Below are 57,671 nucleotides of genomic sequence, written 5' to 3' on the forward strand. Positions count from 1 at the left end.
GAATCGTGGATTCGAAGAAGGCTCCGCATGTGCATATGGAAAGATTGGAAGAAGCCGAGTACGAAAGTGAGAAAACTCATCGGGTTGAGTATCCCGAAAGGGAAGGCTTATGAATGGGGCAACTCGCGAAAGAGCTACTGGCGAATTTCAAAAAGTCCCGTATTGCACAGAGCCCTCGGAAACTCCTACTGGAGTTCCCAAGGACTCAAAAGTCTGGTCGCACGTTATGAAACTTTGCGTCATCCATCTTAATTGAACCGCCGTATACCGAACGGTACGTACGGTGGTGTGAGAGGTCGGGAGTTAATCACTCCCTCCTACTCGATTTCGGTCTTTTCAAACAAGTCCTGCAGAATATAATAGGATTGTTTCAGGCGTTCTTCTTTTTTAGGAAGGTCCCATTTTTTCCATGAATAGTTGGCTTCTTGTCCTTCAGGGAAGTACCCGGCAAGCTTGCCGTTGGAATCTGTCAGCGTAGCAGCGGCTTTTATGCCTTCAACTTTCATCGAAGCTTCGATTCCATCTTTCCACATATCTCCGGCAAACTCACGTTGGCTTGGGTCTTTGGCATTCAACAGCATCCATGGAATACGGATTTCCAGAATGCCGGTTTCTTCTGAATAGTACCAGTCGCTTAGTGAATTGTACATATCGGAATCAGGGTTCCCATTGCCGTATTGCATAACTCCAGTTTCATAGGCAGAGAAGGGAAGAATTTCCCCTGTATCGGGACGAACATTTTCTTTGTTGAGTGCCAAACGAATCGGATGAAACTCTTTTGAAATGTCTTTATTGGATTCTGGAATCATTTTCAAACGTTCCGCATAATCATAGTAGAACGAATCGTAGTCGCCTGCCACTAGGAGCTGTGCATCCTCTTTTCCATTTATCTTCAAATGGAAATCGGCATTAAACTTCTTATCCGGTGCAGTTTCAACCGGTATGCCTTTGCCGTCTCGAAGATTGAAGTATAGGTTGAAGCCTTCTTTTTTCAACCAGTCCTTTTGGTCTTCGTTGAATTCAGCTTTGATGTACAAATACCGTTCATCATGGTCCATTGCAAGCGACTTCAATGATTCTTTTCCGTCTTTCAATAAATTCTTACCTGGTGTCCACTCATCTTTGCCATCCACTTTCACTTTGAGCGTATCAAAGCTGAGAAGGCCAAATTGCTGCTCGTTCGTCTGGGCATTCGACCAGAATGGACGGCGGTCGGGATTGTCATAATCCATTGTATTCCATGTGCGTTTGAACCATTCGTCTTGCCAAGTGAAGACGAGGCCGCCAAGCATATCCTCATTTAAAATGTCTTCATACAGGCGTTTCGCAATTTCGCCTTGCTGCTGTTCGGAAATAAACCCTTGGTTCCAGCCGAACGGGTTTTCATGTGTCTTGCCTCGGGAAGCAGGAACACCAAATTCGGCTATCAGTATCGGCATTTCATGGGAATCATTCAAATCCTTTAAATATCCGGCATAGTTATTACGTTCGCCTCGATGGTCAATAAATTCTGTGTATTTTTCCTCGAGGTTCAAAAAATCAGGATAATACGGATAGACATGATAAGATGCAAACATGCCGACTTTTTGAATCGCATCTTTTGATTTGATGTGATTTGGATCTACAGATGCAAGGTCTTCATCATCACTCGGTTCCGCCGGCTGTTCTAAGTTATCGGTTGTGACCCAGTTGGTGAAGCTCAGTGGACGCATGCTCTCATAATTGCCCATTTCATAATCGCTTAAGTAATCCAGCTGCATGGCGAGCCAGTGCTCCATCGGATTGGCTCCATCTGTCATGACGTACTTGCCATCGTAATCGCCCAGTTCGGGATGCAGCCGGTTCATCTCATCGACCATATCGGGGAACCACTCAATGCCGATAACCCAGCCAATCACGTAAGGGGATATGTCTGCCTTATACGTTCCGGCTGCATGGCCCGGTTTTTCTTCAACTGTTGCGTTGCCGTGGACAACATCCACAATTTTTTTCATTTCATTCTGGAAGTTTTGAGTGATATCCTTATCAAATGCATCCAGCTTTTCCACAAGCGGTTCTTCGTCCACCCAGACCCCGTGGTAAAGATAAAGAGGAGTTTCTGCTTTTTCGTTATAGCTCTTTAAGGCCTCATAAAATGCTGGCGGGTGAAGTGTGTAAACGCGGATGGCGTTGGCGTTCATTTCGCCGATCTGTTCGAACCAGCGGTCGTATTCTTCTCGGGTAATGGCAGCTTCTCCGGGGAATGTTCCGGGTTTTGCCATTCCCATATTGACGCCTTTGACCGTAAATGGCTGCCATTTATTGTCCTGATACACCTCAAACGTTTGGCCGTTGATCCGGGAAGGATAGCTGATGCCGTCTTGTTCCGCCTGAACAACTGCTGCAGGTTCTTTTTTTGCTGTACTTTGTTTTTGTTCCGTCTTTGCCAAAATGCTTTCCATCATCGGTGCATACGTTTTCCAATAAAAAGCAGTGTCGGAATCTGCATCATTAGAGGAAAGTAGGGACTTGATTTTTGCAAAACCGCTGTATTGATAAATACTTGGAATCTCTCCAATGTCCACAAAATCTCCGGCGAACAAGTAGATAGCTGAATCATTTTTCTTCAGCTGCAAAATTGCCGGGAATTGTGAAGGAATGCCATGCTCATCCAAAATAGCCGATCCTGAATCAGTTAAGTCCCATTCATAGTCAGCCAAAACGTTTTCGCTGGCTGCTGGCTCACTGATATCAAACCAATATTTGAATGCGGGAGAATCGTTTAACGAAAATAGATCCTGGCCTTTGTCGTTAAATGCCAGTTTTATCCCTTCTGGTCCCACAGCGCCTTGTTCTTCGGAAAGAACAACAATTTCTTCGGTTTTATCATTGACGAGTATAAAGCCGGGACCCTTATAATCCCATTTTTCTCCGGAGTTCTCAAAACGGGAAATGACCCATTCCGGCACTTCTTCTCCAGTCCCGCTTAACTCGCCGAAATACCGGCCGCTCCAGCCTGTCGAGTCGACGCCGAGAAATTCGGTCATATCTTTTCGTACGGCTTCATCCGTCGGAGAGGCAAAGGAATTAAACTCGATCACAAGGTCAGAGCCATTATCAGCAACTTGATTTTTGATTGTAGTCCATTCTTCCATCTGCATTCCGCCATATAAGAGAGAAGGCGCTGCTTCTTCTTGTGAATCATTCCATGGCAAGTTGTCTTCATAAACGCCGTACGTATCGGCCACGTATACTAAGTCTGTGCCTTCAAGCGAATCGGGCATTTCACGGATGCCGTACGTTTTTTCAGTTTCATCCGGAACAAAACCGTAGTAATCGCTGTCTTTTTTATAGCTTGTGCCATCGGCCTTCTCGTACTGGAAATGATTAAGAAGCCAGGTCAAGCCGTGGTGCTCGCGGTAATCTTCGTTCGGCACCGTTTTATCAATAATCGCTACTTGGAGCTGATCTTTGCTTTGCAGGTTCCAGAGAACAATGGGCAAAGCCAATAGAATAACAATCACACTAATTGTGGAAATGATTTTTTTCATGTTAAAACTCCTTTTTCATCTTCTATTAAATAGAAAACCTTGGAATATTATATCTTATCTAATGATAAAATGCGTATAAAAATAGGTATTTTGTTAATAAAATTTAGAAAAAATTTACTTATGGCAGATTTAAAGCTATTAGACTTTTTTAACCTCAAGTCTGCCAGCTTGTATGCTACTCAACCAGTCCAATACGTACTCGGTAAGAACAAGGAGGGGAAAATCGTGAGGAATTTAATCGATCATGCAATCGGGTTTGCGGCCTTCAAGCACACGGGGCAGGTCAGAAAAGGGACAAGTATCCCGTATATCAGCCATCCATTTGCAGTGGGCATGATGCTGCAGCAAGCAGGCGAATCAGAGGAAGTGGTCGCTGCCGGCATTCTCCACGATACGCTTGAAGACACAGCGGCAACAGAGGAGGAGATAAGAGCGGTTTTTGGAGAACAGGTGCTGCTTTTGGTAAAAGCAGCTTCGGAGCCGGATAAATCGCGGCCCTGGGAAGATCGGAAGCGTCATACGGTGTCAAAGCTGGCTGCCCGCTCGCGGGAAGAGCTTGCCATTATAGTTGCGGACAAACTGCACAATCTGCGTTCCATCCGCTTGGATTTCGAGGAAACTGGAGAGGAAGTGTGGAACCGCTTTAACCGGGGCAAGGAACAACAAGAATGGTATTACCGGGGAATTGTGAATGCACTTGTAAGCCGGCACGAGGAATTGGCGATGGCAGAAGAACTGAAAGAGGAAGTGGCACGGGTTTTTGGGAACCAGTAAAAAATGGAGTGAGGGAAATTTTCCTCACTCCATTTTGGTTTATCTAGGGATGGTCAATACTTGCCCGACGCGGATGATGTACGGGCTCGGTATTTTATTGGCGGCTGCAATTTTGGCGACAGTTGTGTTATAGCGCTTTGCAATACCGTAAAGCGTATCGCCCGATTTCACCGTGTATTTAATCACGGCTGCAGGAGGCGGAACGGCTTTGCCCGGAATCGTCAGCACTTGTCCGACGCGGATGATGTACGGACTCGGTATTTTATTGGCTGCGGCAATTGCAGCGACAGTCGTGTTGTACTTTTTCGCAATGCTGTAAAGTGTATCACCTGCTTTAACGGTGTATTTCACACCGCTGGCAGGCGGCGGAGAAGACGTTGGCAATTTCAGCAATTGCGAAACGGTCACAAAAGTGTAGCCTTTTGCTTTCAGCTTTGTGATCATGCCTTGAAGAGCTCCAGGCGTTCCGGATGCACCGGCTCCGGTATGCATCAAGACAATGGTGCCGGGCACGACGTTGCCCAGCACTTTGTTGGTAATGGAAGCGGAAGATACGCCTTTCCAGTCGAGTGTGTCAATGTTCCATTGAATCGTATGCGTGTACCCGGCATTGCCGACAGCTGCCAGAACTTTTGCGTTGCTTGCTCCAAAAGGCGCGCGGAACAGCGGCTTGGTCGTTTTGCCGGTGATGCCTTTGATCGTGCTTTCTGTTTTATCAAGTTCGGCTTTCATCTGGGCAGCAGTCAATTTTGTAAAATCCGGATGCGAATAAGAATGGTTAGCGATTTGGTGGCCTTGTGCGGCAATGTTCTTGATCGACTGAGGATGATTTTTGGCTCCCGAACCGGTCAGGAAGAAGGTCGCTTTTACTTTGTTGGCGGATAAGGTTTGGAGAATTTTGTTGATATTGGTTCCGTCGGATCCGTCATCAAACGTCAACGCAATCACTTTGCTCGTTGTAGCGCCTTTCGTGACGTACTTAGAATTGGCTGCTTCAGTTTGCGGTGAAAAAGAAAACATGGAAAATAAAACGAGTAAAATGACAGCGGCAACTTTAAATAACTTGTTACTCACTCGACTCACCCCTTTTTCTTTACCCAGCATCAAAAACTAGGTATGTATACAGCTGGAAAAGGTGAGAGATATTGCCTACATATGTTACTTATATTAGAATATTCTGATATTTTATGATTCGATTATATCATGGAAACTTATAAATAAATAGTTTTCTTTTGTCGAAATGATAAGAATATAATCGGAAACTCGGCGCGTTAGCATAACAATTATATTCCAGAAACGATTTACAAAAAAATAGAAAAGGAGTAAGATTTCTTTAAATTCAGAAAAATTAGCCGAGGGGAGAGGAAGAGTGATGGCTGCTAAAGAGAATCAGCCTCTGAGTGAAACCGGATATAAGCAGGAGTTGAAACGGGCACTAACGTTTTGGGATTTGATGATCTACGGATTGGTCTTTATGGTGCCGATTGCACCATTCGGTATTTACGGCATCATTGCCCAAGGCTCGAACGGCATGGTCGCATTGGCGTATTTAATCGGTATGGTTGCCATGATTTTTACGGCGCTCAGTTATGCCACAATGTCTGAGGCTTTTCCGATTGCCGGCTCTGTCTATTCCTATGCACAGCGCGGCATTAACGATGCAGCGGGGTTTCTCGCCGGCTGGCTTATTCTGCTCGATTATATTTTTGTGCCGGCACTGCTTTACCTGGTCAGTGCGGCGGCGCTCCATGACATCGTTCCGGAAATTCCGCTGCTCGTTTGGCTCGTTTTCTTTATCGGAATCAATACCGTGATCAATGTCATCGGCATTGAATTTACGGCGAAGGCCAATAAAATCATCATTGTGCTTGAGTTGATTGTATTGGCCATTTTTGTAGGGGTCGGCATCTATGCAGTTGCCCAAGGCGTTAACGGTGCTGAATTTACGTACAAACCGCTTTATGATGCCGATCAATTCAGTTTGGGGCTTGTCATGGGAGCGGTATCGATTGCTGTCTTAAGCTTTTTGGGATTTGATGCAATTGCCACACTTGCGGAAGAATCAAAAGGGGGAAGAAAAGCGGTCGGCAATGCCATTATTGTGTCTTTGCTCGTAGTCGGCGTGCTCTTCATCATCCAGACTTGGGTAGCTGCACTAATCTGGCCGGATTATACGACATTCGAAAATGCCGATGTGGCATTCTACCAGATTGCGGAAGTAGCGGGAGGCGCTTGGCTTAAATGGCTGACTATTATTGCCACAGCGGTAGCCTGGGGAATCGCCGATGCCCTTGTTGCCCAAGCAGCAATATCGCGTGTGCTATACAGCATGGCCCGTGACCGGAAACTGCCGAAACTGCTCGCAAAGGTACATCCGAAATTCCAGACGCCTTATATTAGCACCATCATCGTAGCCATCATTTCATTGATTGTAACAAGCTTTTTCGCAAACCGTATTGGCGAGTTGGCCTCCGTCATCAATTTCGGGGCTTTGACTGCTTTTCTTTTTCTCCACGTGTCAGTCATCATCTACTTTATCGGCAAAAAGAAAAGCAAAAACTATTTCAAGCATTTAGTTTTGCCGCTGGTCGGGTTTATTATCATTGCTTACGTCTGGTGGAACTTGGATGCCTTGTCGAAACAGCTTGGGTTTATCTGGCTGGCAATCGGAATCGTCTACTTGCTGTTTTTGAAAGGGACGAAACGGGATACGAAGTTGAATTTGGAGGAGTAAATTGAGTGTGAATCATTCGTTAGCTTCATGCCTTGCTCAGAAGGAAAAATAGAGAAAATAGCCCGACATTCACCGGGCTATTTTTGATGAAATGAAATGGCTGGAAGCTGTTTTGCTGTAAATATTTGTGCTATTCTTTTTTCATAAGCAAAACACTGAACCGCAGAGGAGTTGAGAGGATGGCGGAACATACAGAAGGCCTCGATGAACTGGATTTAAAAATCTTGTCGTTTCTGCAGGATGATGGGCGGATGACCTTTAAGGAGATTGCCTCAAGGGTTGGTGTTGCCGAGAGAACGATCCGCCTGCGTGTTTCCAATTTGCGTGAAAACGGCACCTTGTCAATTGTCGGTGTCGTAAGCCCCATGAAAATCGGCTTGAATGTTATTGCCGCCATCCAAATTGCCGCATCCCAAGATCAATTGGAGCAATGTGCAAAGGAATTAGCCGAGTTGGATGAAGTGCGGTTCGTGGCGTTGATTACAGGCGAATATCATATTTTATCGGAAGTCTGCGTGGAGTCTAATGAAGCATTAAGTGACTTTATCGAGCAGAAATTAAACAAAGTGACAGGCATTGAGCGCATGAACGTTATCGTGGAATTAAAGATTTTGAAAAACAAATTTAATTTTATTCGGGAGAATTGAGGAAACAGGGCCTGCACTTTGTTGAAAGTGCAGGTTTTTGTTTATTTGGAAAATTCGGTTGTTTGAAGTTTTTTCATTAGGTATAGTGAAGTGGGAATAGGAAAAATTAATGTAAAACAATAATGGTGACTTTTTAATAGGGTTAGTTCTATAAGCGTTACTTTTAATGGAGGTATTTTATGAAAGGCTTATTGAAAGAGTTAACCAAAATTGTGGGCATGCGGGTATTAAGAAGACGTGAGGAATACCGAATGAAGCTATTTTAAGGAGGAGATTTTGTGGTTAGGGAATTAGTGGATAAAAGTAAACTTGTTGCGACGTTTTCAATTGTAGGCGCTGACCCGGAGACAGGCGAAGTCGGCGTGGCGGTGCAATCAAAGTTTTTGGCAGTCGGCTCGGTCGTGCCTTGGGCAAAAGCCAATGTTGGCGCGGTAGCAACGCAGTCCTGGGCAAATACGGCTTATGGACCTGAGGGGCTGGCGCTATTGGAACAAGGCATGGCGCCGGAAGAAGTGGTTGCGAAATTGGTAAGCGGCGATCCCGGCAGAAATTTGCGCCAGGTGGCCGTCATCAATGCAAAAGGCGAAGCAAGCGCATTTACCGGAGAAGAATGCTACGATTGGGCAGGCCATAAAGTCGGCAAGCATCACTCCGCACAGGGCAATATTCTGGTCAGTGAAGAAACAGTCACTGCCATGAGCGAGACGTTTGAAAAAACGGAAGGACCGCTTGCCGAACGGCTGCTGAAAGCACTGGAAGCAGCGCAGCATGCAGGCGGAGACAGCCGGGGCAAACAATCGGCAGCTCTTTATGTATTGCAGGAAGGGGCGGGGTACGGCGGCTATAATGACGTCAAAGTCGATCTTCGCGTCGATGACCATCCGGAGCCGATCGAGGAGCTTCAGCGCTTATACGAACTGCATAAACTGTACGGCATGCCGTCTGAAGCATTTGTTGATATCGAAGGAGCGGTATTCGAAGAAATCAAGCAGCAGCTTGTGAAGCTGGAATTGCTAGAGCGTGCAGATCAGCCGGAATACGAAGGCGAGGTTCAGGAAGCATTGAAGACCTTCGCTTTGCGCGAGAACTTCGATGACCGCTGGACAGAAGAACGAAAAATTGATGATAAAGTGCTGGAATTTTTACGGCAGCAATGACAGAAGAGCCCGGACTGAAGAAATTCTTCAGTCCGGGCTCTTTTATCGTTAGAAGCATAATTTTAAGTTTGCCGAGCGTATTTTAACCTTTACAGAGCGTATTTCATTCGCAACCGAGCATATTTTAACCATAACCGAGCGTATTCTCAGAAAGTCATGCTCCATCATAAAAAAACCGCTCCAGCCAAAACGGCTGGAGCGGCTCCTAATTAATTCACTTGTTTCTTACGGAATTTCGCTACCACTTCATAGACGATCGGCACAATCACCAATGTCAATAAAGTCGAGCTGGTCAATCCGCCGATTACCGTGATGCCGAGGCCTTTGGAAATCAATCCGCCGCCTTCTGCTCCGATTGCAAGCGGAATGAGCGCGCCGATTGTCGCTAAAGCCGTCATCAAGATCGGACGCAGACGGGTCGAACCTGCTTCAAGCAAGGCTTCGCGAGTGGTATAGCCTTCTTTTTCTTTATGGATGACACGGTCAACCAGGACGATTGCATTCGTCACCACAATCCCGATCAGCATCAAGACACCGATCAATGCATTGACGCTCAACGCTTCTCCTGAAATCCACAAGGCAACGAGTACACCGATTACCGTGAACGGCAAGGAGAACAGGATGGCGAATGGTGCCAGAGCGCCGCCGAATGTCACGACGAGCACAAAGTAGACGATGGCGATTGCGGCCAGCATAGCCAATCCCAGTTGAGTAAAGGACTCATTGATCTGTTCGGTGACGCCGCCGTGGTCAATCGACACGCCGCTTGGCAAGTCCAAATCGTCCACTTTCGCGTCGATATCCGCTGTGATTTCAGCGGCATTATTGCCTGTTACATCGGCAGTCAATGATGCAAACATCTGTCCGTCACGGCGGTCGATTGTATCCGGCGATTTGCCTTCTTCAACCGTCATGACGTCTCCGATGGCAACCGTTGTCCCAAGGGCAGTCGGAATTTCGACGTCTGTCACGTCTCCGATAGCTGCATAATCTTTTTGCGCCACTTCTACGTACACGTTAATATCCTTGTTTTCATGCTTGACGGTAGTCAGCACCGGCGCTTCGCCTGTGCCGCTTAACGCCATGCCGATTTGTGCTGCTGTTAAGCCGGCAGCCCCGAGTTTTTCCTGGTCGGCAACCAAGGTGTATTGGTCATATGCTTCAGTCAGGCTGGATTCGACTTTTTCAAGCCCATCGTTTTCTTCCATCAGCGGCTGGATTTGGTCGATCGCCGTTTGGATATCTTCGATGCTGTCGCCGTACACGAAGGTTTCAATGCCGCTTGAACCGGTGGCTGAGAAGTCGAGTGCTGCCCATTCACCAGTTCCGGTCTGGCCGTTCAATTCTTCGATGAGTTTATCGCCTTCAGTGCTGAAGTTTTCAAATTCATCGTCGTATTCAATAAAGAACAGGGCCGAGTTGCTCCCTCCGCCAAACGCAGCCATCGGGCTGTCCCCGCCAAGGGAGTACTGATAAGTCGTGACGCCGTCGCGGCCGTCGATCAACGACTCAGCGTCCAGTGCGATCTGTTCTACATTTTCAAGGGTTTGCCCTGGTTCCGGGCTGTATGTCGCCATAACCATTTTCTGTTCTTCTTCCGGCAGGAATGAGACGCCGATAACCGGTACGAGGAACAAACTCGCAACCAGTAAAACAGTTGCACCGCCGAAAGTGACGATTTTATGGTTCAACGTCCATTCCAGAATGCGGCGGTAACCGTTCGCCAATTTTCCTGGCTTGTGTTCTTTTTGTTTGGAGTTAGCTGCATCCAGATTCTGCAGCTGCTTGCCATACATCGAGTGGGCCATCATCGGTACGATGGTAACCGCAACGAGCAGGGAAGCGGATAAGGCAAATACCACTGCTAGGGCGAATGGCAGGAACAATTCGCCGATTTGTCCGTCGACAAGTGCCAGCGGCAAGAATACGGCAATCGTTACGACCGTAGAAGAGAAAATCGGGATGAACATTTCGCGTGTCGCTTCCCGGATCAATTCTTTGCCGCGCAGTCTTTCGCCCGGCAGAGCCATGCGGCGGTAAATATTTTCAATAACAACGATCGAGTCATCGATGACGCGTCCAATTGCGACCGTCAAGGCGCCGAGCGTCATGATGTTTAAGGTGATATCCATTTGGTTCAATAGGAAAATCGCCATCAGCAGCGACAACGGAATTGAAATAATGGAAATGATCGTTGTTTTGAAGCTGCGCAGGAAGATCAGGATAATCACTACGGCAAAAAGGATGCCGAAGAGTGCTTTGCTGAGCATCGTTTCAACGGATTGCTCAATCGGCTCTGCTTGGTCAAAAGTGGTCGCAACGTTCAACCCATAGTCTTTTTCAAGATCTGACGCTATGTCTTTGACGGCGTTCGCCACTTCAACCGTGTTGGCTTCAGGCGATTTCACGACCTGGATGCCGATCGATTCTTCTCCGTTGGTGCGGGAAATCGATTCGGCTTCGCTCACAACTTCAATATCGGCCAATTCGCTGAGCGCCACTGTCGGCACTTGGGTTACAGGAGGGACTGCGGCGGCAGCCGGGTTCTGGCCCTGGCTCATGTCGGGAGCAGCAGGCGGAACCTGTCCTTGTTCGGCTCCAGCGGCAGCTGTTGGATCTTGCCCAGTTGGCATTTCAGTTGGTGCTCCGCCAGCCGCTTGCTGCGGCACAGCTGGAATCTGCAACGCTTTTAAATCGTCAACCGTTGTAACATTGCCATCGATGACGAGGTTTTTCAATTCGCCGTCAAAGTTTGTTAAGCCGAGCGGGAATGACAAATTCGATCCCTGGATCAATTGCTGGATTGTGTCAGGGGTCATTCCGTATTGGGCCATTTTTTCTTCATTGAAAGTCATCGTCACTTTTTGGACGCGCTGTCCGGAAATCTGCGCATCAGATAAGCCCTCGACGCCTTCAAGTTGAGGCAATACATTCTCTTCCACGGTTGTGGTCAGTTCCTCCAACGATTTTCCCGGTTCACTGATGCTGAGCGTCAGAATCGGAAAGGCGTCTAAGCTGAGGCGGGATACTTCCGGCTCGCTTGCGCCTTCCGGCAATGACAGTTCAGAAAGTGCGGTTTCCACTTGGCGGGCTGCTTCGTCCATGTCCGTTTCGAATGTGTATTGGACTTGGATCGTTGCCGCATTTGCCAGGGACGAAGAAGTGACCAGTTCCACGCCGTTCATATTCTGGATGCGCTGTTCCATTGGAATCGTCAATTCTTCGACAATTTCGTCCGGTGCTGCTCCCGGATATGGAGCGATGACCGTTAAGGCAGGCAAAGTGATGCTTGGGATTGATTCTTGCTTCATCGTCAATCCGGAATACAAACCTGCAATGACAACCATTAAGGTTAAAATCCAGATGGCGAATTTATTGTTCAGGGAAAAATCAATGATTTTTTTCAAGTCGGATGCTCCTTTATAAGAATTTCTTTAAGTGAAGAAGTTCTTTTTCTATTTGTGGTTCTTGCGATAAATACAGCCATAAGGCTTCGATCAGGAATTGCTGCGGCGTGTCCTTGGCCGTCTCTTCTCTCAGAAGCTGCAGCGTAGAAAGCAATTTGTCTTTATTTGGCGCAGACATCCGGATTTTTTCTTCGACGTTCAGAAAATTTTCTTCAAGCGGGCTGAGCGGTGATGGCAAATCTGTCAAAACAGGCTCCATTTCTCCCAACTGGCTGACAATGGCATCTATGCTTGATGCAATAAAACCGGCCAGTTTTTTGGCATCCACTTGCCTGTCCAGAAAAATCAGATTGAAGAAATATTCCCGCTTGATGCCTTCCAGGATGGTGACCAGATCATAAATGAACGGCTGGGCTTTCTCGCCGTAAGCTTCCAGCAGGTTGTTCTTATGTACAGTCAGCTGAGAAGAGCGCAGTTCATAAAACAGTTTTTCCAATTGAGCATTGCTGTCTTTCGGAAAATCTTTAAAAACCATTAAAAAGAATTCCTTGTTGGTCACTGTACGTTCGATTTCCATTTCTAATTTCCGGATAAAAATTTGCTTTTCATCTAATCCTTCTTCCAAATAAGGGGAAGAGAGATCCGCATTCAATTCTTCGTTATAGCGCGACAGGATGTCCATAAAGAGAGTCTCTTTGGAATCAAAATGTTTATAGAATGCTCCTTTTGAAATCCCTCCGGCTTGGGCAATTTCCTGCACCGAAGTTTGATGAAATCCTTTTAAAGAGAAAAAGTGAATCGCGTGATTCATCAATTCCTTTTTTTTGTCCAAAAAATCCCTCCTTGTAACCGGTTGGTCAGGAACAGTGACCGGTTGGTCAGTACTATCAGAATATAGTTTTCGGCAAAGCGCTGTCAATTTATCCCGCTCCAGATTATTTGTCAATATTGTGGCAGGCATTTTTCTTTTTTCATGGAATACATAAAGGAAGAGGAAGTTTTTCTGCAGGAGAAAGGATGGGTAGAATGAGGTATGAGTACATCAACGAACCTACGGTTGAATTGCGGACCGAACAGCCTTATGTAGCAATTCCAATCCAAGTGACACTGAAGGATTGGGCGCAGACGACAGTTTTGCTCCCGGAAATATACGATTGGCTGAATAAAAAAGACATTGAACCGTCTGGTGAGCCATTTTACCGGTACTGGTGCATTGGAAGTGAGGATGCCGAATTCAGCCTGGAAGTCGGTGTGCCGATTGAGCGGATGGTGGCAGGAGATGAGCGGGTGATCGCCAGTTTTATCCCGGGCGGGTCGTATGCAATTGCTGTCCATCAAGGCCATCCGGATCAGTTGGAAATTTCACTGAAGCAATTGGAAGAATGGACGAAAAAAGAAGAACTGGATATTGATAAACGCTGGGAAGCGGATGACGAAATATGGAATGGGCGCTTTGAATATTACTTGACTGATCCTGAGCTTGAGCCGGATCTGCATAAATGGCAAATTGAAATTGCATTTCTGCTGATGCAGGATGACGCTGCCTGATAAGAAAGACACCTCTCTCTGAATTGGATGCGCGGGCCAATTCACAATGAGGTGCCTTTTTTGTTGAGCAGGCATGATTCCTGGACTATGTATTGTGCCTGTCCCGGATTTTCATATAATAATAAAGCATTTCGTACATGCGAGAGCGTTGTTTTTCCATTGTATGGATGGAGACATCCAGTTCGACAGACACCTTATGTTGTTCAAAGATGATGCGGGTCCGGGTGGGAGACAGAAACTCCGTCCGGTAATCATGATTGAAGATCCATGCGCATTCCGGATGTGTTGGTGATTTTATCGGGAATGCCGCTACACCGTCCGTTGAAATAAGGATGGGTGTCTTTTTGTGCTGTTTCAAGTTGTGTCGATTTGCTTTTACCCGGCCATCATAGGTGGAGGCATAAAGCATACAGGCATGATCAAGCAGTTGCAAAGCGGGGAGCTGTGAATAGAACTCTCCGTGCTTTGTGACTACTTTTGTTTTGCGCTCTGTTTCAAATGAAGACATCAAGAATAAGGTGGATCGATTAATAAAATTCTCTTCGTATTTCCCCAACAAAAACTCCCCTTTCAGTATACTAGAAAATAATACCACTGGGTATGTAAGGAATCAACATAATTTTCTGAAAAAAGGATTATTATTTACATTTATATGAATCAAACGTAATGTATAAGACGCACTAAAAGAGATTTTTATATATCTATTGGCACGTATGGTGATTGGAAGAACTTCTGCTCTTTTAATATGCTGTCGTTACCCGGGAATAACAGGAACGTTCAGAAGGAAAAAGAAGTGAAGAATTTCGACGAAGCGTTGGTTCAATATTCACCCATGATTTCAGCCATTATCCGGAAACTTCATATTTACCGTGATTACGATGCTTTTCGGCAAGTTGGCAGAATAGCACTTTGGCAAGCGTGCCAGCGGTTTGATGAATCCAAAGGGAATTTTACGCCGTTTGCTTTTCGCAGCATTCAGGGTGCCATGCTTGATGAATTAAAAAAAGAATCCCGATTTTCCAGCCGTTTTGCGGTAACTGAAAACGAAGCGTTTGAATGGATCAGCGATGACCGCATTGAAGAAGGATTGCCGGAATGGCTGGATGCCCGAATGATTTCAGAAACGGAATATGCCTTGCTCGACGATTTGTTTGTAAAAGGGAAAAGCCTTAATGATTTGGCTGTATCGTCAGGGCTTTCGCTGGCAGGGATGAAAAAGCGCCGAGAACGGGTATTGAAAAAAGTAAAAGCAAATATGGCAAGCGGCACAATTAAGCAAAATAGCCACTAAATCGGTATGGGGAGTGGTACAGAGCTTTTTATGGCGGTATAATGAACTTCTTATAACTTGAAAGAAGGGAGGAGACACCGTGTTTCAAATGATGACGGGGATGATCAACAATATCTTTTTTATCATCTTTCCGATAGTTTTATATCAAATGTTTGCACCGGCAGGCAAACGAAACTTTTTTGTCAGCCATCGCGTAACGTTGACCGTGTTGTTCTCTGTTTCCATCCTTCTTTGCATGTTTTTTCCGTATCAGTTTTTGACCGATGACTATATATTTGATCTGCGGCAAGTACCGATGATTGTCGGAGCCCTTTACGGAGGGCCTCTTGTAAGTGCGATTCTTTTTATCGTTTCAGCATTGGGCCGCATGGTGATAGGCGGGGATGGTATGTACATCGCCATACTGAATCAGCTGCTCCTTGCAATGGGTGTGCCATTGCTGCGCCCTTTCTACATGCGCATCAATCGTGCAGGAAAAGTAGGATTTGTCTTCTTTATCACTTTTTTATCGTTTTTCTTTAATTTGATAGCCGGCTATTTTTTATTTGGCGACCCCATTCACGATTTGATTGATATTTGGCTGTTGCTGATGCTGAACCAAGGAGCAATTACTGCACTCGCTGCCTTGTTGATCGAGCATATTTTGCGTCAGGAGTATATGCTGAACTCGTTAATGAAGCATGAGAAACTTGAAACCGTCAGCCATTTTGCAGCTTCCGTTTCCCATGAACTCAGAAATCCGCTTCAGAGTGTGAAGGGGTTTCTGCAGCTGATGCAGGAGCAAGAGTACAGCCGGGAAAAGCGGCTGGAATTTCAAGGGACGATGCTGGAGGAAATAGAAGCGGCAGACCAATTAATTAATGATTACCTGTTATTTGCCAAACCCGTCCAAAAACAGTTGGAAGTTTTGAAGGTGGAGTCCGAGGTGGAGCAAGTCCTTAAAATCATGAAACCTTATGCGCATTGGGGAAAGGTGGAAATTCGCCTGGCTGAATTTCATGGAAGTGCCAAGATTCTGGCTGACAAGCAAAAACTTCATCAGGCATTGATCAATATTATACGCAATGGCATTGAAGCGATGCCGGACGGGGGAACTTTGGATGTTGCCATCAAAGAAAGGAAAAACGAAGTTTCAATTAAAGTGAACGACGCTGGAAACGGTATGACAAAAGAAGAAATCCAGCGCCTCGGCGAACCGTACTTTTCAACCAAATCAAAAGGCACCGGCCTAGGCATGATGGTAACTTACAGCATCATCCGCCAAATGGGCGGGGAGATCCAGGTAAGTTCAGAAAAAGGAAAAGGCACTTCGTTCACGTTGAGCTTTCCATTAGTTTGATAAATAACAAAACGGCTGCCAAAAAGGCAGCCGTTTTGTTTTATTTTTGCGCCAACTGTTTTACAAAAGGCAGGACCGCCTGTTCTTTCAATTTTGCTTCGAACATAATATCTGCATCCGTATCGCCGAGCAGCAAAAGGAGTTCGTTAAAGTCGGCTTCCGATACCAGTTCATGGTGGCGCAGGTCGGTGAAGCCTTCCTTGCCTGTGCTGATATGGATTTTGGGTATGCCGAAGCCTTCCCAAGTCGCTAAAATCTCGGCAAAGTCTACAGGCTTCCCATCATTGTTGCAATTATGGTGATGAATATCAAAGCAGACCGGAACGCCGCACATTTTGCTGACATCGAGTACGTCGCGGACCGTAAATGTTTTATCGTCATTTTCGAGCCGCAGCCGCCGTTTGATGCTGTTGGAGAGGTTCAGGTAATTTTCTGCAAAGCGGGCTTTTGCGCTTTCCTTGTCTCCGTATGCTCCGCCGGTGTGCAAAATCAAGTCGTTTCCACCGAGCAGCTGGATCAGCCGGTCGTGGTATTCCAGATCTTCAATGGATTTTTTAACCACTTCCGGTTTTGGTGAATTGAGTACCGTGTATTGTCCCGGGTGCATGGAAACGCGCATTTGTGATGCTTCGACCAATAAACGGATTTGTTCTGCAATGGCCAGGAAGTCCGGGTCTTCCCACCAGATCCAGTCGTTGACGGGGTGGGTCGATAATGGAATCATCGAACTTGAAGCCCGGTAGAAAAAAATATTGTTTTCTATATTCCATTGAATTATTTCCAAGGTTGTCTGCATATTCTTTAAAGTCAATTCTTTGATTTTTGCTGTACCTTCCGCTTCAACCGTAGCAAGGCGCAAAGTTCTAAAAACGGTTTTCAGCTCAGTGTTCATGCATGCATAGCCTAGTCTCATATTCTTCAACTCCTTAAGGAGTCTATACCCCTTTTGGGGAAGGGTTAGCGGTCGATTTTCATAAAAAGTGCAGGAAGTTTTAAAGAAGATAAGCGCCGGACAGCTGATGTATAATGGAAAACAACAAGTACCGGGAGGGATGACTTTGAGAGCGGAAGTTATAAAAGCAGAATCAGGCTACAAAGCGACATTTGTGCGCAAGTTTGCCCAAGACCAAGAAAAAGTGTGGGCCATGTTAACAGAGAATCCGAAACTTCAGCAATGGTTTTCGGAATTGACGATTGAGGACCTTCGAAAAGGCGGCAATATCAAGTTCAATATGGGGAATGGGAAGTATGAGAATATAGCCATTCTCGATTACGAAGAAGGCCAAAAGCTTGCGTTTGAATGGGGAGAGGACCAGGTCCACTTTGAACTGACACCCGACCACGGGGGGACACGGCTTGAACTGGTGGAAACCATCAGTAAAATTGTTCCCCATACAGCAAAAGATTTGGCCGGATGGCACGTCTGCCTGGATGTTATTGAAGCGCTTCTTGAAGGAACAGAAATTGCCCGCGAAGAAGAATGGAACAAGGAATATCCGGAATACCAGCGCTTGCTGGAAAGCATGTCGGTGTCGTTTGAATAACGCTAGGAGTGCTTTGACAGCTGCTGGAAACCAAAGACAAAAGCAAGCTGCCAAGATATTTACAGACAATTTTATCATGTGAATTAAAGCCATTCGCAAAGCGAATGGCTTTTCTGAACCCTTATTCGACATCAAACTCAAATACATTCTGCTCTTTGAATTCGCCTTTGTCGTAAATCCTTTCAGCAAACGTCACATGGTTGTCGTAGTCAATGAGGACTACCGTCGCTGAACGGGTTCCGTATTCAGGGGTTTTGATGAACATCGAAGACAGCATCCGTTCGAATTCAAGGCCGACTCCGGTCTGGGGCAATGTAGAATCGGGCGCCTGTTCGCTGTCAGCCAGAAAGCGGAATAAGTCTTCTGGATCGACACGGTCTTGTTCGGATAAGTACCGTTCCAAATAGTTTTTGCCTTTAATAACTTTTGGCCAAGGGGTATCGAGCAAGTGGTTGCTGAGTCCGTGAAGGCCGGGTTCGACTTCGGCCAGACGGTTTTCAATGTTATTGTAATAATACAAGTGATCCGCATCGCCTGCGATAATATTAAACCCTGTATAATCTTCGGGGTTAAGGGATTCCAGAAACTGCTGAGCTTCGATGCCGGCCGATAAAAAATCCCGGACGATGGCGCCGCGCGAGATTTTATTAACTTCCGGCAAAGACGGATCACGGAAATTGGTCAGGGCAGCAAACCGGCCATTTTTTGCGACCCCCAGCCATGTTCCCATTTGCATCAGGTCACGGCCGGCGAGTATGCCAGGTTCGTCTTCCCAAAACTGGGCAGGTGCAGTGGGGCGCTGGTAAAATTCATCCCGGTTGGCTGCTACAACCAATTTGTATTTCGGATGGTCCTTGTATTGAAAATTAATCAAGCACATGAATGCCACCTCTTTTTAATTTCATTATATAGAAGGAATGCATGCCTTAACAGAAAGAGAACTTTGGAAAAGAAATTCGCTTTACTGCTGTCCATAACATTAAAAAATCAGCAAATTATATTATATATATTTCCTTTTAAAAGGAAAATAAGTGTATATTATTTACTATAGTGATTATGTGATGAAAATAAAAGTTGAAAATAGATTGTGGATGGTTAAATCACCATGTATTTTCGTTAAAACAACAGGAGGCAGTTAGTATGAACGCAGATTTTGAGGCTATTCCTTTTGCCCAAATAGTGATGGATGGAATACAAGAAATGGTGTTTATTGTGAAAATAGGTAATATGTCCTCTATCACTTACGAGTTCATTAGCAAAACAGCGATGGAAAATACAGGGTTGGATGAAAGCGCATTGGGGAAAACGCTGCGTGAAGTACATGGTGAGAAAAAAGCGGCTCATTTAGAAACGCTTTATGCCGAAGCTTTAGAGAGCCGGGAAGCTGTTTGGTTTAAAGACGATTATTACACAGCTGGCGGAGAAAAGCGCTGGTCTTCCACACGAATGACCGCTATTGTAAATGAAGCGAAGAAATATACGTATGTTGTCAGCGTCGTAAAAGATATTACAAAAGAAAAGATGGAAGAAGCCGAAAAAAACAAAGCCTGGAAGCAGCTCGAAGAAGGGACTTCGCGGTACCGTTCCCTATTTGAAAAGAACGGGGATGCCATTTTTACCGTCGACACGGCAGGGCGAATCCGAACTGGCAACCTTGCTGTTGAAAAAATAAGCGGGTATAAAATGAGTGATTTGATTGGAACGGATTTAGCAGATTACCTGGCTGTTGATAACCGGGTCCAGGTGGCCGATTATTTGGAGAAGGCACGGAGTGATGCGCCGGACGATTTCCGCATTCATTTGGTGCATGTGTCGGGCAAGCAAATCGGCTGTTTGATGAAAATGATTGCAATTAAGATCAACGGACAAACTACCGGCTATTATGCAATTTTGAAAGACATGACTGAACTGGATAAATTGGCGAGCAAGTATGCCGGCAGTGAAGAACGGTTCCGCATTATTGCCGAAAATGCCCAAGACGTAATCGTCCTGCTCAATGAATTAGGCGAATGCCTATATGTTTCACCTTCGTGCAAGACGGTTTACGGCTTTCTTCCGGATGAAGCAATCCGCATGCGGCTCTTTTCGTTTATCCATCCGAATGATTTGGCAAGGCTGGAAGCGGAATTCGAACAGTCGGTATCAAGCGGAAAGGCGTGTAAAGTACGATTGCGCGTCCTTCATCAAACGAAAGGCTGGATTTGGTCGGAATTGCACGGCACTCCCGTTTTTGATGATCAAAATCAATTTATCCACAAAGTCCTCATTTTGCGGGATGTTACCCAGCAAAGGCAGCGGGAAAGAGAACTTGAGTATTTTGCCTATCATGATTCTTTGACAGGTCTCCCCAACCGGCGAATGCTTTCGGAGCGGCTGACTGCAGAAATAGATGCTGGAACCGTTTTTGCCCTTATGGTTCTGGATATGGACGATTTCAAAAAAATCAATGACGAGTGGGGCCATGAAACCGGGGATGCTGTTATTCTGGAATTCAGCAAACGATTGTCTAATGCGATCGGCAAATCGGATATCGCTGTACGCTTAGGGGGAGATGAGTTCGTTATTCTGCTATTCGATGCCGATACTGAAGAAAAAGTTCGAGCGGCCGCTGATAAAATCCATGAAGCATTGGAACACCCATGGCTTGTTAAAGGGATAAATTTAAAGGTGGCAGCAAGTATGGGCGTTGCGCTAGCGCCATTTCAAGGAGTCGACGCTTCTAATCTTTTTAAAAATGCAGACCGTGCATTATATGAAGTGAAAAAATCCGGAAAAAATTATCTTAAAATTGATGGACCGAATGTGAAAGTACCATGGTGAAGAACCGATGGAACCGAAATCCATTCGGCTGTCTTTTGCACCGGAACGGTTTGCTTTTTTGTTAAGCTCTTTCGATGGTTGCTATAATGGCAATAGATAGCTCAGATAAGGAGGACTGTCGTAATGAAGAAAATCAACATAGGCTTTATTTCGCCATATGATGCGATGGTTCCAGTATTAGAGGAACTGAAGAAGGGACAGAACGATTTACTGATTACTGCCGTGACAGGGAACCTGGAAAAAGGGGTTGCCTTGGCAAAAGAACTGGAACAGCAGGGGATGGATGTGCTAATCAGCCGAGGCGGAACAGCAAAATTAATACGGGATGCTGTGATGCTGCCGGTCATCGATGTCCATATGTCCGGATACGATTTGCTGCGGTCCATCATGCTTGCCAGCGGACATCTTGGGGAGAAAAAGGCACTCGTCGGTTTTTCGAATATCACTATTGGAGCTGCTTCCATCGTCAGCTTGCTTGAAATTGATCTGAAAGTGGTAACCTTGGCAGAAGCTTCGGATGTAGAGCCTATATTAAGCGCGCTGAAAGCTGAAGGATACACCCGAATTCTTGGCGATGTCGTAACGGTCAACGCAGCCCAACAGCTTGGAATGAACGGGCTTTTGATCCAATCGGGGCGCGAGTCGATTCTCCAATCGCTTGAAGAAGCGCGGCGGCTGCATAAAACCCAGCAGAAAAACCAACAGTTGCTGCGAATATTTGAACATTTGCTGGCCGAACGGGAACAGGATTTTTTTGTGGCAATAGAAACCGGAAAAGTTTTATATGAAAACTGGAGTTCTATTGAACGCCTGCCGTTGACTTCAAATGAAATCAACGCCCTTATCCAGCAAGTAAATGATTCAGATCTACCGGTGTTGAAAATTTTCACCGAAGTGGAACGCCCCTTCAGTATTCGGGCAACTTCATGGCAAGACCGAAGCTCCACTCTTTTTTCTTTCTTCTTCAAGCGGTTGTCCGCTTCCACCCATGAATTGAATGGAGGGCTGGCCGAGAAAATTCACCAGCTTCCTCCATTGGCAGCAGAAAGTACCGCCATGAAGAACATCCGGCACTTGCTTGAAGAGCCGTTTCTGGCAACAGCGCCTATTGTTTTGGAAGGAGCACCGGGGAGCGGGAAGGAAACATTGGCCCGTTATGTGCATGCCTACCACCAGAAACAGGGGTATTTTGCTGTTCTGCCGATTGAAGAGTTGAAAAAATCATTTAGCGAGCTGCATGCATTGAAGGTAACCACTTTACTGGTGACAATCTCCAATGCCCCTCTTAGCGATTTTGCCCGGGAAATAAAAGAGCAATTAGCTGTTCTGGCTGCCCAAAATACCCAAGTCATCTTGGCTGCAGAAGAAATGCCGCAGAATCTAATCGATTCTCTAGGCATGCAAGAAGCAGTGCGGATTACACTGCCAAGTTTAACGGACCGGCAAGGCGATCTCGAACTGTTGGTTCATCAATTTCTTACGGAATTTCACCAGACACTAGGCACCCGGCCGATTAAAGTCCGTGATGATGCTATGGAGGAATTGAAAAAGAACCATTGGAATGGCGATGTCAACGAGCTGAAGGCTTATATCAAGAAGCTGGCTTTGGCAGAAAAAGAATATGTCATCGAAAAAGGCACCGTGTTGAAAAATCCGTCAGCTGCTCAATCTCAGCAGAAGTCCAAAGAGCTGTTCTTTGAAGGGGCAACAACATTAAAAGAAATAGAGCGGAAAATAATAGAGCAGGTGCTGCACGAAGAAGGTTTCAATCAAACCAAAGCAGCTAAACGCTTAGGCATAAATCGGGCCACTTTATGGCGCAAACTTAAAGAATAAGTTTGCGCTGTTTCTTTGCATTGAAGTGTTGCAATATTAAACTATTTATTGTTTTTAACTAAAAAACAAAATATATCGTCGCTTTTTTATACAGAATTTTTTATAGTGTTATTGAAAGCGTTTTCTTATTAAAAAATTCAATCAATTCAATTTCAAAGGAAAAGAGGGAAAGAAAATGAAAATCAAAAAGACCTTGGAACGCATTCCTGGAGGAATGATGGTTGTCCCGTTGCTTTTGGCTGCGACAATCAATACCTTAGCACCGGATTTGTTAAGAATCGGCGGATTTACAGAAGCTTTGTTTGTCGATAGCGCCAATGCACTCATCGCGCTATTCCTGCTCTGCACCGGAGCGCAGATCAATGTAAAAATGTTCGGCGTGTCATTGGCGAAAGGTGCAACCTTATTGACAACAAAATGGGTTGTAGGAGCGGCAGTCGGCCTGATTGCCTACATGTTTGCGGGCGAGAATGGCTTGTGGCTCGGGATTGCTCCGATTGCAGTTATCGCCGCAATGACGAACAGCAATGGCGGCTTATACATGGCATTGGTCGGCCAGTACGGCGGAAAAGACGACCGGGCAGCTTATTCATTGCTGGCATTAAATGACGGACCGTTTTTAACGATGGTAGCATTGGTTATTTTCGGGACGATGGGATTTGTTGAAGGGCTGTTTTCGCCGATTACGTTTATCGCGGTGTTGCTGCCCATCATTATTGGTATGATTTTAGGGAATTTGGATGAAGACATGCGTTCATTCCTCGATCAGGGGAGCGCTATGCTCATTCCGTTCTTTGCTTTTGCACTTGGGATGGGCATTGATTTTCAAGCCATCATCGAAGGCGGACTTGGCGGAATTGCTCTTGGATTAATGACGGTTTTCATCACGGGAACAGCAGGATATATGATTTTCAAAGCGCTAAAATGGAATCCGATTGTGGGCGCTGCAGAAGGATCGACTGCCGGGAATGCAGTAGCGACGCCGGCAGCCATTGCAGCTGCCAACGCCAGTTTTGTCTCAATGGTGGATATCGCAACGGTGCAAGTGGCCGCTTCAACTGTTACAACAGCAATTCTGCTGCCTTTGTACATTGCGTTTTTAGTAAAACGGTTAGAACGAAAAGGATTTATGTTTGATAATGGAGCCTTGATCAAAAAAGGTGCTTGAAGGAGTGCGGACAATGACAGCTCAAATTGGCATCATTTCAGATGATTTTACAGGAGCGAATGACAGCGGCGTCAGGCTTGCGCAGAAAGGCTTGAAGTCAAAAGTCATCCTTGCGGAAACGGGCGAACTGGAGCATAAAGGGAATTCTGGAATAGACGTATGGATTGTCGATACCGACAGCCGGGCTATGGGAGCGGAAGATGCTTACCAAGCCGTTTGGCAGGAAGTAACCCGTTTAAAAAAGCGGGGTGTGAAAAAGTTTTATAAAAAAGTGGATTCAACGATGCGAGGCAGCGTAGCAGCAGAATTGAAAGCGGTGCAGGAGGCGGCAGCAATGGATATTCTTTTCATTGCGCCGGCTTTCCTGGATATGGGTAGGACTGTCGAAAACGGAATTTTATACGTCAATGGAATTCCGGTTGCGGAAACCGAATTTGGCCAGGATCCGAAAACACCGGTCCGGCACAGCTACATCCCCGATTTATTGGCTGCTGGCCAGATGAAAACAGCGGTTTTGACTCGCAGCCTTTTATGGTCGGGGAGCCCGGAAACATGGGTGCGTGAACAAGTCGAATCAGGCGTGCGCTGGATTGTCTGCGATGCAGCAGAAGAAGCCGATTTCAGCAAATTGGCAGCGCTCGGTTCCAATTTGGACTTGGCCGTCGGTTGGGCAGGATCTGCTGGACTGATCCAACATTTATATAACGAACACTCCAAAAGCAGCACTCCTTTGCAGTCGCTTCAAAGACCTGCAGAAAAAGTATTGGTGGTATCGGGGAGCCTGTCTTCCAAAACCTTGGAACAGCTGCAGAAATTGAAAACGAGAACGGCAACAAAAGTAATTGAAATCAATCCGCTCCAATTGCTGAAGGACCCGGCACAGGCGGCAGCAGAACTTTCAGTTTTGACGGAAGCCGGCAGCTGGGACAGTGCGGTACTCTACGTCGCCGGCACAAAAGAGAACCGGGAAAAGGTTCGTGTATGGGCCGCGGATAATGGATGGACACCAAACCGGACAGGCAAAGGCATCTCGGAAGGGCTCGGGCATCTGGTACAGGCGGCGTTGGGAGCGGCCGATATTGATGCGCTCATTATGACAGGCGGCGATACGGCAAAAGACATTTGCGGCACCCTTGGCATTCTGGATATGGAATTGCTTTTTGAAGTGGAACCGGGCATGCCGCTTGGTATGGTAACATGGAGTGGCAAAGAAATGATGGCGATTACAAAAGCTGGCGGTTTCGGCAGCCCCGATTCGTTGGTTAACGCTGTGGATTATTTAAAAGGAGCTGGACTGCATGCAAACAATTAAACCGATTATCGGAATTACGATGGGAGACGCAGCAGGCGTCGGTCCGGAAATTATACTGAAGAGCTTTGAACATGACCTTGTGCACGAATCAAGCCGGGCGTTTGTCATTGGCGATGCGTCCATACTGGAACGGGCAAAAGGGTTTACAGGAAGCACGAAATCCATCAACCGCATCAGCCATCCTTCGGAAGCGAAATTTGAAAGGGAAACCATCGATTGCCTGGATTTAAATTTGCTTTCTGAAGATTTGCCGGTTGGCCAAGTGTCGCCGGAAGCGGGAAACGCGGCTTTTCAATACCTGGCCAAAGCGATCAGCCTGGCAAATGCGAAGGAAATTGATGCCATTTGTACAGCGCCATTGAATAAAGAAGCCCTTCAAAAAGGCGGCCACATGTATCCCGGCCATACGGAAATTTTGGCCGAGTTGACCGGCACCAAAGATTTCTCGATGATGCTGTCTGCGCCGAATTTAAAAGTGATTCATGTAACGACGCATGTCGGCATTATAGATGCCATCAACATGATAACACCGGAACGGGTCCTGCACGTTATCCAATTGGCCCATGACACCTTGACGAAAGCGGGGATCGAAAACCCGAAAATCGCCGTGTGCGGAATCAACCCGCATGCAGGGGAAAACGGTTTGTTCGGGTACGGCGAAGAAGAAGAAAAAGTGATTCCGGCGGTAGAAAAAGCGAAAGCGGCAGGCATTGACGTCCAAGGGCCGCTGCCTGCAGATACGCTGTTTTTCCGTACGGTCCGCGGAGATTTTGATATTGTTGTTGCGATGTACCATGACCAGGGCCATGCACCTGTTAAAGTGCTGGGGCTTGAAGCGGGGGTTAACATCACCGTCGGCCTGCCGATTATCCGGACCAGCGTCGATCACGGAACTGCATTCGATATTGCCGGAACCGGCAAGGCAGACGAAAAAAGTTTAGTGGAGGCGCTTCGCCAGGCGGTAGAGCTGGCGCCAAAAAAATAGCAGGATTCCACCCGTTTATGCTTGCTGCATAGGCGGTTTTTTTATGAACTTTTATTAGAAAATTCAGTATTTACAAATATTTGAAAGGCTATATAATGAAATTCAAAGGCTGGAAATTTTGATATAAGAGACAACGCGCTTTTCTCTGGCCAAAAGACAACAGGAAGGTGGTAGAGGTAATGATTGAAAATGCTTTTTATTCACCGGAAAAGCACGGCCCATATAAACTTTTCAATTTGGGGAATTTTGAGTTGGAAGAGGGAGGCATTATTCCCGACTGCAAACTGGCTTATGCAACACATGGAAAATTGAACGAGAAAAAAGACAATGTCATTATTGTGCCAACGTGGTTTTCAGGGACGAGCAAAGATTACGAATCTTACATAGGAAAAGGCAGAGCGCTCGATCCGGATGAATATTTCATCATTGTCATTAACCAGATTGGCAATGGATTATCGAGTTCCCCCCATAATAGCCTGCCGCCCGTCAGCATGCAAAGTTTTCCGAAAGTGCGGATCGGCGATGATGTACGGGCACAGCACCGGCTGGTGACGGAATTATTTAGCGTACAGGAAGTGGCGCTTGTAGTCGGCGGTTCGATGGGGGCACAGCAAACGTATGAATGGGCAGTCCGGTATCCGGAAATGGTCAAACGAGCAGCACCGATTGCGGGCACCGCTAAAAACACCATCCACGATTTTTTGTTCACCCAGACTTTGATCGACGCAATCACTTCTGATCCAGGCTGGAACCTTGGGGAATACCGGTCAAACGCGGAAGTCGCGGATGGGCTGAAACGCCATGCGGATATTTGGGCGGTCATGGGGTTTTGTCCGGAGTTTTTCAACCAGGAGAAATGGGGCTTGTTCGGGGTGGAGTCTGCTGAAGAACTGGTTGAAGGATTTCTCGAGCCTTTCTTTCAGATGATGGATCCGAATGCGCTGCTCGCCATGGCGTGGAAATGGCAGCGCGGCGATGTCAGCCGGTTGGCAGACGGCAATTTAGCGGAAGCGCTTGGGCGCATCCAAGCTAAAGTATTTGTCATGCCGATTGATACAGACATGTTCTTCCCGCCCACTGATTGCGAGCGGGAACAGCAAATGATTCCAAACAGTGAGTTGAAAGTCATCCGCAGCCTCGCCGGCCACTTTGGCTTGTTCGGCGGAGAAGGGCCCAGCTACCATGGCCAAATCGACGAACACCTGAAAGCATTGCTGGCAGTACCGGTATCGGAAAGAATCGTCGAACAATGAAAAGCTATTGAATACAAAAAAAGCCATCCACTGCAGCAGTGGTTGGCTTCAGACTGTAGACAAAGTATAAATGAAATGAATAGAAATGCATAAAACCAACCGGACCGGCCACTTCGCTTTCCGTGGGCTCAGCTTCAGCCTCCTCGTCGCTCTGCTCCTGCGGGGTCTTCAGCTTTCGCTGGTCCCACAGGAGTCTCCGTGGCCGGACCGGTTGGGCGTGTCACTTTCATTTAAAAGTGAACAATCATCAAATCGAAGCTTAACCATCTAGTTGTAGAAGAAAAGCGACACCTTTGGGTAGGCTCCACGTTAAGGAGCCAAAGTGAAAGCCGGCGACTCCGGCGGGATAGCGAAGTGCCGAAATCCACTCGGGACGCAAGTTCCGAGTTAGTTCGGCGCGAGCCCGCGGAATGCGTCCGGCTGTAACGGAGGATCCGGGATTATCTCTCCACTCGGATATTTATTCAGCTAGCATGTGTAAAAATTCTTTTGTCTCCAAGCAAAAGCCAGCCACTGCACGTTGCAGCGGCTGGCTTTCCACTATTTCAATCCCAAATGCCCCTTGAGTTCTGCTTTGACAACAGATAATTCCTCTTGGTCCATCATATAATACCAAATTCCTCCGATGGTTTCGCCGTAGCCTTTTTCAAAAACAAGCTGTTCGACATCGGTTGAAGCGCTGCGGTAATTTTTTTGGATGTCGATCATCTCGCTGAACTCCATATTGGTTTTGACATTGTTGCCTAAAGCATCAAAAATTTTCGGATAGTTGAAGAGGGTCGTGGCGGAAACGGCTTCCGACATAATGCTTTGGATAACTTGTTTTTGCCGGTCCTGCCGGCCGAAGTCGCCGTTGGGATCCTGTTTTCGCATCTGCACAAAGTCCAAAGCCTGGTCGCCGGTTAAGGTCAATTCCCCTTTTTTGAAGTCATCAAAGGCAAAGGCGTTGTCGACGGTAATGCCGTCCAAAGCATCAATGACGTCTTTAAATCCTTCCATATTCAGTTGCACCACATAATCAATAGGGATATCCAGCAGCTTTTCCGTCGTATCAAGCGACATATCAATTCCGCCGAAGGCGTAGGCGTGGTTGATTTTATCCAATTTATCAAGTCCGACGATTTCTGTGTACGTATCCCGCGGTATGCTGACCATTTTAGTGGAATTGTCAGTCGGATTGATGGTCAAAACAATCATCGTATCAGAACGACCACGGTCATCTTCGCGTTCGTCAACGCCCAGCAGGAGAACGGAAATGGGATTCTTTTCTTCCAGCACTACTTTTTCTTCTCGCATCGGGGAGGCCTCTCTTGCAATGGGTTGATGGATTTCATCCAGTGTATTGGAAGCTTTGGGGAAAAGAATCACCAAATATACGACCCCGGCAAGAAAGAGAAATGCCATCGAACGGGTGACCCAACGGCTTTTTTTTCTGGCTCTTCGGCCGCCGCTTTGTTTGGACATGTTTTTCACCTCTTTCAGGGCATCGAATGCCCTAATTTGGAATATAAGACAAAGGACATCATCTATTTCTTTTTTATAGCTTAATTGGTTTAATCTAATAGGTCAATAGTTTTAATTGAATTTTCAGAAAGAAATAAGTTTTCATTTTATGTGAGAAATGGTATGATTCTTATAAATCAAACAACCTAATTTAAAGACATAATATGTAAGCAATAAGATTCAAATTTTCTGAATAATGGATTTAATGATAGTATTTAAGGATACATAAGGTAATTTTATTTTTTTATGTGGCGACGGAAAGCAAAAGCGATTTTTAAAGAACAGAGGTGTTTCTATATGTCTTCAACTTATCAGAATATATCTTGGGCGATAAAATTCCTCTTTGTCTTTTGGGTTTTATTGATGCTGGCAGGCAGCGGAAATGAGCCGCTGCATCCCATTGAAAGTGAACAGATTCTGGAGTTGAGCGATTCACAGACTCATTTGGAAATAGAAAATGGTTTGTATATTTTCGAAGACGATCAAGGGGATTTCACCATTGAAGACATGACCCGCCCTATTATGGACATGCAATTCATGCCGAATATTGAAGGGACATTAAATAAAGGCTTTACGGAGACTGTTTACTGGCTTCGTTTCCAAGTGCAGAACGCATCGCCTGATAAAACCTGGCTGCTTGAAGTTGCCGCTCCATCCTTGAGCAGCGCAACTTTGTACTCTCCGGCTGACAACGGGGTTTATACAGCGAAAGAACTTGGAAGGAACAGCGATCTGAAGGAACGGGAAGTTTACCACCGGAACCTGGTCTACACTTTGGAACTGGAAGAAGGAGCGGTAAAAACCTATTATATGCGCGTTGAATCAGAAGGGCCGCTTCAAATTCCGGTATCTATCTGGGAGGTAAAACGGTTTGAGGAAAAGGCCCGGACAACCACAGTGTTTATTGGAATTGTCAGCGGGATTCTGTTTGTTGTGTTGCTCTACCATTTCGCGCAGTTTATAAAAGTCCGCCAACTGAGTTATTTGTATTTCGTGTTCTTGGCATTTTCATTCATTTTTACTTTTACTTCAATGGCCGGGTTGACGCTGACATTTATATGGCCGGATCTGCTGTGGCTTAATGAGCAGTTTTTATTGCTGCTTGCCGGCATCTCCAATATCTTTGTGCTCCTGTTTACCGAAAACTTTCTGGATGTGCGCCGCCATTTGACGAGAGCCAAGCGCATATTCCAACTGTTGAGCATCGCCAGTTTAACTGGAATTGCCCTGCTGCTTTTTTCAAATGAGGGTGCGCGCTGGCTTATCCCGGCATTACTCATCGGCAGTCTGGCATTTATCTTTTCCATGGCCATCTTCAGTGTGCAAAAAGGAATTGTCTATTCCCGTTATTTTGCCGCTGCCGCCTTCTTACTGTTTTTTGGAACGGCCATTTCATTTTTGACCCTTGCAGGAAATATTCCTTTTACCGGAAGGTCGCATCATGCAGGGTATATCACAATATGCCTCGGCGTTTTATTGATAGCGTTGGCATTGGCTGATAAAGCTGCTGTAAAAAGGCAGGAGAAATACGAACTGGAAAGAAAAGCGATTGAACGGCAACGGCTTGCAATGGAATCGTTAAAACATGCGAATGAACGGAAAGATGAGCTGCTGGCTGTGACTTCCCATAATCTGCGGACGCCTTTATACGGCATGATCGGCATTGCGGAATCCTTGCAGGAAATGTCGGCGGGCAGAATTTCCCCGGCGATGTCCCATCAACTGGGCACCATCATTTCCAGTGGGAAAAAACTGGCGCATATGATCAACGATATTCTTGATTTTTCAAAGCTCAAACAAAACACGCTGGATATCCATGTTGAACCGGTCCAATTAGCCGATACGGCAGAAACGGTCATCACGTTGTGTGCGCCGCTTGTCAAAGATAAACAAGTCGCCTTGTATCATACCATTTCCGAAAATTTGCCTCTTGTCATTGCTGATCCGGACCGGGTGCAGCAAGTCCTTTTCAACTTGATCGGCAATGCCGTGAAATATACGCAAACCGGAGAAATAGTCGTCTCCGCTCAAAAAACAGGAAAACAAATTAAAATTTCTGTACGCGATACCGGCAAAGGGATACAAGAAGACAAGATTTCTTCGCTTTTTGAACCTTATCGCCCGGAAGATGCCGATGATGGCGAAGCCCGGGGTGTGGGAATCGGTTTGAATATATCCAAACGGCTCGTTGAACTGCAGGGCGGCTGGGTGGAAGTTGAGTCGAAAGTGGGGACCGGTTCCATCTTCAGTTTTACGCTCCCGATCTACGTAAAAGAAGAATTGGAAGAACCGGAACCGAACGAGAATCTGGTTGTAGAAGAAATGTCATCGCAAGAATTGGCACATACCATGGCTCAGCGCAGATTCGACCGAAAACAGATACGGATTCTGGTAGTTGACCCGGAAGGCGTAAACCGCCAGATGGTAACCTATCAGCTGATGCGTGAAGGCTATGAAGTGGCTGGAGTGACCAGCGGGGAAGATGCATTGCAGCTGCTTGAAGAACGGCCCATTGATATGGTGATATTGGAATGGGAATTGGCGGATATGTCCGGAGACGAACTCAGCCGAAGCATCCGGAAAAAGTTCACATTAACAGAATTGCCGATCCTGATGCTGTCGAAAGAGGAAGGCCTGGAGCATAAAACCAATGCGTTTACTGCTGGGGCAAATGACTATTTGGTGAAACCGTGCGACAAAGAAGAGTTTATGGCACGGGTCGAGACACTGGCCAATTTAAGAAGCCTGACTCAGGAAATCACCAATATCAATTATTTCCTGGAGCGCAATATTAAAGAACGGACAATGGCGCTCGAAATCACCAATATGAACTTGGTGACGGTCAACGATGAAATTCAGGAAATCGAAAAATCCCGCAATGAGATGCTTTCCACGATTTCCCATGAACTCGGCACACCGATTACGCTGATCCATAGCTACATCCAAGCTGTAAAAGAGAGTTTGATTGATGAAAAAAATCCAAGGTATTTGGATATGATCCACAATAAACTGCTGTTGCTGGAACGGCTGACCGAAGACTTGGTTGAGCTTTCGAAATACAAATCCGGCAACATGACTTTGCGCTTTGAACAAGTGAAATTAGGAGACTGGCTCCAGCGCCTCGTTCTGGGCATGGAGTATGATGTAACGCAAAGTGGACGCATTTTTGAGCATCAAAAAGGAAAGCATGAGCCTTGGCAGGACAAAATGGCAATGTCTATCGATGTGGACCGGATTGATCAAGTATTCTCCAATGTTTTGTGGAATGCTGTCAAACATACATCATCCATCGATGGGAAAATTACGGTGTCTGCTGAAGTATTCACCCACGATAAAGAAGACACGGTGCTGGATCTGGAAGAGTTTGACGGTGAAGTCATCATAAAAGTGGCGGATACCGGAAGCGGAATCGACAAAGATGTGCTGCCGCATATATTTGACCGCTTCTTCAAAATGGATGCTTCGGCTACGTACAAAGGCAGCGGCCTTGGGCTCGCCATCGCAAAAGAAATCATTCTTTCGCATAAAGGAGAGATTTGGGCAGAAAGCGAAGTGGGCAAAGGAAGTGTATTCTACATCGCGTTGCCTTTAAATTTCTGAGACCTGTAAGGAGGGGATATTATGAGTGAAGCAACGGTGCTCGTTGTAGAGGATGAAGAAGGAATCCGTGAGTTGATCCGGCTGTTTTTAATTAAAAAAGGCTACAAGGTGATTGATGCTGAAGACGGATATGAAGCCATGGATAAGCTTGCCAAAGAAAATCCGGACTTGATTTTGCTGGATATTGAAATGCCGGGAATCAATGGCCTGGAAGTATGCGAACAAATCCGGATGCAGACAAAAATGCCTATTCTTTTTGTCAGTTACCGCAAAGAGCTTTCGTATAAAATACAAGGGCTTGAAGCTGGAGGCGACGATTACATTACAAAACCGTTCGATTTCAATGAGCTGGAAGCGCGCATCCGGGCGATATTAAGAAGAAACGGCTGGACCAATGGAGAAGAAGAGAAGCTCTCCATCCTGCAGTACAACAATATTAAAATTCATATTGATGCACGGGAGCTGTATATCGACGACAAGCCGGTCCACCTTTACCATAAAGAATTCCAGCTGCTTCTGCTGCTTGCCCAGACGCCGAACCGGGTTTGGACCGCTGAACAATTGTATGACCGCATTTGGGGCTATTATTCGGAAGGGGACATCCAGACGGTAAAAGTCCATATCAGCAATTTGCGGCGCAAAGTAGAGAAGGATCCAGCCAACCCTTTGCATATCCGTACCGTCAGAGGGTTTGGTTATAAATTTGCAACAGAGTAAAATGGCCCACTTATCATACCCCTATCTTTTGTCTCTAAGACAAAAGATAGGGGTATTTATTTTTTTATTCAAAAATATTTTAATAATTAAAACTATTTAACTTCTTTTTAACCTTGTCTATTTAGTATTAGGTCAAATGATTGAGATTAATAAAGGAGGAACAGAACATGGTTGAGAATAATTTCAAAATGTCTGACGAACAGCACTTGAGCAATCTGGATAAACAAACAGTGTTTAAACGGCCGGCAGAAGTAGGCGCTGTCAGTTCAGACAGCACATCCATAGGGCTTCACGAAAATATCGCTGGCTCGCTGGCTTATCTGCTCGGTTTTTTCACGGGCTTCGTTCTTCTCTTGATTGAAAGAGAAAATCGATTTGTCCGGTTCCACGCAATTCAATCGATTTATTTATCAATCGCCTTTTTAACTGTCTTTACCGTCATGGGCATGCTGCCTCTGGTAGGTTGGCTGTCCGGTGTCATCCTGTCGCCGATCGGCTTGGTGCTTTGGATCATTCTCATGCTGAACGCCTATAACGGCAAGTATTCGAAAATTGCCTATATCGGGGAAATTGCAGAAAAGCAAGCGCATTAAAAGCAGTTCAAAAACAATTAGAAACAGAGGTGTAAGGCATGGAAAGTACGTTCAATGTCAAAGAATTTTTAATCGCTTTACGTAAACGGCTGCCGCTGATCATCATTGTGACTTTGTTATTTGTCGCATTGAGCGGAATTGTCAGCTACACAATGATGAAGCCGATTTATCAGGCATCCACACAAATTTTAGTGAACCAAAAAATCACCAACCCGCTCCAGTCCAACGATTTGAATATCGATGCCAATATCCAATTGGTTGAAACGTATAACATCATCATCAAGAGCCCCGCCATTCTATCGGAAGTAATCGAAGAACTGGAATTGAAAGAATCCGTTTCAGACCTGGATAAGAGCATTACCGTATCAAGTGAAGAAAATGCACAAATCCTTACGCTGGAAGTGGAAGATGCTTCGATGGAACGCGCGGTGCTGATCGCCAATACGACGGCTTCCGTTTTCCAGGCAAAAATCAAATCCTTGATGAATGTCGATAATGTCAACATCCTGGCACCGGCAATCGTGCCGGTAGATCCTAAACCGGTCAAGCCGGATCCGCTGTTCAATATGGCCATCGGTGCAATCATCGGCTTTATGCTGGGGACGGGCCTTGCCATCCTGGTTGACCAAATGAATACGACAATCCGGAAAGAAGAAGATATTGAAGAAATCACAGGGCTTCAAGTGCTCGGAATTGTCAGCAATGTGCCAGGCAGCAAGGAATACACACGAACAACCAATATTAACGAAAAGAAGGAGTTGATAGCTGATGTGGACGCAGAAAAAATCAAAGGGGTCAGCAACCCGAAAATTGGTGGGTCATACTAAGCCCCAAGCATTGGTGAACGAGCAGTACCGTACTATCCGGACAAATATCAATTTTTCATTGCCGGGCGATGACACGAAAACCATTTTGTTCACATCGGCTGCAAAAGAAGAAGGAAAATCAACCACTTCCTGCAATATGGCCATTGTTTTTGCAGAAGCAGGAAAAAGAGTGCTGCTGGTCGATGCCGATATGAGGCGGCCGACCTTGCACCATTCGTTCCAGCTCAGCAATAAGATCGGCTTGTCCAATTTGCTTTTGAAAAAAGGCCGATTGCAGGACTGTGTGAAAAGAAGCGGCGTCGTAGGGTTGGATTTGCTGCTATGCGGCCAGATTCCTCCAAATCCGGCAGAGCTGCTCAGTTCTCCCGCGCTCGACGACTTACTGGAAGAAATGAAAGCGCGGTATGACTTGATCATCATTGATTCTCCGCCTCTATTGGCAGTCACCGATTCGAAAATATTGGCCAATAAGTGCGATGCCACTGTTTTGGTAGTGAATACAGGCAAAACAGAAAAAGACAGCGTCAAAAAAGCGAGAGATGCCCTTGTTACTTCAAAAGCATTTATCCTCGGCGTTGTAATGAACAATTATGAGCTGACAAAAGAAAATTATTATTACCATAACTACAACAGCTAAAGCTTTTTAAAATGAAAGATGAGATGGGGTAATTCAATTGACGATAAAGAAAAGGTTCATTTCATTATTCTTCATTGACTCACTGATCCTTCTTTCCTCCATCTATGCCTGTTATTTGTTTTTGTATCCGTATGCGAGCGTGCTGTCCAATGAAATGCTTTTCATCAGTACGGTCACGCTTTTCATCGCATACCATTCGTTTGCCTGGCATTTCGGTTTATACCGCAAAGTCTGGTCTTATGCATCTGTCGACGAACTGAAATCAATTGTTGTGGCTGTGTCGTTGACTATATTTGTAGCGATGATCATGCAGTATGCATATTCAAGCCAGCTGTATATCAGGACTTTGATGCTTTCGTGGATGCTGCTGGTTTTCTTTATCGGAGCTTCCCGGATTTCCTTGAGAATCCTTCAGGAAGGCAAGATCAAGAAAAAAGCGATACTGACCAGCCGCACGATGGTAGTAGGGGCAGGACAGGGAGGCAGAATGATTGCAAGGCATATGAAGCAAAATCCGGAATGGGGAAGAAATCCAGTGATCTTTGCAGATGATGATAAAACGCAATGGGGGCTTGAAATCAATGGGATTGAGGTCGTGGGGTCTCTTGAACGGATTCCGGAATTTGTAGCCGACCACAAAATTGATCAGATTGTCATTGCAATTCCATCCCTTTCGAAAAAAGAGATGGCTGAGTTGACGAAAATGTGCATCGACACCGGCGCCAAAACACAAACGCTGCCGCGCATCGAAGATTTAATGACCGGGAAAATTAAGGTCAGCGACATCCGGGATGTGAAAATTGAAGACTTGCTTGGGCGCGAGGAAGTAAAGCTGGATATGGCAGCAATCGAAGAACAAGTCCAAGGGAAAACGGTGATGGTAACCGGTGCCGGCGGCTCGATCGGCTCAGAAATTTGCCGGCAGATTTCCAACTTCAACCCGTCGCGCCTTTTGCTGTTGGGCCATGGGGAAAACTCCATTTACACGATCGACATGGAGCTTCGCAGAAAAGTGCCGAAAACGACAGAAATCATTCCCATTATTGCAGATGTCCAGGACCGCGAACGCATTTTCCAGGCAGTCAACCAGTTCCGGCCGGATATGATTTATCATGCCGCTGCCCATAAGCACGTTCCGCTGATGGAAGCGAATCCGCTGGAAGCGGTGAAAAACAATGTGTTCGGCACAAAGAACATTGCGGAAGCTGCAGACAAATACGGAGTTGGCAGCTTCGTTATGATTTCGACCGATAAAGCGGTCAATCCGCCGAATATCATGGGGGCGACCAAACGTTTTGCAGAAATGATCGTGCAGAACCTGGCAATCAACAGCAAAACCACTTTCTCAGCGGTGCGTTTCGGAAATGTACTTGGATCTCGTGGAAGTGTAGTGCCGCTGTTTAAGGAACAAATTGCAAAAGGCGGCCCGATTACGATAACCGACCCTGAAATGACCCGTTACTTCATGACCATTCCTGAAGCGTCGCGCTTGGTGATCCAAGCAGGCCTCCTGGCTTCGGGAGGAGAAGTATTCGTTCTGGATATGGGGGAACCCGTCAAGATTGTCGATCTTGCGCGCAACTTGATCAAGTTGTCCGGCTACGAAGAAAACGAAATCAAAATTCAATTTACAGGCATGCGGCCAGGCGAAAAATTGTATGAAGAACTGCTCGATGCCAGTGAAATTCAGGAAGAAAAGATTTTCCCGAAAATTTATATCGGCAAATCCACTCCGATCGGCCAGGTAGAGATGCTGAAGGTCATCAAACAGCTTCCTGAGATGGATGCCGAAGAAACGAAGGAAGTTTTGCTGAAGCTGGCAAACCGCAAGCGCCCGGAACCGGAGTGGCAGGACGGTTGGAAAGTGGAGGCAAAAGGCGAATATGCTTAATAGCCATTTAGCAGAAAACACGGCCCGGCCAATCATCAACATTTAAAGGAGGAAGTGCGAATGCGTGATTTTACAATGAAAATATACGACAATTCGCCGATTTACTTCCAAAACCTTTTAACAAGCATTGAGGGATATATTGAAACCAAAAAGAAATACGGTCATTTATATTTTAAGTTTCTAAAAAAACTTGGCCAGCGCGACTACACAGATCAAGCGTATGAAAAGGAGTACCAGCAGCAGGAAATGCAGAAATTGATCAAGCATGCATATGACGAAAGCCCATTTTACCGGGATCTGTATAAAAACATCGATCTTGCCACGATTCAAAGTGTCGAAGATCTGAAGAAATTGCCGATTTTGGAGAAAGAAGTGGTCAGAAATCATATTGAGTCGATGTATACAATTTCTGAAAAGTCGGCTTTGGTTGCCTATACCCTTGATTCGGCTGGCATCCCTCTGAAAATCTTGTTTACAAAGGAAGATGTGCAAAAACACATGGCGTTTCTCGATTTTTTCAAAAAGCAGCATGGCGTCATTAATTTGGAAATGAAGCGGGCCACTTTCAGCTCGGACCGCTTCATTCCAAAACGGCAGCAGAAAAAAGTTTTTTGGCGGGACAATTACTCTATTAAACAGCGCCTTTATTCCTCGTATTACTGCATTGAACCGAATGCAAAGGAATTTGTGAATAACCTGGATAGCTATAAACCGGACTTTATTGACGGTGTGCCTTCCGCCATTTATGAAGTAGCAAAGTACATCAACCGGAATAATATCATTTTATCTTTTAAGCCAATTGCCATTTTCTCAACAGCTGAAACACTTTCTCCAGCTTACCGGAAGGAAATCGAAGAGGCATTTGATTGTCCGCTTCGCTATCATTATGCCTCCCTGGAAGGAGCACCTTTTATAACCGAATGTATAAAAGGGAAACTCCATTACAACTTAAGCTCCGGCGTAATTGAAACAACCGAAGACCAGGAAATGATCATCACCTGTTTCAATACGTACGGCACGCCGTTGATCCGCTATAACCTAGGAGAACGGATTGAACTGCTGCAAGATGAAAAACTATGCGAATGCGGCAATTCCCATCCGGTGTTAAAGGAACTGAAAAGCAAGAAAGATGACTATCTCCAATCGAAGAGCAAAGGGAAGTTCACCGCTCTCTATATGTCGATGGCCAGCAGCAAATTTTCGGGCAGCATCCGAAAGATACAGTTTATCCAAAATTCCCGTGACGTGATCGATGTGATGGTCGAAGCGGCAGAAGGATACACCAACGCCGTTACGGCAAACATTCATGAAGAGATGGAATACATCTTCGGCAAAGACATGCGATTCAATATCCGGATTGTTGAAGAAATTCCGCCCCACGCCAATAACAAATTCAAATTGATCATCAATAATGTGAACTGAAAAATGTGAAATCATTAAAGGAGTGGACGCAGGTTAATGGGACATTTGAACAGGAACTGCCTACCGAATCAAACTATCATTCCCTTGGTGAATTTGGATGATATGCCGGACAGAAAGGAGTTGACGAAATGATGAAGATCCTTCCAATCGAGCAGAACAAGCAAACCAGCATCTTTATATCTTCTGTGGAAAAGAAAGAAAGAGTCTTTTTGTCTTCTCCCCATATGACGGGAAATGAAATGAAATATATCCATGAAGCATTTGAAACCAATTGGATAGCACCCATTGGGCCGAATGTGGACAAGTTCGAAGAAGAATTGGCGGCTTATGTCGGAACAACGGGCGGTGCAGCCCTGAGCTCCGGAACAGCGGCGATTCACTTAGCGCTTCGCCTGTTGGACATCGGCTCGGGAGACCGGGTATTTTGTTCAAGCTTAACCTTTGTGGCAAGCGCGAATCCGATTCTTTACACCGGAGCAGAACCGGTTTTCATCGATTCCGAAGAAGAGACATGGAATATGTCTCCGATTGCCTTGCGCAAAGCGTTTGCCGCTGCGGATAAAGAAGGGCATTTGCCAAAAGCGGTCATCGTCGTTAATTTATACGGACAAAGTGCAAAAATGGATGAATTGATGGCGATTTGCGACGAATACAATGTGCCGGTGATTGAAGATGCAGCTGAATCTTTAGGTTCGTTGTATAAAGGAAGAAAAAGCGGGACAATCGGAGAATTCGGCATTTACTCTTTTAACGGCAATAAAATCATCACCGCTTCGAGCGGAGGCATGCTGGTTGCCAATGATTTGAATGCGCTGGAAAAAGCGCGTTTCCTCGGATCCCAGGCAAAAGATCCGGCTCCTTACTACAAACACCATGAAGTGGGCTACAATTACCGCATGAGCAATGTCCTTGCCGGAATCGGGCGTGCGCAGTTAGAGGCTATCGATGACCGCGTCAAAGCGAGACGGAAAGTGTACGAGCGCTACGCAGAAGGCTTTAAAGACATTCCGGCAATCCGTTTCCAGCCTGAACTTGAAGAAACGTATTCCAACCGCTGGCTAAGTGTATTCACTTTGGATCCGGAGCTGACTTCATTGACGCCGGAAATCATCAAAAGTGCGCTTGAAGCCGAAAGCATCGAATCCCGCAATGTCTGGAACCCGCTGCACCAGCAGGAACTTTTCAAAGGCACCCAGTTCTTTGCCCACGGCGACGGAGAAGCAGTCAGCGATAACATATTCCGTCACGGATTATGCCTCCCTTCCGGATCGAATATGACGGTCTATCAGCAAATGCGCGTGATTGACGTGGTCAAGGGACTGTTTTTACAACATTAAAAGTTAAGCAAAAGCCTGTCTTAATGATAGGCTTTTTTGTTTTGAGCCCAGAAAGCCACTCCAGTCCAGATTTAATGCTAGAATTATAAAAGTATTTTAGTGATATATAATTAAATGCATGTGAGGATGAAGAGAATGGCGGATAAATTGAAGAAGATTTCGATAGGGAATTATATTCCGGGATTGTTGATTTGCTTAGTAGTCATGCTCGCGGGAATTTATGGGGCTGATTTGATTGGGATTTTGCTATTGGCTGCCGGTATTTTGCCGGAAGGAAGTGCCAGTCCAATTTCCGGGATTTTTGTGGCCATCTTGATCGGGATTGTGATACGCAATACAGTCGGCTTGCCGGATCTTTTTTCAAAAGGCATCAGTTTTGCTGTGAAATACGCGCTTCGTGCCGGCATCATTTTGCTTGGCCTGCGCTTAAGCTTGACGGAAGCCTTGAAGTTGGGAGCCTGGGGGCTGCCGCTGATTGTCGCCTGTATTTCAGTCGGACTTTTTGTCACATTATTTTTTACCAGCAAACTAAATCAGTCCAACCGGCTTGGCACTTTGATCGCTACGGGCACTGGCATCTGCGGAGTCACGGCCATCATGGCTACAGCGCCTGTAATTAAAGCGAAAGAAAATGAAATTTCTTACGCGGTGGCAAACATCACGATATTCGGTTTATTGGGAATGCTTTTTTACCCTTACCTCGCCCACGCCTTTTTTGCAGACGAGCCGATCAAAGCCGGATTATTCTTAGGAACAGCCATCCACGACACGGCGCAAGTGACAGGCGCAGCTCTTATATACGATCAAATGTATGAATCGGATACGGTTGTGGATGTGGCAACGATCACCAAACTGACCCGCAATTTATTTATCATTGTCGTCATTCCGTTTGTGTCTTATCTGTTTTTTAGAAACGGCAATAAAAACGGCCAGAAAACAGCATTGCCGAAATGGTACAAACTGTTTCCACTCTTCATTTTAGGCTTCTTGTTTCTGTCTTTAGTCCGGACTATTGGAGATGCTACTGTATCTTCGACCGGGCAGGCGTTTAGCTTATTCACTCCGGATGCCTGGGAAAACTTCTATAGCTTTTGGAGCTCGTTCGGCTCGACGTATATGTTGGGCCTTGCCATGGCCGGAGTCGGGCTTGGAACGAACTTGAAAATTTTCAAAGGCCTTGGCATCAAACCGTTTTACATCGGATTGATCGCTGCGGTGTCAGTTGGCAGCGTCAGCTTGCTGCTCATTTCCTTATTTGGCGATTTGATCAATGTGTAAGAAAAGGAGTTGTCCCAAAAGCGATTTGGGACAACTCCTTTTTTATTAGCTTCTTTGGGGAAATTTGTACCCTGTAACCAATAGGCCGTCCGTCCGTCTACTGATTAAAAAGGGGGAGCTTTCCATGTTCAACGTGAAATTATTTGTTGTGATTCTTTTAACAGCCTATTTTTAAGTGCTTGCCAAACCCAAGGTGCCCAAACACAGGAAGTTTCAAAGGAGGATCCTCCATTCAGCGATAGTATAACTAGTATAGAAATTTATGGTTTTCAAAACGGCGAATTGGTTTCCAAAATTGAAGATAAAAAGTTTATCAAAAAACTGATTGGTGAACTAAATGAGGCTGAAACAGCTTATACCGGGACAATGGACTTTGAGGACCCTGATTACCGATTGCGTTTTCAACAAGATGAAAAGACGGTTTTTCAATTAGGTTACTTTAAAGAAATGATGGAATTAGGGGTCAATGGGCATTATCTTGATTATGAAAATGAGTATTTGTATGAAGGGGAGCTTAAACTGCGGGTTGAGTGAGTGGATGTTGAAACAGGTTTAGAAACAAACCAAGAGTTACACCTTCAGCCTTACAAGGGTATAATGGATGACAAAGAAAAGGGAGGAATGGGAAAATGGCTGATGGAAGCGATTCTTTAAAAAGCGTTGAGGATTTGATTGAGGAACGAAAAGAGGAATATTTGGAGACGCTTTATTCCTTTCTCCGCATCGAAAGCGTCAGTGCCGAAAACCGAGGGATTGATGAGGCATGTTCGATGCTGAAAGAGTTGATGGAAAGTATAGGGATTGAAACGAAAATTCTGCCATCTGCCGGGAATCCCTTTGTTTATGGGGAAATCATCCGCGACCCGTCAGCTTTTACGTTATTGATTTATGGCCATTATGACGTTCAGCCGGCTGATCCTGTTGAAGAATGGCTGTCGCCTCCTTTTGAACCGACTGTACGCGACGGGAAGATCTACTGCCGCGGCGTCGGAGACAATAAAGGGCAATTGATGGCCCAGCTTCTGGCGATTAAAAGTTATCAGGATGCTATAGGGGAGCTGCCGATTAATATCAAATTCCTGTTTGAAGGGGAAGAAGAGGTCAGCAGTCCGAACCTTTCGGCATTTGTAGCGGAAAATAAAGAGCTGCTGACAGCCGATCTGGTTTACACATCAGATGGTCCGAAGCATGACAGCGGTGCCCCGCTGGTTCTGTTAGGCGTCCGGGGCATTACATATATCGAGATGACGGCTAAAGGCGCTGATTGGGATAACCATTCCGGCAACAAAGGGAACATTGTGCCAAATCCCGCCTGGAACATCATCGATTTGCTGAATACGATGCGCGATTCAGAAGGCCGCATCTTAATCGATGGCTTTTATGATGGGATCCGCCCGATTACAGAAAAAGAAGAAGCGCTCATCCGCAGTTTGCCGTTTGACCGTGAAAACATCGGAGAACAAGTCGGCTACGCCGATTTCAATATGGAAAAAGAAGAGTATTACCGGAAGCTGACACTGGAACCGACGTTTAACATTGCCGGATTTACCAGCGGCTACGGCGGGGAAGGTTCCAAGACAATCATTCCATCTACAGCCGTCTTGAAAATGGATATCCGGCTGGTAGTCGACCAGGACCCGGATGACATCTTCCGGAAAATCGAGGCGCATGTAAAAAAACATGCACCGGACATTGAATTGAAAAATTTGGGCGGCATGAAGCCTTCCCGGACTTCTGCTGATCTTGAAATCGTCGATGTAGTAAAAACGGCGGTCCGTGCAGCATTCAGGCAGGAACCGGTTATGCAGCCAAGCATGGGCGGCAGCCTGCCTGATTATGTCTGGACCGATGTGCTAAAGACGCCGTCGGTCATTGTTCCATATGCCAACTTTGATGAAGCCAACCATTCGCCTAATGAAAAAATGGGCATTGCTGATTTTACTGATGGCATCAAATGTACGTGCCATGTTATTGATGCCATCGGGAAAATGCCTTTCTGATTATGCGCTCTACAGAAAAAGACAAGGCAGCCTCTCTTGCTTTTCAAGGTGTTAAACCTTTTGAAGAGCGGGTATAGGGTAGGAGAGATTAAAGGAGGCGGCCTGTATGGAACTAGTGGCAGAACGGGACTTGTTAAAAGACGATTACGGCAATTTTTATATGATCTCCAATGCAAGCGAAGACAGTTTGACCGTGGTAAATGCAGCTTTATACTATGCTTTCAATGAAACGCTGGATGAGGCCCTCGTCGCTAAAGTAAGGAATCAATATCCGAACGAAATCGCCTGCGGCAAGTATTTCGCTGACTTGGTGGAAGCGCATATTGAAAAACTCGAAAAAGGCGAAGTGCCGGGCGGCATTTATTCGATTGACGAGGCGAAGCAGCATTACAGTTTACACATCAAGCCCATTTATGGCGATTCATTTAATGCATAAAAAAGCCGTGCCGGAAGAATATTCTTCCGGCACGGCTTTTCAGTCTTTATGGACCTACAGGTTCCAGTGCTTCGGATGCCTCAGACAGGACAACGCCGGATAAATCCTTGACGATGATTTTTGGCTGTTGGCCCTCATAATAAGCGGAATGGAGATAAGCGGTCCGCACCTCCGTATCGATGAAAGGTGCTGCCATCAAGTTATCGAGTGATTCTCCATCACTATTATCCAATGTAATGATAATCTCATCGGAATCTTTTTTGATTCCGGCAACTTTCTTCGTGCCTTTTGCATCTTCAGCAGCTATTTCCGATAAAAAAAGATCAAAGTCTTCCTGTGTTAAATGGATAGTTTCCCATTCTTGCAGGCTGATTTCCTCAAAAGGCTGATCCAATAGTTCAAGATTCGCACTGCTTTGTGCTGTTTGTGAATCCATCGCCGTTTTTTCTTCTATGTCGTTTGAACAGCCGGCCAGCCAAAAGCTGCAGATAATCCCGGCTACTAATAATTTTTTCTTCATAATTTCCCTCGCTTAATTTACAATGTTAAAAATAAATTTTACCAATAAAATCCTGAATCTGCCAACTTATTTGTGGATATTTTGTAACGCTGGCCCAAAAAGCACGTCTAATGCAAAAAGGAGAAATTTAGATGAAACGCTTCTGGGTATCTTCACTAATTGTTTTGCTGTTGTCAGCTTGTGGTTCAGAACCTGTTATGCCGGAAGTTGGAACACCTGAGCCTGAAACGGAAATTCCGGAGAAGGTGGATCAAGCCGCCGGAAGCAGCACGGAAGCAACGGATTCAGAAGAAAAGCAGAAGGATCTTTACGCTTATTTTATGGAAGATGGAACGATTGCCAAGTATAAAGGAGAAGGCAATGAATATGCTGCTCTGACATTGCGGACAACTTATTTGCCGGAAGGTCATATTGCCGTTTACGAGGATAATGGAGGAACGGTCACTTTGCGGGTTTACCGGCTTGGAGGTAACCGGGCAGAACTGGTGAAAGAAGAGTCGGAGTTTTATGAAGAATACACACCAACGGCAGAAGAGCTGCAGGCGCTGAAGCCGATTTCCCTTTATTATCAATTGCCGATTGCAGTGGGGGATGTAGTCAAAGGTATGGCTGTCATCCAAACCGATGCGCAAGTGGAAACGCCATACCGTAACTTTGACGGAGCAATTTTGCTGGAACAGACTGGCGAAGACGGCGCGTTGCTCCGCTCATACTTCGTTAAAGAATTTGGTGAAGTAAAACGGGAGTTCCGGATGACGGAAGGCGAGGAAGAATATATTGTAACTTCAAGTTTGGAGTCAATCGAGTGATTGGAGAAAACACCCATGCCATGAAGCAAGGGTGTTTTTGCAATTTTATGGAATAAATTGATGCCAACGATATCCAATTAGTGTATTCTAGAGTTCGAGATTAGCGAAAAGGGTTGAGAGAGATGAAACATACAGTAACGGCAAAAGATGTAGCGAAATTAGCAGGCGTGTCTCAGTCATCGGTATCGCGAGTGTTTTTTGAAGGAGCCAAAGTATCGGAGAAGACCCGGACAAAAATCATAGCTGCTGCGGAAGAACTTGGTTATCGCCCGAACGAATTTGCCCGCAGTTTGATCACCAACCGGACGAAAATCATTGGCATTGTCATGAAAGGCGTCCATAATCCGTTTTATCCTCAAGTATTAAAACAATTTGCAGCAGCATTTAAGAAAAAGGGATACAGCATCTTATTCGTCCATACGAATAATGATGAGATCGAGGCGGAAGATGTGGAAACATTGCTGAATTATAATGTCGCAGGGGTCATCATCACAGACGCGGTTATGGCGTTAACTGTAGGAGAAGAATTTAAGAAAAATAAGATTCCCGTAGTATTCTTCAACCGCAAATTGAATTCTGACGAATTTTATTCGGTCAGCTGCAATAACCTAGATGCCGGACGTAAAGTGGCGGAATATTTCTTTGATAAAGGAGTATCGGAAATGGCTTATATTGCCGGGGATGCAGATACATCGACAAGCAGGGATCGGCAAAAGGGGTTTCAGGAAGTTTTGAAACAGAAAAAAGCGCGCTATCGCCATTACTCTTCTGATTACACGTATAACGGCGGTTTTAAAACAGCCATGCATATGGTTGCAGAAGGAGATCTGCCTTCAGCGATCTTTGTAGCGAATGATATTATGGCGCTTGGCGTATTGGATGCATTAAAGGCAAATTCCATTGGAGTGCCTGGCCAAACGAAAGTCATCGGTTTTGACAATATTGAAATGGCGGCCTGGCCGGCATACCAATTGACTACTTGGGAACAGCCAATCGACAAAATGGTTCATGCTACAGTAGCTTATTTATTGGAAGAAATTGCGGAATATACAGGCGCTGCTGAAACACTTGAGGTGGATGGACGATTAATCGAGCGGGCAACTACATAATAGATATTGACTTTTTAGACAATTTGAAATATCCTTCTAAATGTAAGCGTTTTTGCATACGTATTCAATAAAAGAAACCGGAGGGATTCATATGGCAAGAGTATATAAAGCGGGGAAATCACAAGAAGAAGTAATCGCCAATGACGCAAAAGTATCGCAAATTGTGGCGGATGCTTTAAAAGATGTTGAAGAAAGAGGCGATCAAGCGGTCCGTGAACTGTCGGAGAAATTTGATAAATGGGCTCCTGATGCTTTCCGTTTAACTGCTGAACAGGTAAATGAAATCGTTTCCAAAGTTCCCGAAGAAGTGATTGAAGATATCAAGTTTGCCCAAAAGAACATCCGTGCTTTCGCGGAAGCACAGTTGGCTTCACTGAACGATGTAGAAGTGGAGCATATTCCAGGCGTTATTCTGGGCCATAAAAATATTCCAGTTAACAGTGTAGGCTGCTATATTCCCGGCGGACGGTATCCGATGGTTGCCTCTGCACATATGAGCGTGCTGACTGCTAAAGTTGCGGGGGTTAAGCGGGTAATCGCTTGCACGCCGCCGATTAACGGCGAGATTCCGAATGCGACCATCGCGGCAATGTCTCTGGCAGGCGCAGATGAAATCTACTTGCTTGGCGGCATCCAGGCGATGGGCGCGATGGCGATCGGCACTGAGACGATCGAAGCGGTCGATATGATCGTCGGCCCAGGAAACGCATTTGTAGCGGAAGCAAAACGCCAGCTTTACGGAAGAGTTGGAATCGACTTGTTTGCCGGACCTACAGAAACATTAGTAGTGGCAGATCACACAGCGGATGCTGAAATGATTGCAACAGACCTTCTTGGACAAGGCGAGCATGGCCCGACTTCACCTGGTGCGCTGATTACAACTTCTGAACAATTGGCGGAAGAAACAGTAAAAGAAATTGAACGCCAGCTCGAAGTCTTGCCGACTGCCGACGTTGCACGCGTATCTTGGGAAGATTACGGCCAAATTCTGATTGTCGATTCGATTGAAGAGGCACGCATTGAAGCGGACCGATTAGCATTCGAGCATGTGGAAATCCTGACGGAAAACCCGGACTATTTCCTAGAAAATATGACAAACTACGGCTGCCTATTCTTAGGGCCGGAAACGAATGTGGCGTACGGAGACAAAGTGATCGGGACGAACCACACCTTGCCGACAAAAGGGGCAGCACGCTACACCGGTGGCCTGTGGGTTGGCAAGTTCATTAAGACCGTGACGTACCAGAAAGTGACGACTCCGGAAGCAAGTGCTTATATCGGGGAGTATGCTGCACGCCTTTGCCAATTGGAAAATTTCGCAGGACATGCAGAACAGGCGCTTCTTCGCGTCAAACGCTACGGCAAAAAGTAAAGACTCGTTTTTCGGCGGAAGTAGATGCTTCCGCTGTTTCACTATCTTATAGCAAGATAAGGACTTTATTTGCATACTATTACACAAGGATGATGGAGGAAATTTCATGATAGGCATGATTGGATTGTTTGGTGGTCTGGCGTTATTGATTTATTTAACGATGAGAGGCATGAATTTGCTCATTGCGGCACCGATTACGGCTTTATTGGTCGCGCTTTTTAATGGGTTGCCTGTATTTCCGCAGCTGGCTCCCGAAGGGGCTGCCAACTTCTTAACAAATTACATGACCGGCTTTACCGGATTTATCGCTTCCTGGTATTTGATGTTCCTGACCGGGGCGATTTTCGGAAAAGTGATGGAGGACAGCGGCGCAGCAGACAGTGTGTCCAAATGGATTGTCAGCAAAATCGGCATGAAGCGTGCGGCTTTGGCTGTCGTTATTGCCTGTGCCGTATTGACTTACGGCGGCGTCAGTTTGTTCGTTGTCGCTTTTTCTGTATATCCGATGGCGCTTAGTTTGTTCAAACAAGCGGATTTGCCGCGCAGATTTATCCCGGCGGCGCTTGCCTTCGGTTCAACAACTTTTACCATGACTTCAGCAGGTTCACCGGAAATCCAAAACTGGATTCCAATTGAATTTCTGGGCACTACTCCGTATGCCGGTTGGGAAGTCAGTGCAATTGTTGCCGTCTTTATGATGATTTTCGGATACTGGTGGCTGAAGAAAATGATCAACAAGGCGGTATCAAAAGGCGAGCATTTCGTTGCACGGAAAACCGATCCATCTTCTGAAGCACGCAACGAATTGCCGAATCCACTGCTCAGCATGATCCCGTTATTGGTCGTATTGATTATTTCATTTATTTTCCACGATTCTCTAGGGACTTCGGCTTTAATTATTGCTTTAAGCGGCGGTATTCTGGCGACCTACTTGATCAACAGAAAGTATTTCCAAAATATTGGCCAGGCTTTCGGCGAAGGTGCTTTGGGTGCGGTCATTGCGATTGCCAATACCGCTGCAGTCGTCGGATTTGGCGGAGTGGTCAGAGCCACACCGGCATTTGAGACAGCAGTAGGCGTCATGACGGGCATTCCGGGAAGCCCATTAATCGGTGGAGCCCTGGCAGTTGCCATTATTGCCGGTTTGACCGGATCGTCTTCCGGTGGCCAAGCAATTGCTTTGCCGCTATTAGCGCCGCATTATTTGGATATGGGCGTCAACGCAGAAGCCTTGCACCGAACTGTGGCCATTTCATCCGGGTCCTTGGATTCTTTGCCGCAGGGGGGATATGTTGTGACAACAATCCGGTCAATAGCCGGAGAAACGCATAAAGATGCTTATCCTGCATTTGGAGCATTGACAGTAGTTGTGCCATTTATCGGAGCTGCATTGGCGGTCATCTTATTCTCACTTGGCCTTGGCATTTAACAGAAAAATACCCAGCAAACTATTCGTTTATTAGTTTGTTGGGTATAGTTCGTTTATACATATTAGAAAAAGAGGTGCAAACTATGGAAAAGATTTCGATTCTCGGATGCGGCACAATGGGGCATTCCATTGCATTGTCAGCTGCTTGGGCAGGACAGACGGTTAAAGTGTATGGCATCAATGACAAGGACCTTGAAAATGCAGCAAAAGGGCTGCGCAGCAAACTCAAAGTCATGGCAGAAAACGGCTTGTTTGATGAAACAGAAGCCGGCGGGATCAAAGAACGTATCCATTTTTCCACATCGCTTGTGGAAGTGGTGGAAGGGGCTACTTTCATCATCGAAGTAATTCCGGAAGTGCTCGAATTAAAGAAAAAGATGTACAAAAAACTGGAAGGCATGGTGGGGGAGGAAGTGGTCATTGCGAGCAATACTTCAGGCTTTAAGCCAAGTTTGCTGGCAGAAGAGATGGACCATCCGAACCGCTTTGTCGTGACGCATTTTTGGAATCCCGGCCATTTGATTCCGTTAGTGGAAGTAGTGAAAGGCGAACGGACAGATGAAACGACTGTCGAACGTGCGATGAATGTGCTAACGGAGATGAACAAAAAGCCGATTCTGTTGAACAAGGAATTGCCGGGCTTTATCGGCAATCGGCTTCAATATGCATTGTTCCGGGAAGCGCAGGATTTGCTCGATTCAGGGGTCGCGACGAAAGAAGATATTGATGCTGCCGTGACTTACAGCATCGGACGCCGCCTGCCCATAACGGGTCCTTTAATGACAGCCGACATGGGTGGATTGGATGTTTTCTCAGCTATTTCGAATTATTTATTTGAAGATCTCTCGAAAGCCGAACGGTCCGGCGAAGTCCTAACGAAACTGGTAGAAGAAAAGAAACTCGGAGATAAAAGCGGCGAAGGATTCTATAAATGGGATCCGGAGATTTCAGAGAAAATAAATGCAGAACGGGAGCAGACGCTCATTTATTTCCTGAAAAATGACATGGCACTTAACGGGGAGGATGGCAAATGAATGGCTACTTTTCCGAACTGGAAAACAAAACGGTCATTGTGACAGGCGGCAGCAAGGGAATCGGCAAAGACATCGCTTTGACTTTTGCCAAACTGAATGCCAATGTCGTAATTTCTGGACGCAACAAAGATGTCCTGCAAGAAACGCTGGAGGAGCTGCAGTCGTTCAACAAACAGTGCACGGCAATATCCGGAGACTTAAGCGATATTCAAGAAGTGAGGCGCCTGATCGATACAGCTGCTGACGAATTTGGCACGATTGATGTACTGGTCAACAATGCAGGCGTTAATATTGCGAAGCCGGCCATGGAAGTGACGGAAGAAGACTGGGATACCGTCCTCGATTTGAATTTAAAATCGGCCTTTTTTGCCAGCCAAGCGGCTGCAAAGTATATGCTCGAACAGAACAGTGGACGCATCATCAACATCGCTTCCCAAATGGCGTTTGTCGGATTTGCTAAACGTGCCGCTTACTGCTCCAGCAAAGGCGGCCTAGTGCAAATGACAAAAGCGCTTGCTGTAGAATGGGCGAAAAATGGGATCCGTGTCAATGGTGTTGCCCCGACATTTATTGAAACCGAACTGACGGCCAAAATGTTTGAAGATGAAGAATTCAAAAAAGAAGTGAATAGCCGGATTCTTTTGGATGGCCTATCCCAGCCAAAGGATATTTCAGGAGCTGTCCTTTACTTGGCTTCAGACTTGGCAAACTTTGTAACAGGCGAAACGATTAAAGTGGATGGCGGCTGGACCGCAATTTGACGGGAGGAAATTGAATGGAAGGGAAAGTGTTATTCATCACGGGAGCCGCACGCGGCATCGGCTTTGATATTGCCAAAGCCTTTTCGAAGGCAGGTGCTAAAGTCGTCGTTTCGGATTTGGCGCAAGAAGCAGTGGATGCAGCCGCCAAGCAATTGCCTGGGGAAGCGGTGGGCATCGTCTGCGACGTGACAAAAGAAGAAGAGATTAAACGTGCAATTGATTTCACAGTTGAAACCTATGGAAGCCTTGACTACCTCGTGAACAATGCCGGCATGCAGCATGTCTCGCTCCTTGAAGATTTTCCGACAGAGAAATTTGAACTGCTGGTTAAAATCATGCTGACGGCGCCGTTTATCGCAACGAAGCATGCATTGCCGCATATGCGAAAACAAGGGTTTGGCCGCATCATCAATATGGCATCGATCAATGGCGTAATCGGGTTTGCCGGAAAAGCGGCTTATAATTCTGCCAAGCACGGCGTCATTGGATTAACAAAAGTGGCGGCGCTTGAAACGGCAGCACAAGGCATTACGGTAAACGCCATCTGCCCGGGATACGTCGATACTCAGCTGGTGCGCAATCAATTCGCGGATTTGGCAAAAACACGCAAGATTGAGTTGGAACAGGTTTTGGAGGAAGTGCTGTATCCGCTCGTACCGCAAAAGCGTTTGCTGGACGTCAATGAAATCACGGATTTGGCACTTTATATTGCCAGCGATTCTGCCCGCGGAATGACAGGACAAGCGATCATTTTAGATGGGGGCTATACGGCCCAGTAATCGCAGTAGGAAGGAAGCGGCTAGGAAAGCGCTTCCTTTTTTGTCTTCTCGGCCAAAAGGCTGAATTGTCGGAGCAAACGACGAAAAGGGGTTTTATTTTTCAGAATAGTCTTTATAATAAACCATTATGACAAAGGGAGATGAGGCAATGTCGAACCTGAAGAACGATTCTTTGCAGTTGCATCGGAAACATCAAGGGAAGTTGGAAGTCCGGTCCAAAGTGGCGGTGAAAAACGAACGGGATTTAAGCCTTGCCTATTCTCCTGGAGTGGCGGAACCATGCAGGGAAATAGCTGAAGACCGCGGCAAAGTATATGACTATACGATGAAAGGCAATACAGTGGCGGTCATCACGGATGGTACTGCGGTTCTTGGGCTGGGCAATATCGGCCCTGAAGCGGCATTGCCTGTAATGGAAGGGAAAGCATTATTGTTCAAAGAATTTGCGGGTGTCGACGCGTTTCCGATTTGTTTGAACACGACGGATGCTGAAACCATCATTCAAACGGTCAAATTGCTTGAACCTGGCTTTGGCGGCGTCAACTTGGAGGATATTTCGGCGCCGACTTGCTTTGTTGTAGAAGACCGTTTGAAAGAGGAAATGGGCATTCCGGTTTTCCATGATGACCAGCATGGGACGGCAATTGTGACATTGGCTGGTTTGGCCAATGCCTTGAAATTGGTCGGAAAAGAGATTGCTGATACAAAAATCGTGGTTAACGGCGCAGGTGCAGCCGGTATAGCCGTCGTGAAGCTTTTAAGGAAGTTTGGCTGCAGCCAGCTCGTGATGTGCGATACAAAAGGCGCTATTTTTGAAGGCCGGACATACGGCATGAATCCATACAAGGAAAAAGTGGCGGAAAACACCAACCCGGACCGTTTGGAAGGCTTGCTGGGCGACGTTATCCATGGTGCAGATGTCTTTATCGGCGTTTCAGCGGAAGGGGCGCTGACGCAGGAGATGATCCGGACAATGGCAAAAGATCCAGTCATTTTTGCAATGGCCAATCCAAATCCTGAAATCCTGCCGCATTTGGCGAAAGAAGCGGGCGCGCGCATTGTCGGGACCGGGCGTTCCGATTTTCCGAACCAGGTCAATAATGTGCTGGCCTTTCCCGGAATCTTCAGAGGGGCTTTGGATGTTCAAGCAAGCCAAATCAATGATGCGATGAAAATTGCGGCCGTGGAAGCCATCGCCGGCCTGATCGAGGAGCATGAACTTCATGACGATTATGTGATACCGGCTCCTTTCGACCTGCGTGTAGCACCGGCTGTAGCTGCGGCTGTTGCGAAGGCCGCAATCGAGACGGGCGTTGCCAATTACGCATATTTGCCGCAAAACACACTGGATGGCGTTCCTGCTGTTTTCGGCAAAGAACATATATAATAGAAGAAAAGCGGCCTATCCTTTTGGATTGGCCGCTTTTTAACATCGATTTTGAAGAGTCAAAGAAGCTTTGCAGGCCTATAGAAGCGATGGTGCGTTTCCGGTTTGCTGCCGAACTTTTTGCAATGCCTGTTCCAAGTCTTCCAATAAATCGTCGGTGTGTTCCAACCCGACAGACAAGCGCAGCAGGCCATCGGTTATGCCGCGTTTGTCGCGTTCTTCTTTTGGCATAGAAGAATGGGACATGGTTGCAGGATACGACAAGATCGATTCGACTGCCCCTAAACTGACGGCAAATATCGGAATCTGCAAACTTTCCACAAATGTTCGGGCCGCCTCCTTGTCAGCTAGCCGGAAAGACAAGACAGCTCCGGCACCTGTTGCTTGGCGTTCATGGATCGGGTATCCCGGATGGAAGCGGAATCCCGGATAATAAACTTCTTCAATGGCCGGGTGGCTATGCAAGTAATCGGCAATAATGCGCGCCGAAGCGGAAGATTGCTTAAGACGTGCCCCAAGTGTCTTGATGCCTTGGATTAGCGTATAAGCATCCTGGGCGCCTAAAACAGAACCGAAGGTATTTTGGATAAAACCAAGGCGGGTGCCGAGCTCTGCATCTTTGGTTACGGCAAGGCCGGCAATGATGTCGCTATGTCCGGACAGAAACTTCGTCGCACTGTGTAGGACCAGGTCCGCTCCAAGGTCCAGCGGATTTTGGAAAAGCGGCGTCATAAAAGTATTGTCGACAAATGTCAGGCAGTCATTCGCTTTTGCCAGTTTAGCAGCGATTTCAATATCGGTGATGTTCATCACCGGATTGGAAGGTGTCTCAAGGTAAATGACTTTAGTGTTCGGGCGAATCGCTTCCGCCATTTCGCTCAAGTCCGTCATATTGACGAATGTATAATCAATCTGGAATTTGTTCAAAACTTCTGTAACGAACCGGTAAGTCCCGCCGTAGACGTCTTTAGAGACGAGCACGTGGTCACCTGTTGACAGCAGCATAAAAGCCGATGAAATTGCGGCCATGCCGGAAGAAAAGGCGAATCCGCGTGTGCCATTTTCCAGTTTGGCAATGGTTTCTTCCAGTTTTAAACGCGTCGGATTTCCGGAGCGGCTATAGTCGAAAGGGCCGAATTCATCAAAGCTTTCCTGATGATAAGTCGAAGATAAATAGAGGGGAACGTTGACTGCCCCGGTTTCACGGTCTACGCCGGTGGCATGAATAAATTGCGTTTCCAATTTTTGAGTTGTCATGTTTATCATCCTTTCATATAAAAAAACAGGGGCTTTCTTCAGAAAAGAAGAAAGCCCCTGTTTTGGGAATATCATCTTCTCATCTGCTAGGCTGCTGCCTATTGGAATTAGCACCGTTGCCGTTAGGCTGGTTGCTGAGACATCGCAGGGCCAAATCCCTCCGTCTCTCTTGATAAGAAATAAATTATGAAGTTATGTCTAATTCGATAATTGTAAGTCTAGAGCATTTTAGATAGAAGTGCAAGGGAAAAATTGAAATAGTCTAAATACAGCCGCTTGAAGTATGAAAGAAGCGAAAGGGCATTTCTTTTAATTCGAATAGCGAAAGGTTATAATTAGCATTAACTATTTTTTATAAAAGGGGAATATGGATGTATATTGTGACTTCAACTGTAGAAGTACCGATGGAAAAAACACAGGATCTGATTGAAATATATCAAAATCGTTCCCGCCGGGTAGACCAGGCAGAAGGCTTTCAGCAGTTTCGCTTGATCCAGAACACCAAAAAATTAAATGAATTGACCGTGCACATGGAATGGCAGTCAAAAGAGTCTTATTTAAAATGGGTTCGCAGCAGCGAGTTTAAAGAAATTCATGAACTCGAAAAGAACTACCCTGACAAGGACCTGGCAGGAATTGCTCCGAAAGTCCGCCAGTATGAAGTGGTGGCCGAATGAACAAAGCCATTAAAGACCAAATTGCACTGGAAACGGCCAAGAGCATTTATGAAGCTTACCCCAATTTGTGGGAGCGATTCGGCGAGCGGGGATTTCAGCATACAGAAAAAGACAACCATCACCATCTGGACCATTTGGAAACAGCTTATGAATTAGAAGACATGCAAGTTTTCCTTGATTATAGCCGCTGGCTCGAGACGGTGCTGAACAGCCGCAATGTGGAAACTGCACTTATTATCGATAATTTTGAAAGGCTTATCGACATTCTACCGGGGAAAACGGGAAAGCAGGAAGAGTGCTTTATGCTCGCCTGCCTGAATGAAGCGAATGCCTTACTTACTAAACCGTAGCAAAAGGAGGTTGATCCGATGATTCAACCCATTCAATTAGCGGATTTGTTTTTGGAAGGCGAGGATATGAAAGCGTTGCGCCACATCCGTTTCTTCCTCGATCAGCACAGCCGCAAAGAATTATTCGACCATTTGCTGACACCGGCAATGTATCATATTGGCTCCTTATGGGAAAACAATGAAATAACAGTAGCGGATGAGCATTTAGCGACAGCCATATGTGATTTTGTTGTATCCGCCGTGGATAATCGTGAAATGGCAGAAAAAGGCCTGGAAAGAAAAGTGATGGTTCTTGGTCCCGAAGGGGAAGACCATTACATCGGCCTGAAAATGGTCTCCAGCCTTTTTCGCGACCATGGCTGGTCGGTGAAATACATGGGCCCGAACCTTCCGTTGCCGCATGCTTTGGAAGCTGCGGAAAAATGGCAGCCCGATGTCGTCGCTTTATCGGCGGCACTTGTTTACAGGCTGCCTGTTTTAAAAACTTATGCACAAGCGTTTTTGGCATTGCCGTCAAAACCTGCTGTTTTGATTGGCGGACGGGCGGTCAATGTTTCCAATGTGAACTCTTTGAGAAGCACAGGTGCGATGGTTATACAAGATTTAAGCCAGTTGGAACTCTGGCTGAAGACGGGAGAGAAGCCGCGCAATGACTACGACATCTCAATTTAATGGATTGCCGCTCCCGGCATATACACTGGATCGCCAGCTGGTCATCATCGAAGGCTCAGCAGAAGCGATTGAGCTATTTGGCGACTGCCGGATTTTCACCGATATTGTCGATGAAGAAAGCCTGAAAAAAGCAAAAACCCTCTTAAGTTCCGAAGTTCTTCAACCAAAATTTGAGCTTAACTTTATTTCCCGAAAAGGCGAGTTGTTTTTGGCCGATGTTTACGGGAAACGGAGTGATTCAGGAAGCCTTTCGCTCGTTGTTGTGCCTAAGGACAATCAATTGGAGCGTGTGGCAAACCAACTGGCCAAACTGCGCGAAAGGCTCCGGGAGACGGATTATGATTTGTTCCAGGAAAAAGAACGCACGGTCGAATTGCTTCAAAGGGTGCGCGAATTGTCTGCACCGTATATTCAATTAGATGCAAACCGTCTGCTGGTGCCGCTGTTCGGCGATTTGACCGAAGAGCAGGTACAGGCATTCTCCCCGCGCCTGTTGGCGAACATTTACGAAACCCGGGCAGAAACCGTAATTTTTGATTTAACTGCGATGGGAAAAATTACAGACGGCGGCCTTCAGCAGTTGGCCGATTTGCTGCAATCGTTGACCATTATGGGGACAGCCAGCATTTTTACAGGCGTCAAACCGGAACATGCCAAGCACCTGCATCAGATGCAGGCGAAGCTGCCGATGCGTTTTCTTTCTTCGCTGCAACAAGTCTTGTCGTCCAACCGGTGGACAAGCTAAAGCTGACTCTTTTAAAAGAGCCGGCTTTTTTCTTTGCCCGAAAGCATGAGCGGGAAAGATGTAATGATTTGGCAAAATCGATACAATATGTAGGGTAAGGAGTGAAGAACAATGCACATAAAAAAGTTTAAAGATATTCCTCTATCTGTTTTGGATTTAGCACCGATCAACGAAGGCAGCAACGCCGGAGAGACGTTCCGCCGCAGCGTCGAGCTGGCCCAGCAGGTTGAAAAGTGGGGGTTCAACCGCTACTGGCTTGCTGAACACCACAATATGCCGGGAATCGGCAGTTCCGCGACTTCGGTATTGATCGGCCACATTGCAGGGGCGACTGAACGAATCCGTGTCGGCTCAGGCGGGATCATGCTGCCGAACCATGCACCGCTCGTCATTGCGGAACAGTTCGGAACGCTCGAAGCGATTTATCCAGGCCGTATCGACTTAGGGCTTGGACGTGCTCCCGGCAGCGACCAGGCGACCGCTTATGCGCTCCGCCGCACCTTGCAAAGCAGCGGAGATGATTTTCCGCAGCAAGTGTCCGAGCTGGAGAATTACTTTTCCAATAAACCGGTCGGCCGCGTTCGTTCGTATCCGGGCACAGGCCTTCGGGTGCCGCTTTGGCTTTTGGGATCCAGCGGCTTTAGTGCCCAGCTGTCGGCCATCAAGGGGTTGCCGTTTTCCTTTGCGAGCCATTTCGCGCCGGACTTTACGATGCAGGCGCTGCAATTATACCACCAGAATTTCAAGCCTTCTGCCGCACTGAAAGAGCCGTATGCCATGGTTGGAGTGAATGTCATTGCAGCGGATACCCAGGAACGCGCAGAATGGCTGGCGACATCCGGCCAGCAGCAAATGTTCAACTTGATGCGGGGCATGCCAACTGAGTTCACGCCGCCGATCGACAATTTGGATGAAGCCTGGACGGACCGGGAAATCGCCATTTTCAAAGAAAAGCTGGATACGGAATCGATGATTGTCGGCACGCCTGATGTAGTGCGCGAAAAATTGAGTGCCTTTATCAATAAAACCCGTGCCAACGAAGTGATCATCAACTCCCAGGTTTTCCACCAGGAAGACCGGCTCCGCTCTTATGAGATTGTTGCCGAAATGATGGAATGAAAAAATCCCCTTCAAGATTTTGCTTGAAGGGGATTTTTGTTCAGCAAACGGCCTCCCTGGAAACA

The 57,671-nt window shown here is 46.2% G+C and carries 49 protein-coding genes, 1 pseudogene and 1 riboswitch; of the genes and pseudogenes, 40 read left to right on the forward strand and 10 right to left on the reverse strand.

All coding sequences use genetic code 11. The features are described 5' to 3' along the window. Positions 1–252 (forward strand): annotated as a pseudogene (locus BLQ32_RS20055) (group II intron reverse transcriptase/maturase); the annotation flags it as partial. 65 nt (positions 253–317) lie between these two features. Here the strand turns inward: BLQ32_RS20055 and BLQ32_RS15470 are convergent. Further along, positions 318–3,530 (reverse strand): hypothetical protein, encoded by a 3,213-nt coding sequence (locus tag BLQ32_RS15470; RefSeq protein ID WP_074511016.1) that lies wholly within the window; start codon positions 3,528–3,530, stop codon positions 318–320. A 225-nt stretch (positions 3,531–3,755) separates the two neighbouring features. On the opposite strand from BLQ32_RS15470, the gene BLQ32_RS15475 reads away from it, so the two are divergent. Beyond that, the gene (locus tag BLQ32_RS15475) at positions 3,756–4,304 is read left to right on the forward strand and encodes an HD domain-containing protein (protein WP_074511017.1); all 549 of its coding nucleotides are present in this window, start codon (positions 3,756–3,758) and stop codon (positions 4,302–4,304) included. A 39-nt stretch (positions 4,305–4,343) separates the two neighbouring features. Here the strand turns inward: BLQ32_RS15475 and BLQ32_RS15480 are convergent, their stop codons facing one another. After that, positions 4,344–5,378: a LysM peptidoglycan-binding domain-containing protein gene (locus BLQ32_RS15480; protein ID WP_244890374.1), complete on the reverse strand. Its 1,035-nt coding sequence runs from the start codon at positions 5,376–5,378 to the stop codon at positions 4,344–4,346. 298 nt (positions 5,379–5,676) lie between these two features. Between BLQ32_RS15480 and BLQ32_RS15485 the strand changes: the two genes are divergently transcribed. From BLQ32_RS15485 to BLQ32_RS15495, 3 genes are all read left to right on the forward strand, one after another. Beyond that, entirely contained in the window at positions 5,677–7,038 is a 1,362-nt protein-coding gene (locus BLQ32_RS15485) for an APC family permease (RefSeq protein WP_074511019.1), read from the forward strand. Between the two features lie 179 nt (positions 7,039–7,217). Next, positions 7,218–7,685, forward strand: a complete 468-nt coding sequence (locus tag BLQ32_RS15490; protein WP_074511020.1) for an Lrp/AsnC family transcriptional regulator — start codon at positions 7,218–7,220, stop codon at positions 7,683–7,685. A gap of 278 nt (positions 7,686–7,963) precedes the next feature. Continuing rightward, positions 7,964–8,842, forward strand: a complete 879-nt coding sequence (locus BLQ32_RS15495) for a DUF1028 domain-containing protein (protein WP_139150564.1) — start codon at positions 7,964–7,966, stop codon at positions 8,840–8,842. Between the two features lie 209 nt (positions 8,843–9,051). Here BLQ32_RS15495 and BLQ32_RS15500 read toward each other — a convergent pair whose 3' ends face one another. Then, positions 9,052–12,249, reverse strand: coding sequence for an efflux RND transporter permease subunit (locus tag BLQ32_RS15500; protein WP_074511021.1), 3,198 nt, complete (start codon positions 12,247–12,249; stop codon positions 9,052–9,054). 13 nt (positions 12,250–12,262) lie between these two features. Next, a complete protein-coding gene (locus BLQ32_RS15505; RefSeq protein ID WP_036810386.1) occupies positions 12,263–13,081 on the reverse strand; it encodes a TetR/AcrR family transcriptional regulator in 819 nt (272 codons plus the stop codon). Positions 13,082–13,275: 194 nt separating this feature from the next. Here BLQ32_RS15505 and BLQ32_RS15510 point away from each other — a divergent pair, with 194 nt between their 5' ends. Next, on the forward strand, positions 13,276–13,797 hold the full coding sequence (locus BLQ32_RS15510) for a GyrI-like domain-containing protein (protein WP_053165695.1): 522 nt from the start codon (positions 13,276–13,278) through the stop codon (positions 13,795–13,797). 85 nt (positions 13,798–13,882) lie between these two features. Here BLQ32_RS15510 and BLQ32_RS15515 read toward each other — a convergent pair whose 3' ends face one another. Beyond that, on the reverse strand, positions 13,883–14,353 hold the full coding sequence (locus BLQ32_RS15515) for a competence protein ComK (RefSeq protein WP_036810393.1): 471 nt from the start codon (positions 14,351–14,353) through the stop codon (positions 13,883–13,885). A gap of 237 nt (positions 14,354–14,590) precedes the next feature. Between BLQ32_RS15515 and BLQ32_RS15520 the strand changes: the two genes are divergently transcribed. Continuing rightward, positions 14,591–15,088 (forward strand): sigma-70 family RNA polymerase sigma factor, encoded by a 498-nt coding sequence (locus BLQ32_RS15520; RefSeq protein ID WP_074511022.1) that lies wholly within the window; start codon positions 14,591–14,593, stop codon positions 15,086–15,088. A gap of 88 nt (positions 15,089–15,176) precedes the next feature. Continuing rightward, on the forward strand, positions 15,177–16,427 hold the full coding sequence (locus BLQ32_RS15525; RefSeq protein WP_074511096.1) for an ATP-binding protein: 1,251 nt from the start codon (positions 15,177–15,179) through the stop codon (positions 16,425–16,427). A 40-nt stretch (positions 16,428–16,467) separates the two neighbouring features. On the opposite strand, the gene uvsE is transcribed toward BLQ32_RS15525, so the two are convergent. Next, entirely contained in the window at positions 16,468–17,340 is an 873-nt protein-coding gene (gene uvsE, locus BLQ32_RS15530) for a UV DNA damage repair endonuclease UvsE (RefSeq protein WP_036810397.1), read from the reverse strand. 145 nt (positions 17,341–17,485) lie between these two features. Here uvsE and BLQ32_RS15535 point away from each other — a divergent pair, with 145 nt between their 5' ends. After that, complete coding sequence (locus tag BLQ32_RS15535) at positions 17,486–17,971, forward strand: SRPBCC family protein (RefSeq protein ID WP_074511023.1); 486 nt, start codon at positions 17,486–17,488, stop codon at positions 17,969–17,971. A 121-nt stretch (positions 17,972–18,092) separates the two neighbouring features. Here the strand turns inward: BLQ32_RS15535 and BLQ32_RS15540 are convergent, their stop codons facing one another. Continuing rightward, entirely contained in the window at positions 18,093–18,851 is a 759-nt protein-coding gene (locus BLQ32_RS15540; RefSeq protein ID WP_074511024.1) for an NRDE family protein, read from the reverse strand. Between the two features lie 260 nt (positions 18,852–19,111). Between BLQ32_RS15540 and BLQ32_RS15545 the strand changes: the two genes are divergently transcribed. The 6 genes from BLQ32_RS15545 to BLQ32_RS15570 all read left to right on the forward strand — a co-directional run bounded on the left by BLQ32_RS15545 (position 19,112) and on the right by BLQ32_RS15570 (position 27,345). Beyond that, positions 19,112–20,791, forward strand: coding sequence for a sensor domain-containing protein (locus BLQ32_RS15545; protein ID WP_074511025.1), 1,680 nt, complete (start codon positions 19,112–19,114; stop codon positions 20,789–20,791). A gap of 123 nt (positions 20,792–20,914) precedes the next feature. Further along, positions 20,915–22,627 (forward strand): sigma-54-dependent transcriptional regulator, encoded by a 1,713-nt coding sequence (locus BLQ32_RS15550; RefSeq protein WP_074511026.1) that lies wholly within the window; start codon positions 20,915–20,917, stop codon positions 22,625–22,627. A 175-nt stretch (positions 22,628–22,802) separates the two neighbouring features. After that, positions 22,803–23,795 carry a 2-keto-3-deoxygluconate permease gene (locus BLQ32_RS15555; RefSeq protein WP_074511027.1) on the forward strand — a complete coding sequence of 331 codons (993 nt, stop codon included), beginning with the start codon at positions 22,803–22,805 and terminating at the stop codon, positions 23,793–23,795. A gap of 13 nt (positions 23,796–23,808) precedes the next feature. Beyond that, the gene (locus BLQ32_RS15560) at positions 23,809–25,107 is read left to right on the forward strand and encodes a four-carbon acid sugar kinase family protein (protein WP_074511028.1); all 1,299 of its coding nucleotides are present in this window, start codon (positions 23,809–23,811) and stop codon (positions 25,105–25,107) included. Beyond that, complete coding sequence (gene pdxA / locus BLQ32_RS15565; protein ID WP_036810408.1) at positions 25,094–26,092, forward strand: 4-hydroxythreonine-4-phosphate dehydrogenase PdxA; 999 nt, start codon at positions 25,094–25,096, stop codon at positions 26,090–26,092. The genes BLQ32_RS15560 and pdxA overlap by 14 nt, the downstream gene beginning before the upstream one ends. Before the next feature lie 179 nt (positions 26,093–26,271). Next, positions 26,272–27,345: an alpha/beta fold hydrolase gene (locus BLQ32_RS15570; RefSeq protein WP_074511029.1), complete on the forward strand. Its 1,074-nt coding sequence runs from the start codon at positions 26,272–26,274 to the stop codon at positions 27,343–27,345. Between the two features lie 540 nt (positions 27,346–27,885). On the opposite strand, the gene BLQ32_RS15575 is transcribed toward BLQ32_RS15570, so the two are convergent. Next, complete coding sequence (locus BLQ32_RS15575; protein WP_074511030.1) at positions 27,886–28,809, reverse strand: LCP family glycopolymer transferase; 924 nt, start codon at positions 28,807–28,809, stop codon at positions 27,886–27,888. A 336-nt stretch (positions 28,810–29,145) separates the two neighbouring features. Between BLQ32_RS15575 and BLQ32_RS15580 the strand changes: the two genes are divergently transcribed. The 12 genes from BLQ32_RS15580 (at position 29,146) to BLQ32_RS15635 (ending at position 43,586) form a co-directional block, all read left to right on the forward strand. Beyond that, positions 29,146–32,448, forward strand: coding sequence for an ATP-binding protein (locus BLQ32_RS15580; protein ID WP_074511031.1), 3,303 nt, complete (start codon positions 29,146–29,148; stop codon positions 32,446–32,448). Positions 32,449–32,469: 21 nt separating this feature from the next. After that, positions 32,470–33,165, forward strand: coding sequence for a response regulator transcription factor (locus BLQ32_RS15585; RefSeq protein ID WP_036810494.1), 696 nt, complete (start codon positions 32,470–32,472; stop codon positions 33,163–33,165). A 167-nt stretch (positions 33,166–33,332) separates the two neighbouring features. Then, positions 33,333–33,758 (forward strand): DUF4870 domain-containing protein, encoded by a 426-nt coding sequence (locus BLQ32_RS15590; protein ID WP_244890375.1) that lies wholly within the window; start codon positions 33,333–33,335, stop codon positions 33,756–33,758. A 38-nt stretch (positions 33,759–33,796) separates the two neighbouring features. Then, a complete protein-coding gene (locus tag BLQ32_RS15595; RefSeq protein ID WP_074511032.1) occupies positions 33,797–34,585 on the forward strand; it encodes a YveK family protein in 789 nt (262 codons plus the stop codon). Continuing rightward, on the forward strand, positions 34,527–35,222 hold the full coding sequence (locus tag BLQ32_RS15600; protein ID WP_036810499.1) for a CpsD/CapB family tyrosine-protein kinase: 696 nt from the start codon (positions 34,527–34,529) through the stop codon (positions 35,220–35,222). The genes BLQ32_RS15595 and BLQ32_RS15600 overlap by 59 nt, the downstream gene beginning before the upstream one ends. 37 nt (positions 35,223–35,259) lie before the next feature. Continuing rightward, positions 35,260–37,113 (forward strand): polysaccharide biosynthesis protein, encoded by a 1,854-nt coding sequence (locus tag BLQ32_RS15605; protein ID WP_074511033.1) that lies wholly within the window; start codon positions 35,260–35,262, stop codon positions 37,111–37,113. Positions 37,114–37,173: 60 nt separating this feature from the next. Beyond that, entirely contained in the window at positions 37,174–38,535 is a 1,362-nt protein-coding gene (locus BLQ32_RS15610; RefSeq protein ID WP_074511034.1) for a phenylacetate--CoA ligase family protein, read from the forward strand. 128 nt (positions 38,536–38,663) lie between these two features. Then, a complete protein-coding gene (locus tag BLQ32_RS15615) occupies positions 38,664–39,872 on the forward strand; it encodes a DegT/DnrJ/EryC1/StrS family aminotransferase (protein WP_425312182.1) in 1,209 nt (402 codons plus the stop codon). A 135-nt stretch (positions 39,873–40,007) separates the two neighbouring features. Then, entirely contained in the window at positions 40,008–41,150 is a 1,143-nt protein-coding gene (locus BLQ32_RS15620; protein WP_074511035.1) for a YeiH family protein, read from the forward strand. 282 nt (positions 41,151–41,432) lie between these two features. After that, positions 41,433–41,684: a hypothetical protein gene (locus BLQ32_RS15625; protein WP_074511036.1), complete on the forward strand. Its 252-nt coding sequence runs from the start codon at positions 41,433–41,435 to the stop codon at positions 41,682–41,684. Between the two features lie 95 nt (positions 41,685–41,779). Beyond that, entirely contained in the window at positions 41,780–43,150 is a 1,371-nt protein-coding gene (locus BLQ32_RS15630) for a M20/M25/M40 family metallo-hydrolase (protein ID WP_074511037.1), read from the forward strand. A 106-nt stretch (positions 43,151–43,256) separates the two neighbouring features. After that, on the forward strand, positions 43,257–43,586 hold the full coding sequence (locus BLQ32_RS15635; protein WP_074511038.1) for a hypothetical protein: 330 nt from the start codon (positions 43,257–43,259) through the stop codon (positions 43,584–43,586). A 46-nt stretch (positions 43,587–43,632) separates the two neighbouring features. On the opposite strand, the gene BLQ32_RS15640 is transcribed toward BLQ32_RS15635, so the two are convergent. Then, the gene (locus BLQ32_RS15640) at positions 43,633–44,106 is read right to left on the reverse strand and encodes a hypothetical protein (protein WP_074511039.1); all 474 of its coding nucleotides are present in this window, start codon (positions 44,104–44,106) and stop codon (positions 43,633–43,635) included. Between the two features lie 131 nt (positions 44,107–44,237). Here BLQ32_RS15640 and BLQ32_RS15645 point away from each other — a divergent pair, with 131 nt between their 5' ends. From BLQ32_RS15645 to ystJ, 8 genes are all read left to right on the forward strand, one after another. Further along, positions 44,238–44,915 (forward strand): hypothetical protein, encoded by a 678-nt coding sequence (locus tag BLQ32_RS15645; RefSeq protein WP_074511040.1) that lies wholly within the window; start codon positions 44,238–44,240, stop codon positions 44,913–44,915. Positions 44,916–45,037: 122 nt separating this feature from the next. Continuing rightward, positions 45,038–46,024, forward strand: coding sequence for a LacI family DNA-binding transcriptional regulator (locus tag BLQ32_RS15650; protein ID WP_074511041.1), 987 nt, complete (start codon positions 45,038–45,040; stop codon positions 46,022–46,024). A gap of 91 nt (positions 46,025–46,115) precedes the next feature. Next, a complete protein-coding gene (hisD, locus tag BLQ32_RS15655; protein WP_074511042.1) occupies positions 46,116–47,396 on the forward strand; it encodes a histidinol dehydrogenase in 1,281 nt (426 codons plus the stop codon). A 106-nt stretch (positions 47,397–47,502) separates the two neighbouring features. Next, positions 47,503–48,825, forward strand: a complete 1,323-nt coding sequence (locus tag BLQ32_RS15660; RefSeq protein ID WP_074511043.1) for a GntP family permease — start codon at positions 47,503–47,505, stop codon at positions 48,823–48,825. A gap of 83 nt (positions 48,826–48,908) precedes the next feature. Continuing rightward, positions 48,909–49,859, forward strand: a complete 951-nt coding sequence (locus BLQ32_RS15665) for a 3-hydroxyacyl-CoA dehydrogenase family protein (protein ID WP_074511044.1) — start codon at positions 48,909–48,911, stop codon at positions 49,857–49,859. Next, positions 49,856–50,620 carry an SDR family NAD(P)-dependent oxidoreductase gene (locus BLQ32_RS15670; RefSeq protein WP_074511045.1) on the forward strand — a complete coding sequence of 255 codons (765 nt, stop codon included), beginning with the start codon at positions 49,856–49,858 and terminating at the stop codon, positions 50,618–50,620. Before BLQ32_RS15665 ends, BLQ32_RS15670 begins: the two co-directional genes overlap by 4 nt. A gap of 14 nt (positions 50,621–50,634) precedes the next feature. Beyond that, positions 50,635–51,399 (forward strand): 3-hydroxybutyrate dehydrogenase, encoded by a 765-nt coding sequence (locus BLQ32_RS15675; RefSeq protein ID WP_074511046.1) that lies wholly within the window; start codon positions 50,635–50,637, stop codon positions 51,397–51,399. 148 nt (positions 51,400–51,547) lie between these two features. Beyond that, positions 51,548–52,786 (forward strand): NADP-dependent malic enzyme, encoded by a 1,239-nt coding sequence (ystJ, locus tag BLQ32_RS15680; protein WP_083335366.1) that lies wholly within the window; start codon positions 51,548–51,550, stop codon positions 52,784–52,786. A 78-nt stretch (positions 52,787–52,864) separates the two neighbouring features. On the opposite strand, the gene metC is transcribed toward ystJ, so the two are convergent. Continuing rightward, positions 52,865–54,043 (reverse strand): cystathionine beta-lyase, encoded by a 1,179-nt coding sequence (gene metC, locus BLQ32_RS15685; RefSeq protein WP_074511047.1) that lies wholly within the window; start codon positions 54,041–54,043, stop codon positions 52,865–52,867. A gap of 76 nt (positions 54,044–54,119) precedes the next feature. Then, positions 54,120–54,222, reverse strand: a riboswitch (SAM riboswitch). Positions 54,223–54,414: 192 nt separating this feature from the next. On the opposite strand from metC, the gene BLQ32_RS15690 reads away from it, so the two are divergent. From BLQ32_RS15690 to BLQ32_RS15710, 5 genes are all read left to right on the forward strand, one after another. Beyond that, positions 54,415–54,720 (forward strand): antibiotic biosynthesis monooxygenase family protein, encoded by a 306-nt coding sequence (locus tag BLQ32_RS15690; protein ID WP_036810547.1) that lies wholly within the window; start codon positions 54,415–54,417, stop codon positions 54,718–54,720. Continuing rightward, positions 54,717–55,070: a hypothetical protein gene (locus BLQ32_RS15695; protein ID WP_036810551.1), complete on the forward strand. Its 354-nt coding sequence runs from the start codon at positions 54,717–54,719 to the stop codon at positions 55,068–55,070. Before BLQ32_RS15690 ends, BLQ32_RS15695 begins: the two co-directional genes overlap by 4 nt. Positions 55,071–55,088: 18 nt before the next feature. Continuing rightward, the gene (locus tag BLQ32_RS15700) at positions 55,089–55,742 is read left to right on the forward strand and encodes a cobalamin B12-binding domain-containing protein (protein ID WP_074511048.1); all 654 of its coding nucleotides are present in this window, start codon (positions 55,089–55,091) and stop codon (positions 55,740–55,742) included. Beyond that, the gene (locus BLQ32_RS15705) at positions 55,720–56,487 is read left to right on the forward strand and encodes an STAS domain-containing protein (RefSeq protein ID WP_036810557.1); all 768 of its coding nucleotides are present in this window, start codon (positions 55,720–55,722) and stop codon (positions 56,485–56,487) included. The genes BLQ32_RS15700 and BLQ32_RS15705 overlap by 23 nt, the downstream gene beginning before the upstream one ends. A 111-nt stretch (positions 56,488–56,598) precedes the next feature. Continuing rightward, the gene (locus BLQ32_RS15710; RefSeq protein ID WP_074511049.1) at positions 56,599–57,606 is read left to right on the forward strand and encodes an LLM class flavin-dependent oxidoreductase; all 1,008 of its coding nucleotides are present in this window, start codon (positions 56,599–56,601) and stop codon (positions 57,604–57,606) included. Positions 57,607–57,671: the final 65 nt, after the last annotated feature.

This window comes from Planococcus glaciei, from assembly GCF_900099655.1.
Taxonomy (GTDB): Bacteria; Bacillota; Bacilli; order Bacillales_A; family Planococcaceae; genus Planococcus; species Planococcus glaciei.

What these genes read in the sequence shown, in the direction of transcription:
- pdxA (WP_036810408.1), top strand. Translation starts at nt 25,094, where the DNA reads ATGCAAACAATTAAACCGATTATCGGAATTACGATGGGAGACGCAGCA.
- BLQ32_RS15690 (WP_036810547.1), top strand. Translation starts at nt 54,415, where the DNA reads ATGTATATTGTGACTTCAACTGTAGAAGTACCGATGGAAAAAACACAG.
- BLQ32_RS15710 (WP_074511049.1), top strand. Translation starts at nt 56,599, where the DNA reads ATGCACATAAAAAAGTTTAAAGATATTCCTCTATCTGTTTTGGATTTA.
- BLQ32_RS15595 (WP_074511032.1), top strand. Translation starts at nt 33,797, where the DNA reads ATGGAAAGTACGTTCAATGTCAAAGAATTTTTAATCGCTTTACGTAAA.
- BLQ32_RS15570 (WP_074511029.1), top strand. Translation starts at nt 26,272, where the DNA reads ATGATTGAAAATGCTTTTTATTCACCGGAAAAGCACGGCCCATATAAA.
- BLQ32_RS15470 (WP_074511016.1), bottom strand. Translation starts at nt 3,530, where the DNA reads ATGAAAAAAATCATTTCCACAATTAGTGTGATTGTTATTCTATTGGCT.
- BLQ32_RS15555 (WP_074511027.1), top strand. Translation starts at nt 22,803, where the DNA reads ATGAAAATCAAAAAGACCTTGGAACGCATTCCTGGAGGAATGATGGTT.
- BLQ32_RS15695 (WP_036810551.1), top strand. Translation starts at nt 54,717, where the DNA reads ATGAACAAAGCCATTAAAGACCAAATTGCACTGGAAACGGCCAAGAGC.
- BLQ32_RS15650 (WP_074511041.1), top strand. Translation starts at nt 45,038, where the DNA reads ATGAAACATACAGTAACGGCAAAAGATGTAGCGAAATTAGCAGGCGTG.
- BLQ32_RS15615 (WP_425312182.1), top strand. Translation starts at nt 38,664, where the DNA reads ATGATGAAGATCCTTCCAATCGAGCAGAACAAGCAAACCAGCATCTTT.
- BLQ32_RS15675 (WP_074511046.1), top strand. Translation starts at nt 50,635, where the DNA reads ATGGAAGGGAAAGTGTTATTCATCACGGGAGCCGCACGCGGCATCGGC.
- BLQ32_RS15630 (WP_074511037.1), top strand. Translation starts at nt 41,780, where the DNA reads ATGGCTGATGGAAGCGATTCTTTAAAAAGCGTTGAGGATTTGATTGAG.
- BLQ32_RS15640 (WP_074511039.1), bottom strand. Translation starts at nt 44,106, where the DNA reads ATGAAGAAAAAATTATTAGTAGCCGGGATTATCTGCAGCTTTTGGCTG.
- BLQ32_RS15590 (WP_244890375.1), top strand. Translation starts at nt 33,333, where the DNA reads ATGGTTGAGAATAATTTCAAAATGTCTGACGAACAGCACTTGAGCAAT.
- BLQ32_RS15490 (WP_074511020.1), top strand. Translation starts at nt 7,218, where the DNA reads ATGGCGGAACATACAGAAGGCCTCGATGAACTGGATTTAAAAATCTTG.
- BLQ32_RS15670 (WP_074511045.1), top strand. Translation starts at nt 49,856, where the DNA reads ATGAATGGCTACTTTTCCGAACTGGAAAACAAAACGGTCATTGTGACA.
- hisD (WP_074511042.1), top strand. Translation starts at nt 46,116, where the DNA reads ATGGCAAGAGTATATAAAGCGGGGAAATCACAAGAAGAAGTAATCGCC.
- BLQ32_RS15575 (WP_074511030.1), bottom strand. Translation starts at nt 28,809, where the DNA reads ATGTCCAAACAAAGCGGCGGCCGAAGAGCCAGAAAAAAAAGCCGTTGG.
- BLQ32_RS15635 (WP_074511038.1), top strand. Translation starts at nt 43,257, where the DNA reads ATGGAACTAGTGGCAGAACGGGACTTGTTAAAAGACGATTACGGCAAT.
- BLQ32_RS15585 (WP_036810494.1), top strand. Translation starts at nt 32,470, where the DNA reads ATGAGTGAAGCAACGGTGCTCGTTGTAGAGGATGAAGAAGGAATCCGT.
- metC (WP_074511047.1), bottom strand. Translation starts at nt 54,043, where the DNA reads ATGACAACTCAAAAATTGGAAACGCAATTTATTCATGCCACCGGCGTA.
- BLQ32_RS15560 (WP_074511028.1), top strand. Translation starts at nt 23,809, where the DNA reads ATGACAGCTCAAATTGGCATCATTTCAGATGATTTTACAGGAGCGAAT.
- BLQ32_RS15610 (WP_074511034.1), top strand. Translation starts at nt 37,174, where the DNA reads ATGCGTGATTTTACAATGAAAATATACGACAATTCGCCGATTTACTTC.
- uvsE (WP_036810397.1), bottom strand. Translation starts at nt 17,340, where the DNA reads ATGAGACTAGGCTATGCATGCATGAACACTGAGCTGAAAACCGTTTTT.
- ystJ (WP_083335366.1), top strand. Translation starts at nt 51,548, where the DNA reads ATGTCGAACCTGAAGAACGATTCTTTGCAGTTGCATCGGAAACATCAA.
- BLQ32_RS15660 (WP_074511043.1), top strand. Translation starts at nt 47,503, where the DNA reads ATGATAGGCATGATTGGATTGTTTGGTGGTCTGGCGTTATTGATTTAT.
- BLQ32_RS15600 (WP_036810499.1), top strand. Translation starts at nt 34,527, where the DNA reads ATGTGGACGCAGAAAAAATCAAAGGGGTCAGCAACCCGAAAATTGGTG.
- BLQ32_RS15700 (WP_074511048.1), top strand. Translation starts at nt 55,089, where the DNA reads ATGATTCAACCCATTCAATTAGCGGATTTGTTTTTGGAAGGCGAGGAT.
- BLQ32_RS15550 (WP_074511026.1), top strand. Translation starts at nt 20,915, where the DNA reads ATGAAGAAAATCAACATAGGCTTTATTTCGCCATATGATGCGATGGTT.
- BLQ32_RS15580 (WP_074511031.1), top strand. Translation starts at nt 29,146, where the DNA reads ATGTCTTCAACTTATCAGAATATATCTTGGGCGATAAAATTCCTCTTT.
- BLQ32_RS15510 (WP_053165695.1), top strand. Translation starts at nt 13,276, where the DNA reads ATGAGGTATGAGTACATCAACGAACCTACGGTTGAATTGCGGACCGAA.
- BLQ32_RS15485 (WP_074511019.1), top strand. Translation starts at nt 5,677, where the DNA reads ATGGCTGCTAAAGAGAATCAGCCTCTGAGTGAAACCGGATATAAGCAG.
- BLQ32_RS15545 (WP_074511025.1), top strand. Translation starts at nt 19,112, where the DNA reads ATGAACGCAGATTTTGAGGCTATTCCTTTTGCCCAAATAGTGATGGAT.
- BLQ32_RS15540 (WP_074511024.1), bottom strand. Translation starts at nt 18,851, where the DNA reads ATGTGCTTGATTAATTTTCAATACAAGGACCATCCGAAATACAAATTG.
- BLQ32_RS15705 (WP_036810557.1), top strand. Translation starts at nt 55,720, where the DNA reads ATGACTACGACATCTCAATTTAATGGATTGCCGCTCCCGGCATATACA.
- BLQ32_RS15525 (WP_074511096.1), top strand. Translation starts at nt 15,177, where the DNA reads ATGATGACGGGGATGATCAACAATATCTTTTTTATCATCTTTCCGATA.
- BLQ32_RS15645 (WP_074511040.1), top strand. Translation starts at nt 44,238, where the DNA reads ATGAAACGCTTCTGGGTATCTTCACTAATTGTTTTGCTGTTGTCAGCT.
- BLQ32_RS15620 (WP_074511035.1), top strand. Translation starts at nt 40,008, where the DNA reads ATGGCGGATAAATTGAAGAAGATTTCGATAGGGAATTATATTCCGGGA.
- BLQ32_RS15665 (WP_074511044.1), top strand. Translation starts at nt 48,909, where the DNA reads ATGGAAAAGATTTCGATTCTCGGATGCGGCACAATGGGGCATTCCATT.